53 protein-coding genes and 1 tRNA gene (2 of these 54 only partly in view) are annotated in these 56236 nt (G+C 65.2%); 13 read left to right on the forward strand and 41 right to left on the reverse strand.

Annotated elements, in window-relative coordinates; genetic code table 11:
- A protein-coding gene (locus tag IPV08_RS02290; protein ID WP_207410554.1) for an SRPBCC domain-containing protein crosses the window boundary here: on the forward strand, nt 1-230 show its 3' portion. The gene continues 217 nt to the left of window position 1, outside the view; only the last 230 of its 447 coding nucleotides appear in the window; its start codon lies off the left edge, out of view; its stop codon occupies nt 228-230.
- A gap of 82 nt (nt 231-312) precedes the next feature.
- Here the strand turns inward: IPV08_RS02290 and IPV08_RS02295 are convergent, their stop codons facing one another.
- On the reverse strand, nt 313-1659 hold the full coding sequence (locus tag IPV08_RS02295; protein ID WP_207410555.1) for an MFS transporter: 1347 nt from the start codon (nt 1657-1659) through the stop codon (nt 313-315).
- A 419-nt stretch (nt 1660-2078) separates the two neighbouring features.
- Between IPV08_RS02295 and IPV08_RS02300 the strand changes: the two genes are divergently transcribed.
- Entirely contained in the window at nt 2079-2927 is an 849-nt protein-coding gene (locus tag IPV08_RS02300; protein ID WP_207410556.1) for an FkbM family methyltransferase, read from the forward strand.
- Nucleotides 2928-3280: 353 nt separating this feature from the next.
- On the opposite strand, the gene IPV08_RS02305 is transcribed toward IPV08_RS02300, so the two are convergent.
- From IPV08_RS02305 to IPV08_RS02370, 14 genes are all read right to left on the reverse strand, one after another.
- Complete coding sequence (locus IPV08_RS02305) at nt 3281-4462, reverse strand: calcium-binding protein (protein ID WP_207410557.1); 1182 nt, start codon at nt 4460-4462, stop codon at nt 3281-3283.
- A gap of 749 nt (nt 4463-5211) precedes the next feature.
- Entirely contained in the window at nt 5212-6744 is a 1533-nt protein-coding gene (locus tag IPV08_RS02310) for an acyl-CoA carboxylase subunit beta (protein ID WP_207410559.1), read from the reverse strand.
- A 116-nt stretch (nt 6745-6860) separates the two neighbouring features.
- Complete coding sequence (locus IPV08_RS02315; RefSeq protein ID WP_207410561.1) at nt 6861-7649, reverse strand: ATP12 family protein; 789 nt, start codon at nt 7647-7649, stop codon at nt 6861-6863.
- Nucleotides 7650-7725: 76 nt separating this feature from the next.
- Nucleotides 7726-8439: an HAD-IA family hydrolase gene (locus IPV08_RS02320; protein ID WP_207410563.1), complete on the reverse strand. Its 714-nt coding sequence runs from the start codon at nt 8437-8439 to the stop codon at nt 7726-7728.
- Nucleotides 8440-8446: 7 nt separating this feature from the next.
- Nucleotides 8447-8830, reverse strand: coding sequence for a hypothetical protein (locus tag IPV08_RS02325; RefSeq protein ID WP_207410564.1), 384 nt, complete (start codon nt 8828-8830; stop codon nt 8447-8449).
- 106 nt (nt 8831-8936) lie between these two features.
- Nucleotides 8937-10355, reverse strand: a complete 1419-nt coding sequence (locus IPV08_RS02330; protein ID WP_207410565.1) for an RluA family pseudouridine synthase — start codon at nt 10353-10355, stop codon at nt 8937-8939.
- A gap of 86 nt (nt 10356-10441) precedes the next feature.
- Nucleotides 10442-11689: an Hsp70 family protein gene (locus tag IPV08_RS02335; RefSeq protein WP_207410566.1), complete on the reverse strand. Its 1248-nt coding sequence runs from the start codon at nt 11687-11689 to the stop codon at nt 10442-10444.
- A gap of 77 nt (nt 11690-11766) precedes the next feature.
- A complete protein-coding gene (locus IPV08_RS02340; protein WP_207410567.1) occupies nt 11767-12324 on the reverse strand; it encodes a TerB family tellurite resistance protein in 558 nt (185 codons plus the stop codon).
- Between the two features lie 153 nt (nt 12325-12477).
- Complete coding sequence (locus tag IPV08_RS02345; protein ID WP_207410568.1) at nt 12478-13980, reverse strand: carboxypeptidase M32; 1503 nt, start codon at nt 13978-13980, stop codon at nt 12478-12480.
- Between the two features lie 50 nt (nt 13981-14030).
- Nucleotides 14031-15347 (reverse strand): replication-associated recombination protein A, encoded by a 1317-nt coding sequence (locus IPV08_RS02350; protein WP_056430586.1) that lies wholly within the window; start codon nt 15345-15347, stop codon nt 14031-14033.
- Nucleotides 15348-15605: 258 nt separating this feature from the next.
- A complete protein-coding gene (locus tag IPV08_RS02355; RefSeq protein WP_207410569.1) occupies nt 15606-17057 on the reverse strand; it encodes a DegQ family serine endoprotease in 1452 nt (483 codons plus the stop codon).
- 73 nt (nt 17058-17130) lie between these two features.
- Nucleotides 17131-17883, reverse strand: a complete 753-nt coding sequence (locus IPV08_RS02360; RefSeq protein WP_207410570.1) for a hypothetical protein — start codon at nt 17881-17883, stop codon at nt 17131-17133.
- 171 nt (nt 17884-18054) lie between these two features.
- Complete coding sequence (locus IPV08_RS02365) at nt 18055-18414, reverse strand: phasin (RefSeq protein ID WP_207410572.1); 360 nt, start codon at nt 18412-18414, stop codon at nt 18055-18057.
- A 311-nt stretch (nt 18415-18725) separates the two neighbouring features.
- Nucleotides 18726-19976: a glycosyltransferase gene (locus IPV08_RS02370; RefSeq protein WP_207410574.1), complete on the reverse strand. Its 1251-nt coding sequence runs from the start codon at nt 19974-19976 to the stop codon at nt 18726-18728.
- Between the two features lie 216 nt (nt 19977-20192).
- Here IPV08_RS02370 and IPV08_RS02375 point away from each other — a divergent pair, with 216 nt between their 5' ends.
- Nucleotides 20193-20375 (forward strand): hypothetical protein, encoded by a 183-nt coding sequence (locus IPV08_RS02375; RefSeq protein ID WP_056430377.1) that lies wholly within the window; start codon nt 20193-20195, stop codon nt 20373-20375.
- Between the two features lie 73 nt (nt 20376-20448).
- Here IPV08_RS02375 and IPV08_RS02380 read toward each other — a convergent pair whose 3' ends face one another.
- The 19 genes from IPV08_RS02380 to IPV08_RS02475 all read right to left on the reverse strand — a co-directional run bounded on the left by IPV08_RS02380 (nt 20449) and on the right by IPV08_RS02475 (nt 38112).
- Complete coding sequence (locus tag IPV08_RS02380; RefSeq protein WP_056430374.1) at nt 20449-21252, reverse strand: succinate dehydrogenase iron-sulfur subunit; 804 nt, start codon at nt 21250-21252, stop codon at nt 20449-20451.
- A 62-nt stretch (nt 21253-21314) separates the two neighbouring features.
- Nucleotides 21315-23135 carry a succinate dehydrogenase flavoprotein subunit gene (sdhA, locus tag IPV08_RS02385; protein WP_056430371.1) on the reverse strand — a complete coding sequence of 607 codons (1821 nt, stop codon included), beginning with the start codon at nt 23133-23135 and terminating at the stop codon, nt 21315-21317.
- A gap of 28 nt (nt 23136-23163) precedes the next feature.
- Nucleotides 23164-23577: a succinate dehydrogenase, hydrophobic membrane anchor protein gene (sdhD, locus tag IPV08_RS02390; RefSeq protein ID WP_056430368.1), complete on the reverse strand. Its 414-nt coding sequence runs from the start codon at nt 23575-23577 to the stop codon at nt 23164-23166.
- Nucleotides 23578-23588: 11 nt separating this feature from the next.
- Complete coding sequence (gene sdhC / locus IPV08_RS02395; protein ID WP_207410576.1) at nt 23589-23990, reverse strand: succinate dehydrogenase, cytochrome b556 subunit; 402 nt, start codon at nt 23988-23990, stop codon at nt 23589-23591.
- Between the two features lie 156 nt (nt 23991-24146).
- Nucleotides 24147-25469, reverse strand: a complete 1323-nt coding sequence (locus IPV08_RS02400) for an SLC13 family permease (RefSeq protein WP_207410578.1) — start codon at nt 25467-25469, stop codon at nt 24147-24149.
- Between the two features lie 159 nt (nt 25470-25628).
- Nucleotides 25629-26264: a response regulator transcription factor gene (locus IPV08_RS02405; RefSeq protein WP_207410580.1), complete on the reverse strand. Its 636-nt coding sequence runs from the start codon at nt 26262-26264 to the stop codon at nt 25629-25631.
- Nucleotides 26261-26809 carry a hypothetical protein gene (locus IPV08_RS02410; protein ID WP_207410582.1) on the reverse strand — a complete coding sequence of 183 codons (549 nt, stop codon included), beginning with the start codon at nt 26807-26809 and terminating at the stop codon, nt 26261-26263. The genes IPV08_RS02405 and IPV08_RS02410 overlap by 4 nt, the downstream gene beginning before the upstream one ends.
- Nucleotides 26806-27759 carry a cytochrome D1 domain-containing protein gene (locus IPV08_RS02415; protein ID WP_207410584.1) on the reverse strand — a complete coding sequence of 318 codons (954 nt, stop codon included), beginning with the start codon at nt 27757-27759 and terminating at the stop codon, nt 26806-26808. The genes IPV08_RS02410 and IPV08_RS02415 overlap by 4 nt, the downstream gene beginning before the upstream one ends.
- Nucleotides 27756-28307, reverse strand: coding sequence for an SRPBCC family protein (locus tag IPV08_RS02420; protein ID WP_056430350.1), 552 nt, complete (start codon nt 28305-28307; stop codon nt 27756-27758). The genes IPV08_RS02415 and IPV08_RS02420 overlap by 4 nt, the downstream gene beginning before the upstream one ends.
- Before the next feature lie 3 nt (nt 28308-28310).
- On the reverse strand, nt 28311-29300 hold the full coding sequence (locus IPV08_RS02425; RefSeq protein WP_207410586.1) for a vWA domain-containing protein: 990 nt from the start codon (nt 29298-29300) through the stop codon (nt 28311-28313).
- Nucleotides 29297-30049 carry an MxaK protein gene (locus IPV08_RS02430; protein ID WP_348646061.1) on the reverse strand — a complete coding sequence of 251 codons (753 nt, stop codon included), beginning with the start codon at nt 30047-30049 and terminating at the stop codon, nt 29297-29299. Before IPV08_RS02430 ends, IPV08_RS02425 begins: the two co-directional genes overlap by 4 nt.
- Nucleotides 30046-31086 (reverse strand): vWA domain-containing protein, encoded by a 1041-nt coding sequence (locus tag IPV08_RS02440; RefSeq protein ID WP_207410588.1) that lies wholly within the window; start codon nt 31084-31086, stop codon nt 30046-30048. Before IPV08_RS02440 ends, IPV08_RS02430 begins: the two co-directional genes overlap by 4 nt.
- 57 nt (nt 31087-31143) lie before the next feature.
- On the reverse strand, nt 31144-32064 hold the full coding sequence (locus IPV08_RS02445; RefSeq protein WP_207410590.1) for a nonribosomal peptide synthetase MxaA: 921 nt from the start codon (nt 32062-32064) through the stop codon (nt 31144-31146).
- A gap of 8 nt (nt 32065-32072) precedes the next feature.
- The gene (locus IPV08_RS02450; RefSeq protein WP_246747759.1) at nt 32073-32867 is read right to left on the reverse strand and encodes a DUF58 domain-containing protein; all 795 of its coding nucleotides are present in this window, start codon (nt 32865-32867) and stop codon (nt 32073-32075) included.
- 74 nt (nt 32868-32941) lie between these two features.
- The gene (locus tag IPV08_RS02455) at nt 32942-33973 is read right to left on the reverse strand and encodes a MoxR family ATPase (protein ID WP_056162404.1); all 1032 of its coding nucleotides are present in this window, start codon (nt 33971-33973) and stop codon (nt 32942-32944) included.
- A 110-nt stretch (nt 33974-34083) separates the two neighbouring features.
- The gene (locus IPV08_RS02460; protein WP_207410594.1) at nt 34084-34374 is read right to left on the reverse strand and encodes a methanol dehydrogenase [cytochrome c] subunit; all 291 of its coding nucleotides are present in this window, start codon (nt 34372-34374) and stop codon (nt 34084-34086) included.
- 90 nt (nt 34375-34464) lie between these two features.
- Nucleotides 34465-35055, reverse strand: a complete 591-nt coding sequence (gene moxG, locus IPV08_RS02465; RefSeq protein WP_056430336.1) for a cytochrome c(L), periplasmic — start codon at nt 35053-35055, stop codon at nt 34465-34467.
- An 88-nt stretch (nt 35056-35143) separates the two neighbouring features.
- Nucleotides 35144-35992, reverse strand: a complete 849-nt coding sequence (moxJ, locus tag IPV08_RS02470) for a methanol oxidation system protein MoxJ (protein WP_207410596.1) — start codon at nt 35990-35992, stop codon at nt 35144-35146.
- Between the two features lie 239 nt (nt 35993-36231).
- Entirely contained in the window at nt 36232-38112 is a 1881-nt protein-coding gene (locus IPV08_RS02475; RefSeq protein ID WP_207410598.1) for a methanol/ethanol family PQQ-dependent dehydrogenase, read from the reverse strand.
- Nucleotides 38113-38681: 569 nt separating this feature from the next.
- Here IPV08_RS02475 and IPV08_RS02480 point away from each other — a divergent pair.
- Together IPV08_RS02480 and IPV08_RS02485 are read left to right on the forward strand one after the other, a co-directional pair.
- Nucleotides 38682-38984, forward strand: a complete 303-nt coding sequence (locus IPV08_RS02480; RefSeq protein WP_246747743.1) for a hypothetical protein — start codon at nt 38682-38684, stop codon at nt 38982-38984.
- A gap of 203 nt (nt 38985-39187) precedes the next feature.
- Nucleotides 39188-39964: a trypsin-like peptidase domain-containing protein gene (locus IPV08_RS02485; RefSeq protein ID WP_246747760.1), complete on the forward strand. Its 777-nt coding sequence runs from the start codon at nt 39188-39190 to the stop codon at nt 39962-39964.
- A 207-nt stretch (nt 39965-40171) separates the two neighbouring features.
- Here IPV08_RS02485 and IPV08_RS02490 read toward each other — a convergent pair whose 3' ends face one another.
- Together IPV08_RS02490 and IPV08_RS02495 are read right to left on the reverse strand one after the other, a co-directional pair.
- Nucleotides 40172-40432: a hypothetical protein gene (locus IPV08_RS02490; protein ID WP_207410601.1), complete on the reverse strand. Its 261-nt coding sequence runs from the start codon at nt 40430-40432 to the stop codon at nt 40172-40174.
- Nucleotides 40433-40801: 369 nt separating this feature from the next.
- Nucleotides 40802-42238: an amino acid permease gene (locus IPV08_RS02495; protein WP_207410602.1), complete on the reverse strand. Its 1437-nt coding sequence runs from the start codon at nt 42236-42238 to the stop codon at nt 40802-40804.
- Nucleotides 42239-42392: 154 nt separating this feature from the next.
- On the opposite strand from IPV08_RS02495, the gene IPV08_RS02500 reads away from it, so the two are divergent.
- Together IPV08_RS02500 and rocF are read left to right on the forward strand one after the other, a co-directional pair.
- Nucleotides 42393-43460: an ornithine cyclodeaminase gene (locus IPV08_RS02500; RefSeq protein WP_207410603.1), complete on the forward strand. Its 1068-nt coding sequence runs from the start codon at nt 42393-42395 to the stop codon at nt 43458-43460.
- Nucleotides 43461-43532: 72 nt separating this feature from the next.
- A complete protein-coding gene (gene rocF / locus IPV08_RS02505; protein WP_207410604.1) occupies nt 43533-44462 on the forward strand; it encodes an arginase in 930 nt (309 codons plus the stop codon).
- A gap of 204 nt (nt 44463-44666) precedes the next feature.
- On the opposite strand, the gene IPV08_RS02510 is transcribed toward rocF, so the two are convergent.
- The 4 genes from IPV08_RS02510 to IPV08_RS02525 form a co-directional block, all read right to left on the reverse strand.
- The gene (locus IPV08_RS02510) at nt 44667-44939 is read right to left on the reverse strand and encodes a hypothetical protein (RefSeq protein ID WP_207410605.1); all 273 of its coding nucleotides are present in this window, start codon (nt 44937-44939) and stop codon (nt 44667-44669) included.
- A 1-nt stretch (nt 44940) separates the two neighbouring features.
- Nucleotides 44941-45615, reverse strand: a complete 675-nt coding sequence (locus tag IPV08_RS24410; RefSeq protein ID WP_246747744.1) for an RNase A-like domain-containing protein — start codon at nt 45613-45615, stop codon at nt 44941-44943.
- A gap of 143 nt (nt 45616-45758) precedes the next feature.
- Complete coding sequence (gene glnA, locus IPV08_RS02520; protein ID WP_207410606.1) at nt 45759-47171, reverse strand: type I glutamate--ammonia ligase; 1413 nt, start codon at nt 47169-47171, stop codon at nt 45759-45761.
- Nucleotides 47172-47405: 234 nt separating this feature from the next.
- Nucleotides 47406-47744: a P-II family nitrogen regulator gene (locus IPV08_RS02525; RefSeq protein WP_003600526.1), complete on the reverse strand. Its 339-nt coding sequence runs from the start codon at nt 47742-47744 to the stop codon at nt 47406-47408.
- Between the two features lie 214 nt (nt 47745-47958).
- Here IPV08_RS02525 and IPV08_RS02530 point away from each other — a divergent pair, with 214 nt between their 5' ends.
- Entirely contained in the window at nt 47959-49452 is a 1494-nt protein-coding gene (locus IPV08_RS02530; protein WP_207410608.1) for an NAD(P)H-hydrate dehydratase, read from the forward strand.
- On the opposite strand, the gene IPV08_RS02535 is transcribed toward IPV08_RS02530, so the two are convergent.
- Nucleotides 49445-50974 (reverse strand): multicopper oxidase family protein, encoded by a 1530-nt coding sequence (locus IPV08_RS02535; RefSeq protein ID WP_207410610.1) that lies wholly within the window; start codon nt 50972-50974, stop codon nt 49445-49447. The genes IPV08_RS02530 and IPV08_RS02535 overlap by 8 nt on opposite strands.
- A gap of 196 nt (nt 50975-51170) precedes the next feature.
- On the opposite strand from IPV08_RS02535, the gene IPV08_RS02540 reads away from it, so the two are divergent.
- The 5 genes from IPV08_RS02540 to lon form a co-directional block, all read left to right on the forward strand.
- Nucleotides 51171-51255 (forward strand) — tRNA-Leu (locus IPV08_RS02540).
- A gap of 175 nt (nt 51256-51430) precedes the next feature.
- A complete protein-coding gene (gene tig, locus IPV08_RS02545) occupies nt 51431-52867 on the forward strand; it encodes a trigger factor (protein WP_056430576.1) in 1437 nt (478 codons plus the stop codon).
- Between the two features lie 131 nt (nt 52868-52998).
- Nucleotides 52999-53625 carry an ATP-dependent Clp protease proteolytic subunit gene (locus tag IPV08_RS02550; protein ID WP_026176059.1) on the forward strand — a complete coding sequence of 209 codons (627 nt, stop codon included), beginning with the start codon at nt 52999-53001 and terminating at the stop codon, nt 53623-53625.
- A gap of 223 nt (nt 53626-53848) precedes the next feature.
- Entirely contained in the window at nt 53849-55120 is a 1272-nt protein-coding gene (clpX, locus tag IPV08_RS02555; protein ID WP_019904739.1) for an ATP-dependent Clp protease ATP-binding subunit ClpX, read from the forward strand.
- A gap of 254 nt (nt 55121-55374) precedes the next feature.
- Nucleotides 55375-56236, forward strand: partial view of an endopeptidase La gene (gene lon / locus IPV08_RS02560; RefSeq protein ID WP_056430302.1) — the 5' end (the start) only. The gene runs 1568 nt beyond the window's last position; the window shows 862 of its 2430 coding nt (coding positions 1-862); it begins with the start codon at nt 55375-55377; its stop codon lies beyond the right edge, outside the window.

Below are 56236 nucleotides of genomic sequence, written 5' to 3' on the forward strand. Positions count from 1 at the left end.
TTGAAGAGATCCGACGCGGTCATCACCTGCATCAGACTTGGACTTATGACGGGCCGAACGAAATGCTGCGCATCGGCGAGACTATCGTGCAGGTCGATCTTCTGTCGGTGGGTGACAAAGCCACGGAGATCACATTAACGCACCGCCGGATCGTCTGCGTGGACGTACGCAACGCCTATCGATTGCATTGGCGCGACCGCTTCGAGAAGCTTCACGCCTCGCTGGCCTAAACGAGCGCCGCTGCATCCAAAGCCGACAAGGGGGGCAACGACTAGCGTCGCTGCTCCCGTTGTTGCGGATGTGATGAGCGATCTAGGCGAAGGCGGGCTGGCCGCTGGCGATGGCGCGTTGGGCGACCGCTTCGTCGTACAGCTTCTGCTCGTTTTCCTTATGGGTGAGCGAGAAGCGCACGGAGATTGCGCAGAGCGACGAGATCAGCACGGCGATGCCGAGGATGAACAACGCGCCGGGCAGGTTGCCGACCCCCTTGAGCAAGAATCCAGCCGCCACGGCGCCGACATTTCCACCCGCGCCGATGATCCCGGCGACACCGCCCAGCGCCTTGCGATCGATGAACGGTACGAGGGCATAGGTCGCGCCGCAGGCCATGTGGGTGAACAGACCGAAGGCGAGCATGGCGATGACGGCGAGCGCGACCGACCCCGCATAGGCGAAAGCGAGAAGGCCGAGACCCTCGCCGACCATCAGCACGAACAAGAGCAGGGTGCGGCCGTCGAGGCCTTTCTTACGTGCGACCCGGTCGGACGCGATGCCGCCGAGCGCACGGGCGAAGAGAGCGAGAAGTCCAAAGCTGCCGGCCGCCATTCCGGCCTGGGTCAGGTCGAGGCTGAATCGTTCGACATAATACGTCGCCGCTACCGCATGGATGAAGATCTCGACGCCGAAACAGGCACCGTAGGTGATCGCGAGCATCCAAACGCGATAGTTCGCCATCGCCTGTTTGAAGACGGCCCAGCCGCCCTTCTTGCCGGCGTCAACCGAAACGCCGCGCGCACGAAGCTCGGTGATGTTGCCCTCGGGCGTGTCCTGCGTGTACCGGTAATACAGGAATGCCACGACCAGCATCATGACGCCGGGCACGATCATCGACAGGCGCCAGCCCATCGTCTTCTCGACGCCGATGCTGACGAGGGCCGCCAGAATCAGCGGCATCACGCTCTGGGTGACACCACCGCCGGCATTGCCCCAGCCGCCGACCGTGGCGTTGGCCGTACCGACCACGTTCGGTGCGAACATGACCGAGGTATGAAACTGCGTGATGACGAAACTCGCCCCGATGGCGCCGATGGCGAGGCGGAAGAACAGGAAGCTCTCATAGGAATTGGCGAAGGCGATGCCGATCACCGGAATCGCACCGAGGGTCAGCAGACCCGTGTAGGTCAGGCGCGGCCCGAACCGGTCACACATGGGACCTATGAGGAGGCGAACCAGGATGGTGATACCGACTGCGGCAATGTTGATATTGTAGACCTGATCGTTGGTCAGCTTGAACTCACCCTTGATGACCGGCATGAGCGGAGCGACGGCGAACCAAGCGAAGAAGCAGACGAAGAAGGCGAGCCAGGTGATGTGGAAGGCCCGCATCTGGGGCGTGGCCAGACTGAAGAGATCGATTCGGGTCGCTTTTTGGGACTGCATGCGGAGAGGCTCCAGGCGATCGGATATCTCCCGGCACTCGTCGCGAGTGGCCCCCATGAACGGGGTGGGGAGAGATTGGTCGCTCACGCCACAGTGAGCACGAGCCGCCCGTCATCGAAGGCGTCTCTCGCAGGCGCCGTTGCCCACCAGAAGCCATCTGCATGGTATGTGCCAGCTCTAAGCGATTCCGTAAGGCCGCCCGTCACTGCGGCTTTCCCTGGGGCTGCATTGTTCCCCTACCCTTTTCATGAAGGCGCCAGTCCTGCGGAGGATGCCTTCCCGATAACCGTTTGCGCAGTCGATAATCGGGGACGTGCGCCGTTTGTGGGCATGGCGTCGGATTATGCAGGCTTCAGGGGCGGTGCTGGACGACAGGAGAAGCTTGCCGTCAGGCTGCCGGGCTGGCATCACCCGGCGCAATGACCGATACGCATTCTTCCGGCATCCCACCCTTCGGCACCCACGCGCCCAAGGGGCTTGTGGCACGCATCACCAAGCGCACGGTGAACCTCTCGGGCAAAAGCTGGGCGGGGCGGCGTCTCGGCTTCTTGCTGAGGCGACTCGCGATCACGATGCTGCAGGGTCAGCCCCTCGACGTGGAGCGTTTTGGCGCACGGATGCGGCTGCACCCCTACAACAACAATTGTGAGAAGAAGGTGCTGTTCACGCCGCAATTCTTCGATCCCGAAGAACGTGCGCTTCTGGCGTCACGGCTGCAGCCCGGCTGCACCTTCCTCGATATCGGGGCCAATATCGGCGCCTACGCCTTGTCCGTCGCCGCCTTTGCCGGTCCCCGCGCGCGGATCCTTGCCGTGGAACCTCAACCCGACATCTTCGATCGGCTCACGTACAATATCGCCCAGAACCCGTTCGGCACGGTGAAGGCCGTGGCTTGCGCGGTGGCCGATAAGGCCGGTGAACTGACCTTGTTCGTCGATCCGCGCAACCGGGGCGAATCGAGTCTGAAGATTGTCGGCACCAACGAAGGTGCACAGATCCGAGTGCCTGCAGTCACCCTTCTGGGCCTTGCCCAGGGCGAAGGCATCACCCGGATCGATGCGATCAAGCTCGACGTGGAGGGGGCCGAGGACCTGATCCTGGAGCCGTTCTTTCGTGAGGCGCCGGTCTCCCTGCACCCTCGCCTGCTCCTCATCGAGGATGGCACGGCGCAATGGCAGATCAACCTCGTCGGCCTGCTCGAATCGCGCGGCTATCGCCAGATCGCCCGCACGCGGCTGAACCTGATCTTTGAGCTGAGAGGCGCCTGAAGCGATTGTCGCCCACTCGAATGGCTCGAGCTGGCTCACCGCGCGGTCAGGGTGGCGACGGACAAACACTGCCACGCTTGGCCAAACGGAGTTTTGCGCTCACGATCGACCGCTCAGGGCCAGCCACCTACCCTGCCGCCGGAATACCCCACATGGCCTCACGAGCGATAAGGGCGTCTTCAGGGGGCGCGACCGACACCGCCGCTTGAGTACAGTACCCCAAGGCCATTGTAAAAATGCGCCTCTCTCGAGGATCCGGCGACTGCGTCGCCGGAATGCACTCGTAGCAAGAGGCAATGCCTGCCTGTCAGGCGCATGCTGATGCTTTCAGTAAAGTTGCCGTGTGGGAACAGCTAGATAATAAAACTACCGTCCGTCAGGCTCGATGCCACGACATCGTGCAAGATGATTTTCTGCGCAGGGTCTGCAATCCCAGCAAACGTAACTTGCGTATCCTGCCCGCCGTTGATCGCTTTAATTTTAATGTCACTGAAGTTTTTCGCGATGAGTGTTACATTAAGGCGATCGATATCGACGTCGAATTTATAAATGTTGTCTCGGCCGAAATTACTGTCCGTATAGCCGAAAATGGTTTCGCCCGAACCTGCAAACAACTTATCGTTGCCGGCGCCGCCAGTGATACTGTCGTTGCCGTCGCCGGACAAGATCCAATCATTGCCCTGGGTGCCATAGATGATAGTGCTATTTTCCAAAGTCGTCTGAGATACGATGGTTTGACCTTGCGTTACGAACTCGAACGACACATCACCGCCGTTCCGAACGTAGGTCCTTTCGATACTATTGAAGTTGCTGTTTGTGAGTTCGATAACGCCCGTGACAATCAGTACGTCTTTCCCGGTGCCTCCGTCGATGATGACGGGATCCTCGGAAACGACGAGGCGGTCATTGCCACCTAGGCCGTAAAGAGAGTCGTTTCCTCCGTTGCCGATCAAAGTGTTGGCGGCGGCGTTGCCCGTGAGATGGTCTCCATGGGTGCTGCCATTGATCTTGGAGATACTGATCAAGACGTCGCCTTCGGCATCGCCACCTCGATTCACGCCCGTGCTCAGGTTGACGGTGACTCCCGCGGAGGAATGCTCGTAGCTCGCCGTGTCGGTTCCCAAGCTGCCGTTCAAGATGTCAGCGCCAGCGCCTCCTTCCAGCACGTCGTTGCCGCGACGACCGTTGAGCGTGTCGTCTCCGAGCCCTCCAAGAAGACTGTCCGAGCCGGATCCACCGGTCAGGACATCGGCGAAATTTCCGCCCTCGAGTGTCGTTTTTCCAAGGCGGTCGGAGAAGTTGAAATCGTAGCCTCCCGAAAACGCCGTAGCATGGTGCGACAAGCGATCTTCAGAAAAGTAGAATAATGTCGTCCCGTCTCCATCGCTATCGCGAATCACGAGTCGCTCATCGACCCCGACGGAGCGGACATAAATATCTGCTTCCGGATCGTCGTCATACCGTTGCGGAGGAAATACAGTGATGGAATCGTCATCATTGTAACCTGTACCTACCGTGATTTTAATGGTCGGCATGGCGAATCCTAGAATCTATCCAATAAGGATCTCGATCACTAGGTTGAGCGTAGCGGTCAAGTTTGAGGTTGCAACTGAAAAAAGAGAGGCAGGTTGTTTTTAAGGCAATAATCGTTGGAGCGGTTTATTTCTGTATTGATGAGCCGGTAACCGGTGATAGCGATTTGCGGGTTTGTTCACGGCAGTGCTGACAATGCCCTTGAAAGAAAAGGTACTGTTTGTCTTGCCACGATGGGGCGTTGGGGAAGCTCAAAAGCGGAGATTCCGGTCCAACCCAACCCAGCGAGCTGGTAGCCGGCCCTTGCCGGCGCAAGCCGCGAACCATCGGCGCAAGCTCTCGATCTGTCCCTCCTGCGTCGGATCATCCTGGCGGCATCCGGGAACAATCGCGATATGGGTGAGAGTGCCGAGCCTTTGGTAGGTATGGCGGCTTTCCGGGACGGCTGTCAGATCACCCGGACCGGACGGAGGGAACTTCGAGCGGCCGGTCGGCTGAGCACGTTCGCCCATCCCATCGAACCACCTCATCCAGATGTGCCCCGCGTATGTGGGTCTTGAGGAACTCTTTCGTTCGCTCAGGTCCGGCTGGAGCCTTTCTCATCGTCAGGTGCCGCGGCACCTGACGATGGGGTCGAGATTGGGATGGCCGAAGACGTCATCGCCGCTCCCGCACCCCATGTCATGGCCCACCATCCACTTCGCGGTGGGCCACTGGGAATAGGCTTCCCCGGTGGGAAGCCTACCACCGCTCAGAGCGGGATGTTGTCGTGCTTCTTCCAGGGCTGCTCCATCTCCTTGGTGCGGAGCATGCCGAGCGCCCGGGCGATGCGTTTACGCGTCGAGTGGGGCATGATCACCTCGTCGATATAGCCGCGCTCGGCTGCGACGAAGGGCGAGAGGAAACGGTCCTCGTATTCGCCGGTTCGGGCTGCGATCTTGTCGGTATCGCCGATCTCGCTGCGGAAGATGATCTCCACCGCGCCCTTGGCGCCCATCACCGCGATCTGCGCGGTCGGCCAAGCGTAGTTGATGTCGGCACCCACGTGCTTGGATGCCATCACGTCGTAGGCGCCGCCGAAGGCTTTGCGGGTGATGATCGTCACCAGCGGCACCGTGGCTTGGCTGTAAGCGAAGAGGAGCTTGGCGCCGTGCTTGATGAGACCGCCATATTCCTGTGCGGTGCCGGGTAGGAAGCCGGGGACATCGACGAAGGTGACGATCGGGATCGAGAACGCATCGCAGAAGCGTACGAAGCGCGCGGCCTTGCGGGACGCATCCGAATCGAGCACGCCGGCCAGCACCATCGGCTGGTTGGCGACGAAACCGACGGTGCGGCCCTCGATGCGGCCGAACCCGGTGATGATGTTGCGCGCATAAGTCGACTGGATTTCGAAGAAGTCGCCTTCGTCGGCCACCCGGCGGATTAACTCACCCATGTCGTAGGGCTTGTTCGGGTTGTCCGGAATCAGGGTATCGAGGGACTTATCGAGCCGGAGCGGGTCGTCGAAGCTTTCGATCTCCGGCACGCCGTCGATGTTGTTGGCGGGCAGGAAGTCGAGCAAGCGGCGGATCTGAAGGATCGCCTCCACGTCGTTCTCGAACGACCCGTCGGCAATGGAGGACTTGGTGGTGTGGACCTTGGCGCCGCCGAGTTCCTCGGCCGTGACGACCTCGTTGGTCACGGTCTTCACCACGTCCGGGCCCGTGACGAACATGTAGCTCGTGTCACGGACCATGAAGATGAAGTCGGTCATGGCGGGCGAATACACATCGCCGCCCGCGCAGGGGCCCATGATGACCGAGATCTGAGGAATGACGCCGGAAGCGGCGACGTTGCGGCGGAATACCTCGCCGTAGCCGCCCAAAGCGGCGACACCTTCCTGGATGCGGGCGCCGCCGGCATCGAAGATGCCGATGATCGGGGCGCGCATCTTCAGCGCCATATCTTGGACCTTGACGATCTTGGCGGCATGCGTCTCGGAGAGCGAGCCGCCGAAGACGGTGAAGTCCTTGGAGAAGAGGAACACGGTGCGGCCGTTGATGGTGCCCCAGCCGGTGACCACGCCGTCACCGGGAATCTTCTGCTTCTCCATCCCGAAATCGGTCGAGCGATGCTGCACGAACATGTCGAATTCCTCGAACGACCCATGGTCGAGGAGGAGTTCGATACGCTCTCGTGCCGTCAGTTTGCCGCGCTTGTGCTGGGCCACGACGCGGTTTTCGCCGCCGCCGAGACGGGCTTGAGCGCGCCGCTCTTCCAGCTTCTCGAGAATATCCTTCATGCGTGGTGAGCCTTGAGATGGGTTCGTGGGGGTGAAGCCGTGCCGTGTCCGACAGCATGGCTTGGCGGTATACTTCAAAAGCGCCTTAGCACGGGGGAAAGGCAGCGAAAATGAATTTAACGAGCCAGGGTTGCCAGCGTCGCTGCGGCCTCGAATTCAGCCTTCCGCAGGGCATGCCGAGCCTCAGCTTCGGCATCGCTACCCCAGACGCTGGCCTGATAGGCCTCGTCCACATGCGCCGCCGCCCAGGCGTCCATCGGAGTGAGACGTCCATGCAGCGTGGCGAGGGCGATCAGGAGAGAGCCAGTCAAGGTCGTCATCGTGTGGAGCGCGGCCAGCCGGAAAGGCCCTTCGACGGCCGCGATCGCAGCGCGAAGTGCGTTCACCGACGTCTCCGGCTGGGTCACATGCATCGCGCCTTCGCTGAGGATCAGGCGTACGCCCAGGGTCTCGTGCGCCCAGTCGATCACGGGGTTCCAGGCACGGGCTTGATCGGCCACGAGACGTTCCGGGTCTCCGGCGCGGTAGGCGACGAGATCCGTCCCTGCATAGGCCGAGAGATCATCGATCACCGCGTCACGGCGGGGAGCGACCCCGTCGATGGCGGTGTTGGCGAGGCGAGTCAGCGGCATGGTCGAGGGGTCGATGAACTCGGCCTGCGCTGCCCATTCTGCGGCGATAGCTTCGCCGAGTGAGCGGGTCGGCAAGGTCAGCGGATGACGGGCCGGTGTATTGGCAGATCGCCCGTCGAGAATCAGGCGAAATCCCTCCTCGCTACCCGCGAGGCCGGCCACTTTGTAGAACCGCTTCGGCAATGCGGGGCGGGTTTGTGCGCGCACGGCCTTGTGCGGATCGTGCACCGGAGGGGCGTCGCCAAGCCAATCGGCAGGATCGTCTGTACTCATGGCGAGAGGTTCTAGCGCATCGTCTCGCAGCCTGCGAGCAGGAAGCCGGCGCGATACTGAATGGCTGTTGCGAACTTTACTCGCGGGTAAGATCCGCAATCGTCATGTCTACGGTGACCGTCCGAAGGCCGCCCGTGAACAGATCTGCCAGCGCGGAAGCGGTTTCGACCACGGTCACTGCCCCAGCGCCAAGCAGCGCTCCCGGCGGATGGTAGCCCCAGGCGACGCCAATGGCGGCCGCGCCGGCACTCACCGCCATATCCATGTCGTAGGTGGTGTCTCCGATCATCACTGTCGTCTCTGGCGGTGCTCCAACCGCGGCCATGGCCTGATGCAGCATCGCCGGGTCGGGCTTCGATGGCGCGTCGTCGGCAGTCTGGATGGTGGCGAAGACGTCGCCCCAGCCATGGCTTTCTACGAGCCGATCGACACCGCGCCGGGATTTCCCCGTGGCGAGTCCGAGGCGCAGATCGTCTCGGGCATGCAGACGTTCGATCAGATCGCCCATTCCGGGGAACAGTGGCTCTTCATAGGCCGGATCCAGGCGCAAGGTATTGAAGGCCCGCTTGTAGCTCTCGGATAGGCCTTCCACAGGCCCATCCTCGCCTACGAGACGCCGGAAGGCCTGCGGCAGTGAAAGGCCGACAACGGAAAGGGAGACTGATCGCGAGGGTGGAACGATGCCGTGCTCGGCGAAGGCCATGCCTTGGGCCGCGACGATGAGGTGCTGGCTATCAACCAGCGTACCGTCGACGTCGAAGACGACGAGCTTCACGGAAGAGTCCTGCATGGCCGCATTACGGCTGACGCCCTGGCTGCAGTTGTTGCGCCGCTGCCTGGCCTGGCTTCTGGCGTTCGTAGCCGAGCTTGCAGCGGATCAGAAAGCGCCGCCGGACCCCGCCGCGCAGGCCGCGCGCGTGCGAAAGCCGGTTGCAACTGGCATAGGACCGCCGCCTGCGTTCGCCCGCCCGCGCCTGTGATCCATGGCGGCCGACGGCGGGAGGTGGCGGAGCTGGGTTCTGCGTTGCCGGAGCGGGAACCGCTTTTACCGCGGGACTTGGCGGGGTCTGTTGTGGACCCGGCGCCTGCGCGGCAGCCTCGGCGGTCAGCGACGCTGATCCGAAGCACACGAACAGGCCGATCAAGGCGGTGCTGGCCATGGTCGCGAACGTCATCGGCATTGTTTCTCGCTGCAACGACGGGTGTGGTCGACCACAAGGATAAGGCATGCCGCCCAATTGCCAAGGCGCATACGTGGACGCTTTCCGCCGATGCGGCCAAAGCGGATCACGCTTCCGGCGCCTCGACGATGGGATCGTAGCGCGAGGCGTCGAAGCCCAGAAGGTTCCAGCTCTGCGCCATATGCGGCGGTAGAGGCGCCGTGACGTCAACCGGCTTCAACGTGCGCGGATGCGGAATGACGATCCGACGTGCCAGGAGGTGCAGCCGGTTCTGGATGCCTCCCGGCAACGCCCAGTTCTCGACGCTGAAATATTTCGGATCGCCGACGATGGGGTGGCCGATATGCGCGGCATGGGCTCGGAGCTGGTGCGTGCGCCCCGTCACGGGCTTCAGCGAAAGCCAGGACAGCTTCTGCGCCGCATTGTCGACCATGGCGTAATAGGTGAGCGCGTGGGCGGCACCGTCGTCGCCGTGCTGGGCTACCCGCATTCGGGCGTCGCCGTCGGGGGCTTCCTCCTTGGCGAGATAGGTCGAGATCCGGCCCTGAGGCACGCGCGGGACACCGGCGGTGAGCGCCCAATAGACCTTGCGGGCGGACCGCGAGCGGAAGCTCTTGGCGAGGGTCGCCGCCGCCAGGCGTGTCTTGGCGACGATGAGGCAACCGGCGGTGTCTTTGTCGAGGCGGTGGACGAGGCGCGGCTTCTGCCCGTCCGGTCCGGTCAGGGCCTCCAGCAGCCCGTCCACGTGGCGCACGGTGCCGGAGCCGCCCTGGACCGCGAGGCCGAAGGGCTTGTTCAGCACCATCATGTCCGCATCCTCGTAGAGGATCAGCGAGCGCAGGAAGTCGGCGTCGGTGGCGTCACGCGCGACACTGCGCGGCCGTTCCGCCACGGGGTCGAGCTTGAGGGGCGGCACGCGCACGCTCATGCCCGGCAGGAGCCGGTCGTTCGGCTTGGCGCGCTTGCCGTCCACACGCAGTTCACCCTTGCGGACGATGCTTTGAACACGGGTGAAGGGCAGTTGCGGAAAGCGCGTCGTGAGGAAGCGGTCGATCCGCATTTCGGCTTCGTCTTCCTCGACGATCAGTGTCTGTACGCCGGAGGCCAAAGTCGCGGAGGCGGCGGCGCGCTGTTCGCGCCGGGTCGGTCCTTCGACCACTGGTTCCGGGGACTTGGTGCCAGCGCGGCGCGGACGCGGCGCGTCCAATGATTTCTCCACGACCTCATTGCGAGGCGCCCGCGTCCGAGGCGCACGGGCCACCGGGATTTCGTCATCGGACGGCGTCTCCGGGGCATCGCCGGGGCGCCAGGGCGCACGCTTGTCGGCCTCGCCGCGCAACTGCGCCGCGCGATGGGCGGCGTCGAGGGCGCTGGTGCGCGGGCCGGTCCCTTCGCGGTCTGGCCTGCGGAACGTGCCGGGCTTGCCGGGACGGTAAGGCTTGCCGCCGCTGCCGGGCGGCCTGCCTTTGCCGGCGCCGGAACCTTTACGTCCGGCATTGCCGCGTGATGGTGGTCTGGTGGTCATCGCGTGCTCGTAACACCCTCGCCCCTCTGGGCAAAGCGCTTCGAGGATGGGGCGCTTCGAGAACGCGACGTTGCATGAACCGCAGTTCAGGCGGCGCGGCGGCCCGCCTCGATGGTCAGCCCGGTCCCGACGGAGCCGAACGTATCACCGTCCACAACTCTGGCATTCGGGACGCCCGCCACCAATGCGGCACGGACATGCGGCAGGCCCGTGGACCCGCCGGTCAGGAACAGGGCGTCGATGCCCTCGGCCGGCAAGCCCGCCTGATTCAGGCAGCGCCCGATCCTCTCGGCGATTCGCCGAGAGAGCTCTTCCGTCTGCGCCACGAGGCCGGCATGGTCGAGGTTGGCGGCGAGACCCGGCTCGACCCAGCCGAGTGCAACTCCGCCCTGGCCGGCATCCGAGGCAGCGATCTTGGCGCCCTCGACTTCCATCGCCAGGGAATGCCCGCGTTCGGCTTCCACCACGGTGTAGAGCCGAGCGATCAGGTCCGGCCGGCGCGCGTCGCGACGGACCTCCTCGATCTCGCGGAGGGTCTTGGCATTGTAGAGCCGGTTGATGCTCGACCAGGTGGCGAGGTCGTGGAAATACCCGCTCGGCACGTCGAGGTCGCCTCGGTTCATCGGGCTGCCGAGGCCGAAGAGCGGCATTACCGTGCCGAGGCTGAGCCGCCGGTCGAAATCGGTACCGCCGATGCGTACGCCGTCATTGGCGAGGATATCGCCGGACCGGTCGACCTTGGTATGGCGCTCCGGTGAGAGCCGGACGATGGAGAAATCCGAGGTGCCGCCGCCGATATCAGCGATGAGCGCGATCTCCTCCCCCGTCACCTGCTGCTCGTAATCGAGCGCCGCCGCGATGGGTTCGTATTGGAACGAGACGTGGCGGAAGCCGATGCTCTGGGCGATCTCGCGCAGGGCATCCTCCGCGCGGGCGTCACCCTCCGGGTCGCCATCGACGAAGTGGACCGGGCGGCCGTGCACCACAGTATCGATGGCTGTTCCCGCCTGCGCCTCGGCGCGCGTCTTCACAGCGAAGAGGTAGCGAGCGATGACGTCGCGGAAGCGGATTCGCTCACGCCCGACTGGCGTCGTCTCCTCGAGTAGCGAGGATCCGAGCACTGACTTCAGGCTGCGCATCAGCCGCCCCGGCGTGCCCTCGACGTACTCCGCCATGGCCGCGCGGCCGACGAGGGGCGTCCCACCCGGCGGGAAAAAGATCGCGCTGGGAATTGTCACGTGGTCACCCTCCAGTCGCAGCAGGGCGGGCCGTCCCCCGGTCACAAGGCCGAGCGTGGTGTTGGACGTGCCGAAATCGAGGCCACAGGCCGCCATGTAGGATCTCCGGACGCTGGTCCGCTGGAATGGGGGGCCGTCGACCTACAGGCTGGGCCCGTCCCGGTCCACCGGTCTCAGCGCTTGAAATCGCCGGCCCGGCTCGCCTTCAGCGCAGGGCTCCCACCCGTGAGCCGCCGCTTGAGCCGCACGATCGCCTCTCGCTGCAACTCGCTGGCGGCGGAATGGGCGTTGGCGACCTGTGAAAGCATGTCGATGAAATGCAGACGCTCGGCCGCGGTCAGGTTGTCCCGCAGCAGGGGCAGCATTTCGTCTGCCACGAGAGAGAACGGTCGTCGTGCCTCGGTGTAGGTCCACGCTCGCTCGAACGTGGCCGAGATAGTATCGATCTGGAGCGGAGAATCCATGAATTCCAGGATCTTGGTCTTCTCGGCGGCGGTGACGGGGCTACCCGTGCGCACCAATTGGATCATCAGGATCACCGCCGCGAGCCTGACGTCCCGCACTCGCTTCAGCGGCGTGCCGATGATGTCCTCCAGGGTCGATTTCGCCCGACGCTGAAGGCCCTTCGTGTCACGATTGACCTCCCTCAGCGCCGTCGCGGTGCCATGTGCGCGGATGATCCAGAACAGGACGGCACCCACGATCCCGATCACTGCGACGATGACGACCATTCAAGCGAACCTTTCCCCGGATCCGATCCGGCTCGGACGATTGTTTCGGCTGTGAGCATAGCGCCATGGCGGCAGCGGCAAACCCCGAGGGACGTCCGACCCCGCGAAGGATCGCCACGCAGCAACCGATTCGCAACCAACCGATGCGAGCGTTCAGCCTTCCCCAAGATAGCGGTGGCGCAGGTGGCGCATGTAGTCTTCTGCGCCCAGGGGCTTGCCGGTGGTGGCAACGAGCAACTCGTCCGTCTCCAGGAAACTGCCGCGTCCGTGCACGTTCTCGCCGAGCCAGCCGCGCATGGCGGTAAAATCGCCCTCGGCCAGATCGGCTTGGATTCCGGGCAGGTCCTCACAAGCGGCGCGGAAGAACTGCGCAGCCGCCATGGCGCCTAGGGTATAAGTCGGGAAATATCCGAAACTGCCCCCGGGCCAGTGGATGTCCTGCAGGCAGCCGAGCCGGTCGCTCGGTACCGCGAGACCAAGTAGCGAGCGCATGCCTTCATTGAATGCGCCCGGCAGATCGGTGATTGCGAGATCACCGGCGATCATCGCGGTTTCGAGATCGTAGCGGAGGAGGATGTGAGCCGGATAGGTCACTTCGTCGGCATCGACTCGGATCAGGCCCGGCTCAACTCGTGTGTAGAGGCGGTGCAAGTTGTCGGCATCCCAGGCGCTTCCCTGCCCGCCGAACGCCTCGCGCAGCCGAGGTGCCAGGTAAGCGCAGAACTCGGCTGAGCGGCAGGCCTGCATCTCGATCAGCAGCGACTGGCTTTCATGCAGGCTCATCCCCCGGGCGTTCCCCACGGGCTGGTGGAGCCATGTGGCCGGCCGGCCCTGCTCGTAGAGCGCGTGGCCGGTCTCGTGCAGCACGCCCATCAGGGCGCGGGTGGCATCGGTCTCGTCGTAGCGCGTGGTGATGCGCACATCGTTGGTGGCGCCGCCGCAGAATGGATGCAGGCTGATATCGAGCCGTCCGCGTTGAAAGTCGAACCCGGCGGCGCGCATCAGCGTCAATCCCAGGGCCTTCTGCGCCTCCACCGGAAACGGCCCGGGAAGCGGGATCGGTGCCGGTAGCGAAGCCTGACGATCGCGGATCACGTCAATCAATCCCGGCAGGATCGCGCGAAGCTCGGCGAAGAGCGGATCAATCGCCGCCTGGCGCATGCCGGGATCGTAACCGTCGAGGAGGGCATCATAGGGAGTAAGCCCCAGGGCCGCGCCCTTCGCCTCCCCAACCTCCCGCTGCAGCCGCAGGGTCTCGGCCAGATGAGGTGCCAGCATCGCGAAATCGGATCCTGCCCGCGCTTCCCGCCATACCATTTCGGAGTGGGACGAAGCTTTGGAGCTCGCGGCGACGAGATCGCCCGGCACGGCGGACGCATGATGATATGCTCGTCGCATCTCGCGCAGATTAGCGCGCTCCCACGTCCCGAGGCCGGTCTCGTCGTCTGAGGCCTCCGCAATCAGGTCGCCGGTCTCGGCGGCGGTGAGAATCTCGTGGGCGATGACCCGCAACTGCGCAAGCTGTTCTGCCCGACCCTCTGCGGCGCCGTCCGGCATGAATGTCTGGGCGTCCCAGCCCAGGATGCCGGCCGCATCGTCGATGGCCCCGATGCGAGCGAAGCGGCTGGCGAGGCTCTGATAGGCATTCGTGGTCATGGTTGGCCTTCCTGCTTGACGGAGCGCCGCCCTAACACTGGACGTCGCGGTCAGCGTTCCTCATCACGACGTTGCTTTCGCAAGGCCTCCCAATGGGCGAGGCGGTCGCCGTAGCGGGTCTCCATGCCACGGTCGGTGGGCTCATAGAAATACTGGCGACCGAGCGCCTCGGGCCAATAATCCTGGCCCGAGAACGCATCCGGCTCATCATGGTCGTAGCGGTAGCCCTCGCCATAGCCGATCTTGCGCATCAGCTTGGTGGAGCCGTTGAGGATAGTCCGGGGCGGCGGCAGTGAGCCGTGCTCCTTAGCCACTCGCGTCGCCGCCTTGTAGGCATTGTAGACCGCGTTCGATTTCGGCGCGCAGGCGAGGTAGACGGTGATCTGGGCGAGCGCCAATTCCCCTTCCGGCGAGCCAAGGAAGTCGAATGCGTCCTTAGCGGCAGTGGCGACGACGAGGGCCTGGGGGTCGGCGAGGCCGATATCCTCCACGGCCATGCGCACGAGGCGCCTTGCGATGAAAAGCCTGTCCTCCCCTCCGTCGAGCATGCGGCAGAGATAATAGAGCGCCGCATCGGGGTCGGAACCACGCACAGTCTTATGCAGTGCGCTGATGAGGTTGTAGTGTCCCTCCTGGCTCTTGTCGTAGATCGGCGCCCGGCGCTGGACGATCTCCTGCAAGGTGGCAGCGTCGAAGATCTCGTCTCGCTTGGCAGAGCGCCAGACCTCTTCCGCCAGGGTGAGGCAGGCCCGTCCGTCACCGTCGGCCATGCGGACGAGGACGCCGCGCGCGTCTTCGTCCAAAGGCAGCGAACGCCCCGTCAGTTCCTCTGCCCGGACCAGTAGCTTGGCAATGGCGACGTCGTCGAGCGAGCGGAACAGCAGGACGCGGGCGCGCGAGAGAAGCGCGGCGTTGAGCTCGAAGGAAGGGTTTTCGGTAGTGGCGCCAACGAGCGTCACGGTTCCGTCTTCCATCACGGGAAGGAAAGCGTCGAGCTGAGCCCGATTGAAGCGGTGGATCTCATCCACGAAGAGCAACGTCCCCTGACCCATCGCCCTGCGCTGGCGCGCCGCCTCGAAGACCTTTTTCAGATCGGCGATGCCGGAAAAGATCGCCGAGATCTGTTCGAACTTCAGGTCAGTCTCGTGGGCCAGAAGGCGGGCCACCGTGGTCTTGCCGGTACCCGGCGGCCCCCAGAATACCAGTGAGCCGAAGGATTTGCCGTTCAGGAGCCGGGTCAGCGATCCGTCCGGTCCGGTGAGGTGCTCTTGTCCCACCACCTCGGCGAGGGAGCGTGGACGCAAACGGTCCGCAAGCGGGCGAGGCGCATCGTTCTGCAGACCGGCGGAGGCGAAGAGATCGGACATCGACGCATAGAAGACGCGGGCTGCGCCATCCCGCAATCTGGAAATGACCTCGTCCCCGCGTTTCGGTGGACTTGCCGCCCTGCCTTACAGTTAGGATGCCGAGCAAAGATCGGATCGGCGCCTCGCACGTCTTCCTCATATGGGCATCCAGCGAATCACACGCGATCCCGGCCTCCTATGACCAACGTTTAATTCGCCAGGGCATGCCTCTGGAGCCCGGTGCCGGAGGATACCGGATGCGTGGACTGAATGAGGCCTCTAGCCTCCGAACACCGAGGTCAACACTGTGCCGCCGCGATTAATCGTAATCTCCCAAATGCCGGGATTGGTCCGGATCAGGCGCTCGAGATCTTTCGTGGCGGTCACTGGGGCTCCGTTGATCGCCACGACCACGTCTCCGACCTGGAGTCCGTTGCGAGCCGCGATGGACCCTTCCTCTACGGACGAGACCGCCACTCCCTCGGTGGCGAAATCTTTCTGCAATTCTTCCGCGACGGCCGGCGAAGTGTTGACCAGGGTGGCGCCGAACATGGGCGAGCGAGTGCGCAGCTTCACCGCCTCGCGTGGTCGTGTCTCCGGAGCCGAGGCGAGTTTGACCGAAATCGTGGAGCGGGAGGTGCCGCGCAGGATGCCGAACTTGGCACTTCCGCTGATTCCCTTCAGGGCAAAGCGGTAACCAAAGGCTTCCGGATCATCGACGACTTTGTCGTCCACCGTGAGGATCAGGTCACCGCGCTTCAGCCCGGCCTCTTCGGCCGGGCTTTTCGGCTGCAGGCTCGCCACCAAGACTCCGGTCGGATGGTCGAGGCCCATGCTCTCGGCGATGTCCGGTGTCACGTTCTGCACCCGCGCCCCAAGCCACGGGCGGCGTACCGTCGTGGCACCACCCTTGGCTGTTTCGACCACGGCGCGAACCATGCTTGTGGGGATGGCAAAGCCGATGCCGTGGCTTCCGCCGGATTGTGAGTAGATCGCCGTATTGATGCCGACGAGCTGCCCTTGCAGGTCAACGAGAGCGCCGCCGGAATTGCCCGGGTTGATCGCCGCATCGGTCTGAATGAAGAATTGGTAGTCCGAAGACCCGACCTGGGTACGCGCCACCGCCGAGACGATGCCCTGCGTCACTGTCTGGCCGACGCCGAACGGGTTGCCGATCGCCATCACGAAGTCGCCGACCTCCAGCGCCTCGGAATCCCCCATCGGCATCGGCACGAGTCCGCCAACGGGACTCTTGATCTTGATGACGGCAAGGTCAGTCCGGGGATCGCGCAAGACGATACTGGCCTCGAACTCCCTTCGGTCGGAGAGCGAGACACGAACCTCATTCATGTTATCGATGACGTGGTTGTTGGTGATGACGAGCCCAGATTCATCCACGATGACGCCGGACCCCAAGGATTTCTGTGCCCGCTCGCCTGGCAGGCCCGGGCCACGACCAGAGCCTTGCTCGCCGAAGAACCGGCGCATGAACTCGTCCATGGCGCTTCGCGACGTGCCCCGTTGCTCCACATGCGACGCGTAGACATTGACCACCGAGGGAGCGGCTCGCTTCACCACCGGCGCGAAAGAAAGATGGACTTCGCCCTTCGAGCCGGGAACGATCTTGGCCGGAACGTGCGTTTCCGGCGTCTTCATCATCTGCGCTTGAGCGTTTGGCGAGACGACGATGGACGCCGTGACGAGGCAGGCGAGCAGCGGCCGATGAATCATCGCGATCTCCCGGATGGTAGGCGCAGACAGCGGAGCCGCTGCGGAATCCGAGATATCTAGACGCGCCGGGGCGTCAGCGCGAGGGGTGTCCGGGGCGTCGAAGCGTGTCGGCGATGCGGCCCGCGCGGCGGGCAAGACTCGCAATGCAGCTGAGAGAGGCGTCGGCTGCACGTTGCATTTCATTCACTTGGAGACGGAGAGCATCAGCGGGGTTCTTTGCTGCCGATAAGGCACGCCAATGCGCAAGAGTGGCAATGCTCTCGTTGCGGATATAGGTCGCCAGCGTATCGTTGGCGGCGGTTATTTCCTTCAATGCCGAGGGGGTCTCAATGGTTGGCGACTGCGCGGCGAGATCTTTCGCCGAGGCGATCGCACTCTCAATCTCGGCAGGCAGGAGAGATGCGAGTTCCGCCTCGTGCTCCGTTCGTGCCTCGCCATCGCCGGCATGTCCTGGCGCATCATCTTGCGCGGCGTTGGATACGTTTACGGCGGCAGGCGCGTGGACTTCGGATGCCTCATCCTCCGAGAGCGTCTCTGCTATGCCGGAATGGAGCTCCGTCACAGACTGTCCGGCCGTCAAAGCATCTGAAGACACGGTCTCCAACAGGGGCGCGATGACCGGGGTAGAGCCGTCAGGCAGAGATGCCCCGACCAAGGCAGAATCGATACTCGACGATTGATAGGTCGGAGCCACCTCGAGCGACTTCGTTACGATATCCGGCGCTTCGGCTGTCGTCGGAGCGGCGTCCGCATTGGCAGGCTGGGTCGATCGATTGGCTTTACTTTTGGGGCGCTCTACGGAGCGTGCTGGTCGGCGTATTGCCATGATTCGCGTCCCCTTCATCCATCGTCGGACATGCATCGCCAGGTACCGGTCGGCACCCTCCGCGGTTCATGCCGGAACTCCAGTTGGACCGCATTTACTGCGCCGACACCATACCGCTTCTCCGGTTTGCGCGCGAACCGGCAATCGGCCAGTCCGCGCACTGAGGCAAATTCAGGCGCCTTTGGTCGCTTTCTGCGCCAGGGCGCCGAGATCCTTGGCCTGGGTCTGAATCGTGGCAATCTGACTGTGCAGGAACGCGGTCTGCAACTCGAACGCTTCCTTCACGTCGCGGGTACGCACCAGCTTCTGAGCGAAGTCGAACGTCGAGCTTGCATTCGCCTGGACTTGGTCAAGGCCCTTGGCGATCACGGACTGGATCGTCTCATGCACCGTGTTGGACGAGCTCTGAAGCTGTTCGGCGGATTTGACCACCGTGCCGAGCAGACTGCTCACGGCAGTCCGGGCCTGACTGACGCTCTTCTCCGCGAAGTCGCGAAGCTCGGCAGGAATCTCGTAGGTTGGCGCGTTCATGTCGTTCCTCTCTGAATGAGCGGTGGCGACACGGGATGACGCGCCGCACTATCGATATGTTGCGGTGCAATATGGAAGTCAAGATGGGGCGTTTAGCGGAAGCCCACCAGTAGCAGTGCCATCCCGGTGTTGGATTCAAATTAGCGGGATGCCGAAGGATCTGAGCATGCAATGTAGGTCAGCAAATTAGGAATTGTGAAATATGACGTCCGCAGTAACGATTCATCGGCGGCTGTGTTGAGCAGGTTGGGCTCGAGGATGATCCTTTTCGATGGGTCTCACGTGGGAGCCGACGCACAGGTTTTCTGCAGCTATCGATGACTTGGTGTTTCTAAGACATCGGGCGTTGCAGGCGATACGTTTCGGGTGATCCTTCGATAGAGGCGGACAAGTGCATCGGCATGGGCGTCGATCGACATCGGCGCGTTCCAATATCTAGCGTGAGCGGAACGCCCGAGCGTCTCCGCTGTCATCGCGTCGAGATTTTGGAAAGCCGCCGCGAGGGTTGTCCGCTCCGGTGCGACTACATAACCGGTGACGCCGTTGACGACTTTTTCGGCGGCACCGGAGCGGTCTGACGCGATGACAGGAAGCCCTGTCGCCAAAGCCTCGTAGACGGTGAGAGGTCCCGTCTCGTACCACCGGGACGGCGCGGCCACGGCACGCGCACGTTGAGCAAGGATGGTCCATACCTCGTCGGGAGAGCGCCATCCCAGCATTTCCACATGCGGCTGCACGCTCAGTTCCGCCTCTAATGGTCCAGTTCCGATGAAGAGGGCCGGCATGCCGGCATCGCGTGCTGCCTCGGCGACGAGGTCCGCGCCCTTCTCGCGCGTCAGGCGGCCTACATAAGCAATGGCCGCCGCCCCAGCTGGGTTGGCCCGTACTCCCCTTTCCACCCGGACGGGATTGTCGACCCGATGATGCGTCACGGAGAACGAGCCGAGGAGATCGTCAGCTCGGCGGAGGCTGGCATCGCAGACATGGACTAGATCGAGATGGCGGCGTCGCAAGGCACGGCTTTGAACGACGCTTCGCCCTACCCGGATGGCCTTGTGAAAGCGGCTTCTCGGATCGCAAGGCGCTACGACACAGGACTTAGAGAGTGGCCTCAGTCCACATGGGCGATCCTGGTCAAACCGGTAATAGACGCCGTTGGGGCAGGAAAGAAAGTAATCGTGCAACGTCACCGCCACGGGGACGCCGCTGTCGAATAAGACAGGGAACACGCTGGGTGAAAGGCTCCGGGTCCATTGATGCAGGTGGATAACGTCTGCTGGCCTTGGGAGGCTGCCTAGTATGGAGCGCAGGCGTGCGGCGGATTGCCAATTCCAAAGGCCAGACAAGGCCGCCTCCATAGGGGGGCGACTCCAGATGTCTGCATTGCCGAGGGTAATGTGCCGGATGTTCGGATGATCGAGTAACGGATCCACCGCGCCGTCGATGGCTTGGATGTATGTAATGTCGATCCCCGCCCTAGCGAGGCCGTGCGCAGATTCGACCGCCACCTTCTCAGCACCGCCACTCGCTACGGCGAACTCGGCGAGGATCACGATATGCATGGCGCGCCCGATCCCTCGGCCAGCTCGAGGATCCCATGAGGCTCCGGCCGGTATGGCCAAGGTAGCGACGATCGACTCATGTCCGGTAAACGCCACCGTCGCACAGACGAGCCGCCCTACCGCCAGCGATGAAAGGGATCGGGCGTCGTCCCATCCGCGTTGGTCGAGGTGAATGCGCAACCCCGGTGATGACCGGGCAAGCACCAGGAGACGCTGATGTCCGACCCGAAGCCAAAAGCCACGTCCGATGCCGACGAGAAACCTCGCGTTGACCCGGCGCGCGGCGGTGACAAGACGAATCCCGGTAATAACCAGGATGAGATGAGCGAACGACTCGATGAAGCGTTGGAGGAGACCTTTCCTTCAAGCGATCCGGTCTCGGTAAAAATCACGAAATAGGGCTACGAATAACCAAAGCCGAGATGTTGGGCATCTCGGCTTTGGTAGCGGTTCGGTGTCGTGGGCTCAGGTATCAGATTTCGCGCGACACCATCATCTTTTTGATCTCAGCGATGGCCTTTGCGGGATTGAGGCTTTTCGGGCAGGCATTGGCACAATTCATGATCGTATGGCAGCGATAAAGCCGGAACGGGTCATGAAGAGCGTCGAGGCGCTCGCCCGTGTTCTCGTCACGGCTGTCGATGAGCCAGCGATAGGCCTGGAGTAGGGCAGCGGGACCCAGGAAGCGGTCGCCGTTCCACCAGTAACTTGGGCAGGACGTGGTGCAGCAAGCACACAGGATACATTCGTAGAGGCCATCGAGTTGGGCACGGTCCTCCGGGGTCTGCTTCCACTCACCTTCGGGGGCCGGTGTCTCGGTTTGGAGCCAGGGCTCGACCGAGGCATGCTGAGCAAAAAAGTTGGTCAGGTCGGGTACCAGATCCTTGAGGACCGGCATGTGCGGGAGCGGGTAGATCCGCACTGCGCCGGTCTTCTTACCCTTCGCATGCTCCTGGCATTCGTCGATGCCCATGGTGCAGGCGAGCGCGTTCTGACCCTCGATATTCATAGCGCAGGAGCCGCAGATACCCTCGCGGCAGGAGCGGCGGAACACCAACGTCGAATCGACCTTGGCCTTGATCCACAGGAGGGCGTCGAGAACCATCGGCCCGCAATCGTCGCGATCGACTTGATAGACGTCGACACGCGGGTTGGCGCCGTCATCCGGATTCCAGCGATAGATCCGGAATTCCTGAAGGTTGTTGCCCCCGGTCGGCCGAGGCCAGGTCTTGCCCTCGGTAATCCGGGAGTTCTTGGGTAAGTTGAATTGGGCCATGGTTCGGCGTGCCTAAATCCGTCTCGTGAGTACCATCGTCGGGAGCGACCGCAGCCGCTTTCCTAGTAAACCCGAGCCTTCGGCTCGATGTATTGGATCTCGTTAGACATGGTGTAGGTGTGGACCGGACGGTAATCGATGTTCACCTGCTGAGATTTGTCGTCTAGCCACGACAGCGTGTGCTTCATCCATTCCTTGTCGTCACGATCGGGATAGTCCTCGCGAGCATGAGCGCCGCGGCTTTCCTTGCGGTTGGCAGCCGATTCCATGGTGACGACGGCTTGGCCGATCAGATTATCGAACTCGAGCGTCTCGAGCAGGTCGGTGTTCCAGATCAGCGAGCGATCGGTGATCTTGATGTCGGCTTCGCCTTGCCAGACCTTATGGATCAGAGCCTTGCCTTCTTCCAGAACCTCGCCGGTGCGGAAGACCGCGCAATTGTTCTGCATGGTCTTCTGCATCTCGGCGCGCAGTTCCGCCGTCGGCGTGCCGCCATCAGCATAACGGAAGCGGTCGAGGCGACCGAGCGCCTTGTCGGCCGAATCCTTAGGCAGATCCATCTGGCGACGGCCCGGCTCGACGATCTCGGCGCAGCGTAGGCCGGCTGCGCGGCCGAACACCACCAAGTCGATGAGGGAGTTCGAGCCGAGACGGTTGGCGCCGTGCACGGAGACGCAGGCAGCTTCACCCAACGCCATCAGGCCCGGCACCACCGTGTCGGGGTTGCCGTTCTTCAGGGTCAGTACCTCGCCGTGATAGTTCGTCGGGATGCCGCCCATGTTGTAATGTACGGTCGGCAGGACCGGGATCGGCTCCTTGGTGACGTCGACGCCTGCGAAGATTTTGGCGGATTCTGAGATGCCCGGCAGGCGCTGGTGCAGAATCGCCGGGTCGAGATGGTCGAGATGAAGGTAGATGTGGTCGTTTGACTTACCGACGCCGCGCCCGGCGCGGATCTCCATGGTCATCGAGCGTGAGACCACGTCGCGCGAGGCGAGGTCCTTCGCGCTTGGAGCATAGCGCTCCATGAAGCGCTCGCCCTCGGAATTGGTCAGGTAGCCACCCTCGCCGCGGGCACCCTCGGTGATGAGGCAGCCAGCGCCATAGATGCCCGTAGGATGGAACTGCACGAATTCCATGTCCTGCAACGGAAGGCCGGCGCGTAGCACCATCGCGTTGCCGTCACCCGTACAGGTATGGGCCGAGGTTGCCGAGAAATACGAGCGTCCGTAGCCGCCGGTGGCCAGGATAGTCATTTGGGCACGGAAACGGTGGATTTCACCCGAGGCCTGATCGATGGCGATGACGCCGAGGCAACGGCCCTCCTCGTCCATGATGAGGTCGAGGGCAAAGTACTCAATGAAGAAGTTGGTGTGGTTCTTCACCGCCTGCCCATAAAGCGTATGGAGCATAGCATGGCCGGTGCGGTCGGCCGCCGCGCAGGTGCGCTGTGCGGTGCCTTTGCCGTAATCGGTGGTCATGCCGCCGAAGGGGCGCTGATAGATTTTGCCTTCCTCGGTGCGGGAGAAGGGGACGCCCCAATGCTCCAGTTCATAGACGGCGGCGGGCGCATTACGCACCAGATACTCGATGGCATCCTGATCGCCGAGCCAGTCCGACCCCTTCACGGTGTCGTACATGTGCCAGCGCCAATCGTCTGCGCCCATATTTCCAAGGGAGGCAGAGATTCCTCCCTGCGCCGCCACGGTATGCGAGCGAGTCGGGAAAACCTTCGAGATGCAGGCCGTGCGGAGACCGGCCTGAGAGCAGCCCACCGTGGCGCGAAGACCGGCCCCGCCGGCGCCGACGATCACCACGTCGAAGGTGTGGTCGATGATGGAATAGGCGGGCGCGCCGTTGCCGCTGGTTCCGTTGGTGGCCATGCGCAGATCCTTCGGGTTCGTGGGCGGGTCAGACGAGCTTGCCGAGGCTCACGCGCAGGATCGCGTAGAGGCAGGCAACGGCGACGACGACCGCGTAGGCATTGTTGGCGAACAGGCTCAGGAATTTCAGTCCCTTGTCGTGGACGTAATCCTCGATGATGACCTGCATGCCGATCCTCATGTGGAGCGTGACCGAGATCACGGCGAGGATGAGAACGAGTGCAACGAGCGGGTGCGACATCAGCGCGACCGCCTCGGGGTAAGGCCGATTGGCCATCATTGCGACGATGACGACAAAGCCGAGCATCAAAGGCGCGTTGGTGGCGGCGGTCAGTCGCTGCTGCCAAAAATGCCCTGCGCCGTGGCCGGAGGCGCCGAGACCCTTCACCCGCGCGCGCGGGGTACGCATCGTCACGTTCGTGTTCTGGCGGTTGTCTACCATGGAGTCGCTCCTCAGCGCAGGACGAGGGCGAGCGCCCAGATGAGGACGGTCAGGATCACGGAGCCGATGAGGGTCGCGCGAGCCAGACCCAATCGCCGTTCACGGTCGAAGCCGTAGCCAAAATCCCAGATGAAATGGCGCAGGCCACCGAGCATGTGGTGCATCAGGATCCAGGTGTAGGCGAAGAGGACCAGCTTCCCGATGATGGAGCCGAAGAACCAAGCGACCCAGCCGTACGCAGCTGAGCCGGAGGCAAGTGCGACGAGCCAGATCGCTACCAGGGCGGTTCCGCCGTAGAGCGCGGTACCGGTGACGCGATGGAACACCGACATCGCCATGGTCCAGGTCCAGCGGTAGATCTGGAGATGGGGCGAGAGCGGCTGCGCGACCGTGGGTCTGACGGTGGGGGCCATTCTGCGAAAGTCCTCGGCGCTTTGGGGCCAATGTCAGCAGGTATGCTGCTCAGATTGGACCGTCTCTAAAGGGGTAAGGGCCATGCGCCAATGCGCAAGCCGGTTAGATGTGCATTGCGGTGTGACACACTCACATGATCGTCATTCGGCTCGTCCTCATGGAATCTGGCCGAGAATACGCCACCAGAGGTAGTCGAGCGGCGTTACAATGAGCAGTGACGACAGACCGACTACGAGCGTCAGAATGGTCGCCGATCGGAGCGGTACCCGGCCGAGATCCATTGCCATCACGATGGGCGGAGCCTGGTAGGGAAGGAACAGGGTCGAGTATCCGACGACCTGGATCATCACCACGCTCGCGAGGTCCAGACCGCTCGCGCGGGACATCTCACCGGCCAAGGCCGTATAGAGGGCGGGAGCGCCGTTGGCTGTGACGGCGATGGCAAAGAGCGCCGCAACGATCGTCAGCACGCCGAAATTCTGTGCCGATGCTCCGCGTTCCAGCGGAGCTACGGCAAGTAGGACATGGCCTAACCGAGCGCCGAGACCCGTCTCATTGATCACGGCGACCAGCCCGAGGAGAGCGGCCACGTAGAAGCAGGTTCTCAGGTTCACTGCGCCAAAGGCTTCCGCCGGAAGGACGCCGACGCGCGGCAGGAGGCAGATCACTGCTGCGATCAGCCCGATCCAGGCCGGAGCGATATGGTGAAGGCTGTCCGTCACCCAGAAACCCAGCGTCAGTGCCAGGATGATCGTCAATCGCACTTCCGGCGCGGAAAAAGCCGGTCCTGTCTCGCCGATACCGATGGTGGCTGGGCTCATCCGGTCTGGAAAAAGGCGCACGATGATAGCCACCAGAAGGATCCCCTTCACACCGGCGAGGATCGGCGCGTGGAGCAGCAGATAGGGCAGGTAGCCGACATGCAGGCCGTATTGGGTCTCCGCCGTGCCAGCCATGACCAAGTTGGGGACGTTGGCGGGAAGGATCGCCGCTGAGAGCAATGGTGTCGCCAGGGCTACGGCGAGGACCGCGCCGTTTCGCCCGGGGCGGCCAGGCTCCAGGCCGAATGCATCACAAAGCGCCAGAACCACCGGGATCAACAGGGCGATGCGCCCGAGATTGGACGGCATTACGAAGGCAAGGGCAAATGACAGGGTGACGATGACCGCTACAAAGCCGGTATAGGATCCGGTCAGCCGGCCCGCGAGGCTTCGCGCCAAGCGAGTGCCAAGGCCTGTCCGGGTAATCGCGAGACCGACTACCATCCCGCTCAGAACGAGCCAGAAAGCGGATGATGAGAAGCCAGAAAAGACCGTCGCTGCGGGAGCGAGCTTGAAAAGCATGGCTGCGGCGAAGAACATCATCGCCGTTACCACTTCGGCCACGATGCCACTTGCCCACAGACCCATGCAGACGGCGAGCAACAGCGCGGTGACGACCATCGTCCAATCGCCTGTCAGGGTGGTCGCCGCCTGCATCTGCCGGGAACGCTCCGCTCGGGCTGTGAAAAGCGGTTGCCCGGTATCGTCGGAGGGGACAGTGCTCTCGAATTGGAGTGGTTCGCAATTCGGATATCGCTGACCGATCCTTCGCCAAGGGCGAAGGATCGTCGCGCTGCATGGGTCTCAGGCCATCGTTCAGCGCAATCGATTTTCCTGATCTACCGCGATACGAATGAGGTCTGCCAGCGTGCTGACACCGAGCTTCTGACGCATGGCGGAGCAGGTGTTGAGAACCGTTCGGTACTTGATAGATAGCGCGTCGGCGATGCTTTGATACGAGGTGCCGCGGCTGAGGAGCGAGAGGATTTCGCGCTCGCGACTGCTCAGATCAGCCAGGGGCGAGCGACGGGCTCCGGCCTGCAGCACTGCAATCTCCACGGCGAGATCGTGATCGAGATAGCTACGCCCGGCGCGTACCGCTTCGAAGGCCTTGAGGAATTCCGCTGTCCGAACATCCTTGAAGACGTATCCGATGGCGCCGCTTTCCAGGGCGCGCGAGACGATGATCGGGTCGTTGTGCATGCTGAAGGCGAGGATCCGCGTGTCCCGCGCGAGATTATGGATGCGCCGGATCAGCGAGAGGCCGGACAATCCCTCGCCCTGCAAACTTAGGTCGGCGACTACCATCTGCGGGCGCAGGCGGTGGAAGATCCGGTAGGCGGACATGATGTCGGTGGCCTCATGGATCGTCTCGACGCCCGCATCCTCCATGAGGCGCCGGAAGCCGCGCAGGACCACGGGATGATCGTCCACGACGAGGACGGCCGTCATTGCCGGTTCTCCCCTTCACGGGGGGCTCGTCCCTCGCCCTGGAGCGAGTAACGCTCCTTCAGCCTCGCCAGCGTCGTCGCCCGGTCGGCTCCCTGCTGGCGGGTGTTGTAATAGTGCTGGCACATCTCGCCGAAGAGCTGCTTGCGGTGGGTGGCGGCGGCGACCTCCTCCAGCCCGTCGAGAAGATCGGCATAGGGTTCGGGCTTTCCCGCCTCGGCCAGCATCTCGCCGAGCTGGACGATGCGGTTGGCCATCATGCGCGGATCCTCGATGAAGACCTCCTTGGCGCGAGCGAGGCTGTGGCGGAGATGCTCGGTCTGCGAGCCCACCTCCGCGGCGGGCCTGCCGACCTCGCGGCTCGCGAGCCACCGGGCCGGCTCGGTCGGGTCCGTATGCGAAAGCCAGGTTGGAACGTCGGCGTCGGATTTCGTTGCGACGAGGGCCTGATCCTCGGTGCTCGCGGCCTCGCCGCCGGCCTCGTCACCCTTGTCGCAGGCCGCCAGGGCGAGGGGAAGGCACAGGATCGCGCGTGTGACCCGTTTCATCGCACCGCCTCCGGGTTCGCGCCGACGGCGAGGCTGCGGGGTCCCTCTGCCACGGGGATGCGGGCGGTTTCCTTCAACGATTTCAGGTCGATGACCGAGACCGAATCCGAAAACCAGTTCGCCACATAGGCGAAGGCCCCATCGACGGCGATCCCTTCCGGGTAGCGCCCGACCGGGATCGTCGCCTTGAGGCCAAGGCTGACCGAGTCGAGCACCGCTACGGTGCCCGCCTGCTGGTTGGTGACGAGGACGAGGCTGCCATCCTCGCTGGTCGCGACGCCGTAGGGCATCCCGCCGATCTTCACGGTGGTCGTCACCGTCAAGCTGCCCGTGTCGACGACGCTGAGGTCGCCGCTGCGCACATTGCCCACGTAGAGCCTGTCTTCGCCGGGGCTCAGCCCGAGGGCGAACGGTCCCTCGCCGACCGGCACCGTCGCCACCCGCTCCATGCGCGCGGTATCGATCACACTCACCTGCCGGCTCTCGCGGTCGGCCACGTAGAGCCGGCCCTTGCGGTCGAGGACGAGGCCGGCCGGGTCCTTGCCCACGGGGCAGTCGCCCTCGACGGCGCCCGTCGATGCGGAGAGGCGGACCACCCGTCCCCCGGCCCAGTCGCCGACGAAGAGGCTCTCGCCATCCGCCGAGGCGGCGATGCCGAAGGCCTGTCCGGGAAACGGCAGGCGCCGCAGGACCACACGGGTTCGCCCGTCGACCACGTCGATCCCCGCGTGGTCCGGTTGACTCAGGTAGAGGCGGCCGTTCGGTCCGGCCGCCACCTGCGCGATCCCCTGCCCTACCGCGATGGTGGCCGCGACCGTGGTGGCCCCGGCCTCGATGCGGCTCAGCGTCCCGGCTCCCTGGCTCGCCACATAGACGGGCCCGGCCTCCACCCGAGGGTTGGAGAGCGTCAGGACGAGACCGGCAAGGAGCATCGGGCGCAAAGGATTCATCGCGCCGTCTTGCCCTCCAGGCGCGCCTTCAGGCCCTTGAGCCCGTTGCTGAAATAGAGGTTCATCGCATCCTTGCCGGCGGCGTCGCTGAGCTCCTCCGGCGGCTCGTTGCCGGTGTCGCCGCGATAGAAGCGGCCGAGCCACTCGACCTTCGAGCCCTCGCCGTCCGGCGAGACGGTGATCGTCGCCGAGTAGGAGGAGACCGGCAGCGCCTTCAGGTCGGCGTCGCCGAGTCGGTAGGAATAGCTGCGCTTGGCCGCGTCCCACTCGTCGAGGCCTTCATCGAGGGTGCCACCGTTCTTCAGGGTCAGCGTGCGACGGCCGCCCGAGGCGTTGCCGCCGGTGCCGACGCTTTTCGCCACGTCCGGATGCCAGTTCGAGATGCCGGCGAAGTCGCCGACCACGGCCCAGACGGCATCGGGCTTTGCCGCGATGGCGATGGACTGGTCCACCTTCTGCGGCGTCGGGCCGTGCGCGAGAGCCGTGGTTGCGAGGAAGGCGGTGGCTGCCAGGGGAGCGAGGAACGCGGACGGCAGGGCAAAACGCATCGATCAGACCTTTTTTACCAGGACAAAACGGCCGGCCCCGAACAGAGGGGCGGCGAAAACGGCGAGGATCAGCGCGAGGGCGATCCCGCCGAAGACGGGGCGCAGGTCGAGGCTGCCCGGGAGCGGGCGCGGGGTCGCCGCGCGGGCCAGCGCGGGGCCGACCCCGGCAGGGCCGTCGAGATGGGCGTAGGTCAGGCCCGTCGCCTGAGCGAGGGTCTTGAGGTAGGGCTCCCGCACCGAGGAGAGATGCTCGGTGCCGGAGGCCGCCGCAGCGCCGAAGGGGGCGTTGCGCGGGTTGTAGCCCTCGCGGCTCTCGGCATCGGCGGGGGGCGGGCCGAACCGGTTCTCCTGCTGGACGTCGCCCGAGCCATAGAATCCGGTCTCGCGGCCGCGATCGTTGTAGCGTGGGATCGGCGACAGGGCGTAGGCCCCTGCTCCGACGATGAGGCCGCGCACAGCGCCCGGCTTGCCGTCGAAGGCGGGTCCGCCGGTGCTGGGCAGGGGCGGCGCTTCGTGGCCATCGGTGATGAAGACGAGGTCGGTGCCGAGACTGGCCGCCATTTCCACCGAGCGGAACAGCCCGGCCGAGATCCGGCTGTCGCCTTCCCAGGCCATGCGCCAATCCAGGGCGTCCAGCGCACCGTCCAAGGGGGCGAAATCGGCGCAGACTTCGATGGGGGTGAACAGCAGGAACGGCCGGCGCTCGGTGAACAGACCCAGTGCCACCCGCGACCCGCAGGGCAGCGAGGTGACGAGTTCGCGTAAGGCCGCCTTCGCCGTCTCCAGGCGGCTCTGCGGTTTGCCGTCCGCCCCGACGTAATCGCGGACGTTCATGCTGCCGGTGATGTCGAGGACCGCCAGAATCTCGACGCCATTGCGGGTCAGCGGAAGGGGGCGAGCCACGAAGGTGAGCGCCACCAGAGCCAGTGCGGCGGCCAGGAGTTGGAACCGCCGGTCGCGCAGGTTTCGCCGGACGAGGCCGGGCGCTCTCATGGCTCGCCCCGCGGCTGGCCGGGGATCTCGGTCCAGATCTTCTTCGGCTCGGCCTTCAACTCGTCGCCGGTCTTGCGGTCGAATTCGGGAAAGTCGCGGAGCAGGCGCGAGGCCACGTCGAGGTTGAACTTGGCGTCCCACAGGTCCGGCCGGCCCTGGAGCGCGCGCCGATAATCCTGACGGGCCAAGGTGATGAGCGGTCCCGCCGGATCGAGGTTGCTCCGTTCCAGATGGTCGAAGGCCTGGCGCAGACGGGCATTGCCGAGCGCAAAACGGGCGCGCGCGGAGAGGTCGGTCTCGCCCCGGCGGTCGAGGGATTCGATCAGCGGCTCGATCTCCTCGGTCACGCCGCGACGGGCGAGATGCTGCACCCGCGCGAGCAGGAGCAAAGCCGGGGCGTCGAGGGAGACCGGGACGTCCTTGCCGGCGGCGAGAGCCGCGACCGCGGCGTTGTCGCGCGCTGCCCGCCAGGCCGCCGCGCCGAAGCCGAGGGCCACGAGAATCAGCAGGATCGGCAGGGCGAGGAGGAGGTGCGGGCGGGCGCGGCGCAGGGCATTGCCCAGTCCGGCACCGGCTCCCCCCCTCCCCTCTGCGGGAGAGGGTGGCCCTCGCGTCAGCGAGGGTCGGGAGAGGGGAGCGCGCTGTCCGGAGAGGTCGCCACCTCCCCCGGTCGCTCCGCGACCACCCTCCCCCGCAGAGGGAGGAGGGTTGGCGCGCTGCGGCGATATTGGTTTCACAAACGCCTTCATGCGGCGAGCCTCTGCGGCTGGGGAGCCGGCGCGGCGGAGGCGGAAACCACCGGCCGGCGCAAGCTGAGATCCGCCTCGGCGAGCTTGGCCGCGACGAGCAGGATCAGGCCTAACAGGCTGATTCCATAGGCCCATCCCGCGAGGTCGCGCCGTGGCCGCTGCTCGATATAGGGGATCGGGTCGCGCTCCAGGCGCTCGATCTGGCCGATGGCATCGGCCACCGCCTCGGCGCCCTCGGCCTCGAAGGCGCGGTAGGGGATGCCGAGGCTTTTGAAGAACAGATCGAGATGACGTTCGGGCGCGGCCTGAGGGGTGTCCTCGCCCGCTGGCCTGTCGGAGATGGAAGGCGAGCCCTTCGTCCGCAGGAACAGCCAGTAGAGGTTCGGACGAAGTCGCGCGAATTCGGCGCGCAAGGTCCCCTGGACGCGGGGATCGATCACCGCAGCGCCGTCCGAGACGATGAGCAGGGCGCGCGAGACATTGGCGGTACTGGCGCCGAACTGTGAGAGTGCCATGCCGAGGCCGCGCGCCACGTTGGTGTAGTCGAGACCCGGCCGGTCGATGGCGGCGATGGCCGCGCGGACCGCCTCGTGCCGATCGGTCATCGGCACCACCAGCATGGGGGCCGTGGAGAAGGCCGAGACGGCGAACTGGTCATGGGCGCGGCTGCCGACGAACTCGCCGAGCAGCCGGCGCGAGGCCGCCGCCTTCGATTCCTCGGCACCGGAGGGCTGCATCCCGGCGAAGGTCTCGTTCATGCTTCCCGAGCGGTCGACAAGGATCGAGACCTGGGCCCCGATGCCCGTCCGGGTGATGGTCTCGCCCTGGCGATAGGGGCCGGACAGGGCGACGACGAGGCCGCCGATGGCGAGGATTCCGGCCGCGCGCAGGCTCCAGCCGATGAGGCGCGACAGGCCGTCGACGGGGCTGGCCGCGATGCTCGACAGCGGGGTGACCCGCTGGCTCGACGCGGCGAGCGGCAGCAGCGCCAAAGGCAGCAGCCACAGCACCCAGGGAAAATCCGCCATCAGGCGCATGACACCACCGCCATCAGACCCATGCTTCGACCGCCATCGGACGGGTTTTCGGCTCGTTCATGATTGCCGCTCGATGGCGGTGAGTTTCCGGGTCAGGGCGACGATGTCGGCCAAGGGCAGACGCTGCATGGCGGCGGCCGGACCGGGTCCGAAGAAGCTGTGACGCGACGCGTCGAGGAAGGCGGCGAGGCCGGCCCGTTCCCGCGCATAGGCGGGATGGCGGGTGAGGAAGGCCGGCAGGTCGTCGGCCAGGACCCGGCGCCCGTCGGTCTCGTCCAGCGCCCGGTGAAGCGCGAGAAGCGCGGTCTCGTAGGCCGCCTCGTCCTCCCTCCGTCCGGCGAGGACGCGCAGGCGGCGCAGGCACGCCGCGAAGGCGCGTCCTTCGCGCTTGGCGAAGGGCCACCATGTCCGGTCCCAGGCAAGGCCGGCGAAAGCCAGAAGGGCCATGGCCATGAAGCCGGCGCTTCCGACGACGAGGGGTTGCGTGTCGAGGGACGCGACCCGCCCGTCCGGACGCAGGTAGTTCCTCGGGTCTTCCTGAGCCGGCGGCTGGACCTCGCGCAGGGGCGAGATGTTGAACGACCACGGCGGAACCTGGGCCTTGGCCGTGGTCGCGCCCGTGTCCGTCTCGTTCACGAAGGTGACGACGAAGCCGGGGATCTCCAGGGGGCGCGCATCGAGGGCGGCGTAGAAGTTCTGATAGGTGAGATCGAGGCGCACCCGGCTGCCGCCGCCCACGGATGCCTGCGTCACCGCGACGGTGCGAAGGTCGAGCCAATAGGTGATCGCGCCGGGCTGGGGCAGCGAGGCGGCCTGCAGGGCGAAGCCCGGCTCGACCAGGATATCGACCTGGGCGCGGACGAGATCGCCGAGGAAGTAGCCGAACGGGCGCGGCGTGCGCACCTCGACGGTCCGCACCTGGGACTGGGCGGCGAGCGACGAGCAGAGCAAGAACAGGAGCGGGGCGAGGCGGCGCATGGGATGCCTCAACTCGACAGGAGGTGACGGCTGATCGCGTCCGGGTCGAAGCGGCCCGCGAGGCGGAAAGGCGGTCGGCCATAGGTGGAGGCAATCCGGCGCAGGGTTTCCGCCCGCTCCGCCTCGCGCGCGATCCAGCGGCGGCGCAGGCTCGGGCGCATGAAGACCACGCGGCGGCCGGCACCTTCGAGATCGTCGAGTTCCATCAAGCCCCATTCGGGCAGGCCGTCTTCCTCGGCGGAATCGGCCAGGACGACCGGCACGAGGTCGTGGCGGGACAGGCTCGCGAAGGTCTCGGCGATGAGTGCCTCCGGCCAGCGGAAGTCGGAGACCAGGAATACGATCTTGGGACGGCCGACGAGGCGGCGGGCCGCTTGCCCCATCCCGTCCGCGCGGTCGCCGGTACAGGCGGCGTCCGTCAGCCGGGAGACCACGTCGCCGGCAATGCTGCGGCGACGGCTAGCGGGCAGGAACACGTCCTCCCGCAGGGTGGCATCGCAGCCGATCAGGCCGAAAGCGTCGCCGATGCGCGTGGCCGAAGCGGCGAGGCAGCCGCAGAAGGACGAGACGAGCCTCATCCTGTCAGCCTCGCCAGAGAAGCGCATGGAAGCGGAGAGGTCGACCAGGGCCCAGAGTTCGAGCGCCGTGCGGCTCTCGAACCGCCGGACATAGGTGCCTTCGAACGGGTCGCGCAGGGTGGCGCGGACGTCGATGCGGCGGGCATCCGGCATGCGCAGGAACGGCACCTGGTCGCGGAAGGTGCCGAGACCGCCGGCATCGCGGCCGCGATGGGCGCCCGCCATCGTGCCGGGCACGCGGCCGCGCGGGCGGTAGACGATGTCCGGCGTCGGCTCCTGGGGCGTTCTCTCGGGCGCCGTCACGGGGCGGGCACGGTGTCGAACACGGCGCGGCAGAGCTCCGGCACGATGGTGCTGCGGCGCATCTCGTAGATCGGCTCGAGGAAGACGCGGTGGGCCATCACCTCGGGGAAGATCGCCCGGATGTCCTCGGGCACGAGCCAGTCGCGGCCCTCCAGCCAGGCGCGGACGCGGGCGGCGCGGACGAGGAAGGCGACGCCGCGCGGCGAGGCCCCGCCCTGGATCAGCGCCGACATGTCGATGCCGGGCAGGCGGATGCCGGCCTCGTGCGGGCGGACCAGGGCCTCCCACAGGCCGACCACGTAGGCCTCGATGGCCGGGCTCGCCTGGATGCCGTGCTGGATCGCCGCGCCGATCCCGGCCATGGCGGCGTGATCGAGGACGCCGCCGTCGATGCCGGCGATGAGGGCGTCGGTATCGTGGAAGCGCGGATCGAAGACGAGGGCGCGGCGCGCCTCGGCATCGCGCGGGGCTTCGAGCCCGATCTCCATCAGGAACCGGTCGCGGGCGGCGGCCGGAAGCTCGAAGGTTTCCTCACGCTCGACGCGGTTGCGGTCGGCGAAGACCTGGAGATTGGGGAAACGGTATTCGCGGTTGAACGCGGTCAGGCTGCGCTCGGCCATGAGGCGGAGTAGGAGCGAATGGACCTGCGGACGCGCGCGGTTGATCTCGTTGAAGAAGAAGATCGAGAGGTCTTCGGATTGCCGCAGCACCGGCCCCGGCTCCACGCGCGGGCGGCCGTCATCGGCAAGGTAGGTGTGATAGATGAGGTCGGACGGCATCATGTCCACCGTGCCCTCGATGCGCTCGTAGGCGCCGCCGAGCGCCCGCGCCACGGCGCGCAGCAGGGTGGTCTTGCCGACGCCGACATCGCCTTCCAGCAGCACGTGGCCCCGGGCGAAGAGAGCGATGGTGAGAAGCCGGATCGCCCGGTCCTGGCCCACCACGGCGCCGCGGACCGCGCGTTCGAAACGGCCGGCCGCCTCGCGCCAATCGGTGAGCATCGCGTCGCCGGAGCGGATGTCGTTCATGGGGGGTGCCTTTGAGGACAGCGGCCGCGATCCCCGGACGGAGCGGTCCAGGCGCCTGAGGGGATCGCGGTCACCGTGATGGCCGCCCAAAGCGATGGGCGGCGACGACGTCAGTTGGAGGAAATCTTGGTGACGTCGTATTCGAACTTGCCGGTCTTCTTGGCGGCTTCGATGCGCTTCTTGTTGCGCTCTTCCATCTGCTTGATCGAATCGGCCTGCTTGTTCAGCTCTTTCGGATCGTGCTTCGGGTCGTATTTCGTGCCGGCGATCTTCTCGGGGAAGCCGGGCTTGGGCTGCCAGCAATCGCCGGGGGCCTTGCACTTGGTGCCGTCATAGGCGAGCGCGGGAACGGCGAGCAGCGCGCCCGCACCGATTGCGAGAGCCGTGATGAGTGTCCGCATGGTCGTTTCCTCTGGTTTGATTGTTACGGCGTTCGCCGCTTCTCGCTCACCGCGCGAGGCATCCTCGCGCGACGTGACTTCCCAAGACTGCTACTCCAGCGGTGGGCACTGGCCCGGAGCGTCCTTGGGGAAGGTCTCGCCCTGCTTGTAGGGCGTGTATTTCTTCTTCTGCTCGTCGTTGAGCCAGACGGCGTCCTTGACCGGGCCGGTATAGAGGTGCCGGATCCAGGCGATCGTCTGCAGCATCTCGTCCGGCGTGAGGTTCTCGTTGTGCGGACCCATCATGCCGTTGGCGCCGCCGAAGATGGTGGCGAACAGGCCGGTATCCTCGGTGTTGGACGGATAGGTCCAGTAATTGTCGTTGAGGCCGGGACCGAGCTTGCCTTCGGCGAGGTGCCCGTGACAGCCGGAGCACGAGGTCGCGAACAGCGACTCGCCGTTACGCAGGCAGGACTTGTCGTCGATGTAGAGGTTCTTGCCGGTCTGGAAGAACTCCTTGACGGCGGGAGTGTCGCGCCCGCCTTCCTTGCCTTCCGAGACGTTCAATTCTTCGCCGGTCACGGTGTTGCGGAAGGTGATCCCCGTCGAGGGGCCCGCGGAGGGCTGGGCCAGGGCCGCCAGACCGGCGGAGGCGAGGCCGAGCCCGAGAAGGGCGGCGAGGACACGGTTCGTGTGACGCATCAATTTGCTCTGTTTATCCCCGGACTTGCGGCCGAGGTGGGCGTACCGGTGCTCAGCGCACCGGCGACGCGGGACAGGGTTCGGAGGATCAGTTGGAAACGGGGGTGACGGGCACGCCGTCCTGGCGGAGGATCGCCTCGATCTGCGGGCGAGCCTTGGCGATCGCGGCGTCGAGGGCCGCCTTCAGGGCCTGGTCGTCACGACGGACGCCCATGGACTGGTCGAAGCTCTGCGGCACCTTCTGGCCGTCGCTGCGCACCGTATCGTCCGGCACCGGATTCATGCGCAGGGGCTGGCTCGAATCCTTGACGTAGCGGGCGACGTCCGGCGCGAAGGCCACGGCGACGTCGGCCTTGTTGGCGACGACTTCGCTGACCATCCGCGCCGGATCGATCTGCGTGTAGGTGTTGCGGGCCGCGCGGAAGTTCACCAGCGAGTAGAGGTAGGCCATGTCCTCCTCGTAGCGGCCGATATCCTTCAGCATCGCCTCGCCGGGCGTGCCGAAACCGACGACCATGTGGTCGATCGTCTTCAGGCGCGGATCGGACCAGGACTTGATGTCGAGGTCCCGGTCGGCGCGGGTGATGAAGACGTAGCCGCTGCGGTAATAGGGCTTCGTGGTCAGCACGCGCGGGTCGTCGCTGTCGAGGCCGACCACCACGTCGCAGAGCTTCTTGTCGAGGCTGTCGCGCACGAGATAGATCGCCGCCTTGTCGGACCAGACGAACTGCGCCTTGCGCCCCATGGCCTCGGCCACGGCGGAGACGATGCGGTTCTCGAGCCCGGAGCCGTCCTTCATCGAGAGCGGCGGCTGGTTGGCCGCGCAGACCCGGAGCACGGTGTCGTCGGGCGCGGATTTCGTATCGGCCTGCGCGAACGCGGCACTGCCGAGGGCGAGGAGAGCCGCGACGGACAGGCATCCTTTGGCGAAGGACATGAGAGCGTTTCCGTTGTTTCTTATGGGTCGGATTCTTTAGGATCGAGCCGGCGCAGTTGGACGTGGCCCTCCTCCCCAGCGGATCTCGGGCTTGCCCGAGATCCGTCGAGATTGTGGGGAGGAGTTGCAGGTGGGGGTGGCTCCGCTGGCCTCTGCAGCCTGCGGGTCACCCAACCACCCCCACTCCTAACCTCTCCCCACAAGGGGGAGAGGGACGCGCTCGTTTCCCGATGCAGCCGTTACTTGGCTGCGGTCTGGTACTCGCCGACGCTCGGATCGTCGTACGGACCCTTGCCGTTCAGCGAGAACACCATCACGCCGCCGCCCATCTGGGTGTAGTTGGCGAGCTTCTTGAACGCGCCCACCGCGCCGAGGCCGGCAGTCGGGTCCTGAAGGTCGAACACGAGGCCGACACCCGGCCAGCCGCCGACGCCGTAGTAGATGGCGACGTACTGATCACCCTTGTGGCTGTAGGTGATCGGGTAGCCGATGGCGCCCGACGGCATCTTGAACTTCCAGAGAAGGTCTCCGTTGTCCGAGTTGCGCGCCTTGATGTAGCCGTCCAGCGTTCCGTAGAACACGAGACCGCCGGCGGTCGCCGTCGTTCCGCCCCACACGGCGAAGCGCTCCATCTTCTCCCATTTGAACTCGCCGGTGATGGCGTTGTAGCCCTTGATCTGGCCCAGACCTTCGTAGTTCTGGCGATCGCCCTTCGGGCCGGGATACATGTTCAGAGTGGCGCCGACGAAGAACTGACCGGCACGGTAGGGAAGCATGAAGGGCTCCCAATCCATGCAGATGTGGTTGATGCCCATGAAGAAGAGCTTGCGCTCGGGATCGTAGGAATCGTGGCCCTGGTTGTGGTAGCCCATCGCCGAGGGACAGATGTCCTTGGCGAGGTGGTCCATGCGGGTGCCGTATTCGGGATCGCGCACCGGCTGGCCGGTCTTCAGGTCCACCGACTTGAACACGTTGACGGTGTCGTCGATCTTGTTGGCCGAGACGAGCGAGCCGTCCGTCCGGTCGAGCGTGTAGACGATGCCGTTCCGGTCCGGATGGGTCAGGAGCTTGCGGTCCTTGCCGTCCTTGTCCTTCTGGTTCGACAGCATCATCACGTTGACGCCGGCGTAATCCCACTCGTCGTGCGGGGTCTTCTGGTAGCCGAACTTGGCCTCACCCGTATCGGCGTCGCGGCCGAAGATGGTCATCGTCCACTTGTTGTCGCCGGGACGCATGGTCTCGTTCCACGGCGCCGGGTTGCCGGTGCCGAAGTAGATCAGGTTGGTGCCGGGATCGTAGGCATACCAGCCCCAGTTGGTGCCGCCGCCGATCTTCCAGGCATCGCCCTCCCAGGTGGAAGTGCCGAGGTTCTTCTGGCCGTAATGGGGGTTCTTGATGTTGAAGTCGGAGGCGAGCAGCAGGTCCTTGTCCGGGCCGGTCGCGTAGGCGCGCCAGACCTGGGAACCGGTCTTCACGTCGTAGGCGGTGAGGTAGCCGCGCACGCCGAGCTCGGCGCCCGAGGAGCCGATGATGACCTTGTCCTTCACCACGTAGGGGGCGATCGTCAGCGTGGAGCCGACCTTGATGTCGGAATTCTCGACCTTCCACACCGTCTCGCCGGTCTCGGCGTTGAGCGCCATGACGTTGCCGTCGAGCAGGGTCTTGAGGATCAGCGCCGGGGTCTTTCCGTCGCCGGGCCAGTAGGCGAGACCGCGATTGACGAGATCGCAGCAGGCGACGGCGCGGGCGGCCGGGTTCTGCTTGGGCTTGTCCTGCCACAGGATCTTGCCCGGATCGTCGAGGGCGAGAGCAAAGGTGTTGTTCGGGAAGGAGGTGTGGATATACATCTTGTTGTCGACGACGACGGGCGCGCCCTCGTGGCCGTTGAGCAGGCCGGTCGAGAACGACCAGGAGACCTTGAGGTCCTTCACGTTCGTCGTGTTGATCTGCTTGAGCTTGCTGTAATTGTCCGAGTCGTAGTTCTTGCCCGGCATCACCCAGTTTTCATCGCTGTTCGACAGATCGATGAGCTTGTCGTTGGCCGAGGCGATCCCTGACAATCCGATCGGTGCCAGGGCCAAGACGGCCAGCACCGAGACTGAATTCAGTAACCTGTTCATTCTGCGTCTCCTGCCCTTCTGCCGCGTGCTCGACCCCAGGGGATCGGCCGCAGCCATTGCTTTCGCCGGTTCAGCAAACAGTCAGTCGATCGATATTATGAACGTATTTATAAGAATAACCTGACGCTGGCCGCTCTTATAAAAGACTTATTACTGATCCATCGGCTAGCTATATAATCATTTGCTTTGCCTGATGTCTTTAGCCACTTCAACCTTTTTTTACAGGATGATTTGGCAACTTGTTCCATGCTTTTATCCCGGTCCGGAGGGTGATCCTCGGTAAGACTTGCGGAAGACCGACATAGGTGAACGACCGGTCTTTCCCTTTCGGTCGAAGCACTTGCCCTGTGGGTCGAAGCACTTGCGCTGCAGGTTGGCCGTCGTCGGCCTCACGGAGCGGTCCGGTGTTCGGTGGCGCAGAAGCACGGGAGGCGGACGATGCGCGGTCGCGATGCGCAAGGTTTATGCACAGTGTCGCAGCAGGAAAAGCGTCCTGTGCCGGTGAGCCTGTGCTTTACTCGTTGCCGACCAGCGCTAAACTGATGGTGGGTAGGAAACAAAAACGAGACATGCCGATGATCATAAGAACAACTGCGCTCGTGATTTGCCTGATTGTCCTGCCGTCGATTGCCGATGCGGCACGGTTGACCATGGACGACAAGGTATCGCGCTGGCCCCGCGCCTCCACGGACGAGAAGATCGATTTCGCCACCCGCATGGGCAAGGCCTTCTCCAGCCTGAACGCCGAGCTCGACAAGAATTACTTCATCCGCTGCCTGGAAGAGACCGCGAATATCGGCAATCCGGGCGAGATCAAGCTGGAATCGGCGGTGAAGATGTGCGTGTCCGTGAAAAAGGACCCGCCGGAATAGGCGGTCCCCGCGGGGCCCTGCCCCGTGCGCGAGGCCGACGACATTCCGAACCGCCCTCCTCCCCGGATCGAGCGGCGATGGCGCAGCATCAGCATCGGTTCACATCGCAGATGACCCATGTCGCAGCCGACAGCTCGATCCGCCGGAGGCACGATGGCCGGTCCCGCCCGCTGCGGAGATGGGCGCTGGCCGGGCTCGCAATCATGGTGTCGGGGGCGGCCTCGGCGGAGGAAGGGCGCATGGCCGCTCTCTATCCGCATGACGGGCGCCGCGTTCTGACGGGGGCCGACATCACCCGCTATCCCGGCGCGGGCGTCCTGTTCTGCCATCGCCGGCCGGACGGTATCCCGCAGAAGGCGGCGGCGGCCTGGCTCGTCGGGTCGTCACGCCTCGTGGTGATGAACGCACACAATTTCCGCAACCGCCGCATGGAGGTGACGCGGGAGGTGGAGGATTGCTTCTTCCAGATCGGCGGGCGGAATTACGGCTTCGTGCCGGCGAGCCTGCGCCTCGGCGCGGCGCCCGACGCCAAGGCCCTGCACATCACCGACGATTGGGCCTTGCTCGACCTCACCGAGGCGGTGGTCGGCGCGCCGCCGCAGCCGGTCCCCGAAGCGCCGACGCTGGCAACGGGCGTCGCGGAGGTTCCCGTGGTGATGGTCTCACCCGGCGGGCACGAGAATTATCGCGGGCCGAGCAGCACCGAGACCTGCGCGATCCACCAGATCGATCCGCCGACGGAGGACGACATCCGCCGCGCCCGGCACAATTGCAATGACGGGTTCGGCGGCTCGGGCTCCGGCCTGTTCGACCTGTCGGGCCGTCTCGTGGCAATGCAGAGCGCCTCGCTCTCCATGAATTCGCGCCGCCCCTTCGACCTCGAGTTCCATTACGGCTCCGCCCTGCTCTTCGAAGGCGCCCTTCTGGCGGCGATCCGGCACGCCGTGACGATGGAAAGCGAGGCCCCGAAGACCCGGTGAGGCGCGGGGGCGTCTCCTTGCTTGTTTCCGTCGTTTTTCCAGGGCTTCACCTCATCCTGAGGTGCCGCGTAGCGGCCTCGAAGGAGGCTTCCAGGGATCGCGCGCCCGCTGGAGGGCTCCTTCGAGGCCCGCTGACGCGGGCACCTCAGGATGAGGTGGTCTGCTGGGATGATCGGCTCCGGCATGAGCATCCAATCAAGCCGGCGCTCAATGCACGGTGGGGCCCGGCTCTTCCGGCGCGAGGGTGACCACCTCGGAGAACGGGAATTCGAGGACCGTTTCGCCGGATTCGTCGGTGACGACGAGGATTGCCCCCATCAGGCGGGCCTGGGCCTCCGCTTCGCTCATCGTCGCCTGGATCGTGTCGCGGGCGACCTCCCAGGCATGGTCGGCATCCCGCAATTCGGTGCCGGTGGGATCGGTGATGACCTCCCGGCCGATATGGGTGTGAAAGAAGAAGCGGGGCATCGCGGCACTCGATCGGCTTGAGGAACAGCCGGTATCAGCTGGAAACCGAGGTGCGGCGGCGCAAGTCCCGCTGGCCCGTCTTGCAGGGCGGAACCGGTCCTCTGCCGTGTCATCGCAGGCAGGCAAAGCCCATGAGGCACGCTCGTCCCAGTCTGGTCTCAGAGCAGATGTGAGGTATTTTTTTCCAACGCACCACCTCATCCTGAGGTGCCGCGAAGCGGCCTCGAAGGAGGCCTCCAGTCGACGCGCGATCCCTGGAGGCTCCCTCAAAGCCCTTTGCTTGCGCAAAGGTCACCTCAGGATGAGGTGGTCGGCTTGGATGATCGATCCTGGCAAGACGATAGCAGGGAAACCTCATCAGACCGGCTCTCAGGCCCGAGCCAATCGCGAATGACGCTGCGAATAGGCGGTGTAGATCACCAGCGCGACACCGATCCAGAGCGCGAAGAGCAGGTAGGTGTCCCGTGGCAGCGCCGCGATGAGCATCAGGCAGCAGGCGAGGCTCGCGAGGGGCACGAGCGGGTAGAACGGCACGCGAAATCCTCGCGGCAAGTCGGGGCGCCGCCGGCGCAGGATGATCACGCTGAGGGAAACCGCCGTGAAGGCCACGAGGGTGCCCATGCTGGTGAGGTTGGCGAGCACGTCGAGGGGAACGAGCGCCGCCAGCGAGGCGACGAAGAATCCCACCACCAGCGTATTGGCGTTCGGGCTCCGGCTGCGCCGGTCCACGCGCTGGAACAGCGTCGGCAGCAGCCCGTCCCGGCTCATGGCGAAGAGGATACGGGTCTGGCCATACATCGTCACCAGGGTCACGGAGAAGATGGAGATGACCGCCCCGATCGACAGGACGAGGGCCGGCCAGGCCGTTCCGGTGACGTTGCGCAGGATCACCGCCAGCCCGGCATCCTGCCCGGCAAAGTGCGTCCAGGGTTGGGCTCCGATTCCCGCGAGGGCGACGAGGAGGTAGATCGCGGTGACGATGACCAGGGAGAGGAGGATGCCCAGGGGCAGCGTGCGCGCCGGGTCGCGCACCTCCTCGCTCGCCGTCGAGATCGTATCGAGGCCGATATAGGAGAAGAAGATCGTCGAGGCAGCAGTGCCGATCCCGGCCCAGCCGAGGGGAGCGAAGGGCGTGAGGTTCGCAGGCTCGAACGCCGTGAGGGCGACCACGGCGAAGAACACCAGCACGGCGAGCTTCAGGACCACGAGGACCGCGTTGATCGCGGTGGATTCGGCGGTGCCGCGCAGGAGCAGCAGGGTGCACAGGCCGATGAGGACGATGGCCGGCAGGTTGACGTAGCCGCCCCGGCCGGGGGGCTGGCTGATGGAATCGGGCATGGTCCAGCCGATGAGCGCACCGAAGACCTCGTTGAGATACTGGCCCCATCCGACGGCGATGGCCGAGGCGGAGACCGCGTATTCGAGGAGGAGGCAGGCGCCGACCAGGAAGGCCGCGAGTTCCCCGAGGGTGGCGTAAGCATAGGAATAGGACGAGCCCGAGAGCGGAAGCGCCGAAGCCAGTTCCGCGTAGCAGAGCGCCGTGAGGCCCGCCGTGACGGCGGCCAGCAGGAACGAGACCAGGATGGCGGGTCCTGCCTCGGGCACCGCCGCGCTCAGGATCACGAAGATGCCGGTGCCGACCGTGGCGCCGACCCCGAGCATGACGAGGCGGAACAGGCCGATGGAGCGTTCGAGGGGCCGGGCTCCGGCATCGGCACCCTGCGTCGCGGGGGATACGGGTTTCCGCCGCAGTACCGACCGGCGCCAGTCGCTTGGTCCCCCGTCCGATCCGATCAACGACCCCATCGCGACGCGACCTCACAGCGACCGGGGCGAGAGGTGCCGATCATGTTGCCCTGCCCATTTCGCCCTCTCCCATCGCAGCAAGGGCTATGCCGCCTCGCGCGGGCGCGCATCCTGCCTATGATCGATTCGGTATCGGTCCGGGAGACGAGGCGTCATGGCGGACAAACTGAATGTCGTTCCCTTCGTCAGCGTCGACAACATGATGAGGCTCGTCCTGGCGATCGGCGTCGAGCGGTTCCTGCGGGAATTGGCCGCCACGATCGAGGAGGATTTCCGGCGCTGGCACCTGTTCGACAAGCAGCCGCGCCTGGCCTCCCACAGCGCGGACGGCGTGATCGAACTCATGCCGACCAGCGACGGCACCACCTACGGCTTCAAATACGTCAACGGTCACCCGAAGAATGCCCGCAGCGGGCGCCAGACCGTGGCCGCCTTCGGCGTGCTGGCCGATGTGGGCAACGGCTATCCGATGCTGCTCACCGAGATGACGATCCTCACGGCTCTGCGCACCGCCGCCATGTCGGCGGTCGCGGCGAAATACCTCGCCCCGAAAGGGGCGCGGACCATGGCGATCATCGGGAACGGCGCCCAGGCCGAGTTCCAGGCCCTGGCCTTCAAGGCGCTGATCGGAATCGATTCCCTGCGCCTCTACGACATCGACCCGGCCGCCAGCGCCAAGTGCCGGCGCAACCTCGCGGGGTTCGGCTTCCGGATCGCGATCTGTTCGAGCACCGCCGAGGCGGTGGAGGGCGCCGACATCGTCACCACGGCGACGGCCGACAAGCAATGCGCCACCATCCTCACCGACAACCTCGTCGGCCCCGGCATCCACATCAACGCCGTCGGCGGGGATTGCCCCGGCAAGACCGAGCTCCACCCCGACATCCTTCGCCGTTCGGACATCGTCGTCGAATACGCGCCCCAGACCCGGCTCGAAGGCGAGATCCAGCAATTGCCGGCCGATCACCCCGTCACCGAACTCTGGCGGGTGATCGCCGGCGAGGTGCCGGGTCGGCGCGACGAGAGGCAGATCACGCTGTTCGATTCCGTCGGTTTCGCGGTCGAGGATTTCTCCGCCCTGCGATACCTCCGCTCGGTGCTGGCCGGCACCGGCTTCTTCGAGGATCTGGACCTGCTGGCGGACCCGGACGATCCCCGCGACCTGTTCGGGATGCTGCTTCGGGCGGAGGGCCGGGCTGGTCCCGATCCTGCGGCGCCATGACGATCCGCCGACCCGTGCCTCACGGCTGTCGTGCGCGGCCCCTATGGTGTCGGCGGATCGGAGAATGAACCCATGGACGAGAAACGCTGCATCCTCATCGGCGTGCCGGTCCAGGAGGGCACGAGCCGGCTGGGCTGCGACATGGGCCCGAGCGCTTACCGGGCCGCCGGTTTGGGCGGCGCCCTCACCTCCCTCGGCCTGGTGGTGGAGGATCGCGGGAACATCGCCCCTCCCCCCGGCGAGGCCGTCGCCCATCCCAATCCGAGCGTGACCAACCTCTCCGACTTCGCGCGCTGGACGTCGGCGCTCAGCGAGGCCGCCTATCGGGCCGGGGGCGAGGGCCTGCCGATTTTCCTCGGCGGCGATCACAGCCTCTCGGCCGGTACGGTCTCGGGCATGAGCCGGCGGGCGGCCGAGGCGGGCCGCGAGTTGCATGTGCTCTGGCTCGACGCGCATCCCGATCTCCACACCCTGGAGACGACGACGAGCGGCAATCTCCACGGCGTGCCGATGGCCTATGCGATCGGTCTCAAGGGGTTCGGCCCCTACCTGCCGCCGCCCGTCGCGCCGGTGAAACCGCACAACGTCTGCATGATCGGCCTGCGCAGCGTCGATCCGGCGGAGCGGCGGACGATCCGCGAGGCCGGGATCACCGTGCACGACATGCGCGCCATCGACGAGTTCGGCATCGGCATCCTGCTGAAGGCCTTCCTCGAACGGGTGGCCGCTGTCGGCGGGTGGCTGCATGTGAGCCTCGACGTGGATTTTCTCGATCCCGGCATCGCGCCCGGCGTCGGCACCACGGTTCCGGGCGGGGCGACGTTCCGCGAGGCGCATCTCGCCATGGAGATGCTGCACGATAGCGGCCTCGTCCGCAGCCTCGACCTCGTGGAGCTCAATCCGTTCCTCGACGAGCGCGGCCGCACCGCGATCCTGATGACGGATCTCGCCGCCAGCCTGATGGGACGCAGCGTCCTCGACCGGCCGACGCGGAGTTTTTGACCGACCGGGTTCACCCGTCTGCTCCTTCAGGCGAAGCGAGTCCCTCTCCCCCTTGTGGGCTACTCGCTCTATCCAACCGGGGTTCGACATGAGGCGCGACGGGTCCCCTTTCCTTCCAGGAGAGGGGACCCGAGGTGCCCGGCAGATGGGTGAATATCGGCGGCCGATTTGGATCGGCGTCGCGCAGGGCGAACGAAACGGCGTTCAGAGCCGGTCGCGGGCGCCGGTCAGGAATGCGCGCAGATCCTGCGCGGTGGGGAAGTAGATGTCGGCGTCCGTCTCCTTCCACAATCCCTTCAACGTCTCGTCGGACGCCTCGCGGAGGGCGCGGTCGATGAACTGCCGCAACCGGACGCGCTCCTCGCCGCGGAAGAGGTTGAGAACGAAATCGTACATCTCGTCGAGCGTCGGCGCGCCGCCACCGATGTCCTGCATGAACCAACGGCCGAACGTCAGGAATTCCGGGGACGCTCGCATGTCAATCTCCGTCGTTGCGCGGATAGGCGGTATGGATGCGGTACCCGCGGGGGTTGCCCGGATCGTGAAGGATAAAGATTCCGACACCGTAAGTCGTACGCATGTACGGCTCAAGCTGCCCCGCCGTGTAGGCTTCCCGACCAGTTTTGTATCCAAATCGGGAATTTAGGAATGCATTGGCCTTTTTCCCGGTTGCGACGTCATCAACTTCGGAGGCGTTCTGTTCCAAGGTGCGGTTGATGAGATCGTTTGCGGTCTCCACAGACTCGAACGTGCCATCTCGCCTGAGGCCATAGTCTACGAACAGAAATCTCCTTTTGCTGGACTGGACGCGCTGCATCATCTGCGCGTCCGTCTTACCGACATGCTCGCGAAGCGTATGGCCGCCGCGCACCTCTTCTTCGGAGAGCACGACCGTGTACCGACGGTTGAGGTCATCCGAGACGTGGACGATCCGCGCATCGTCACCGGAATCATATCCGTCGCCCGCACCGCCGTCCGTCCATTGGCCGCCGTCCGGATGTCCGGCCGGCACGCGGGGTTGATCGGCGTGGTACGCACGGAGCGACAGACGCAACCGCTGAAACGCGACCTGAACACGGCACGACGTGATCAGCCATCTCGCCCGCAGAAGGGCCGTTGCGCTCGACGACATCGGATTCACCCCCTTGATCAAGCTATTGTACCTATAAAGGAATAATAGCATAACATCAGTTACGAAATCGGGGGGGGTGAAACGCGAAACGCCGGAGCCCCTTTCGAGGCCCCGGCGTCGCGCATTGTCCGAAAGGCCGGGCGAGCCGCCCGGCCGGCCCGCTCTCAGAGCGAGTAGTACATCGTGAACTCGACCGGATGCGGGGTCATCTCGTAGCGCATCACTTCCGTCATCTTCAGTTCGATGAAGGAGTCGATCTGGTCGTCCGAGAACACGCCGCCGGCCTTGAGGAAGGCGCGGTCGCGGTCGAGGTTCGTGAGGGCTTCACGCAGGCTGCCGCAGACGGTGGGGATCTTCTTCAACTCGCGCGGGGGCAGGTCGTAGAGATCCTTGTCCATGGCCGGGCCCGGATCGATCTTGTTGATGATGCCGTCGAGGCCGGCCATCAGCAGGGCCGAGAAGGCGAGGTAGGGGTTCGCCATCGGATCGGGGAAGCGGACCTCGACGCGCTTGGCCTTCGGGTTCGTCGTCCACGGGATACGACAGGAGGCCGAGCGGTTGCGGGCCGAGTAGGCCAGCAGCACGGGGGCCTCGTAGCCGGGCACCAGACGCTTGTAGGAGTTGGTGGACGGGTTGGTGAAGGCGTTCAGCGCCTTGGCGTGCTTGATGATGCCGCCGATGTACCAGAGGCATTCCTGGCTGAGATCGGCATACTTGTCGCCGGCGAAGATCGGCTTGCCGTCCTTCCAGATCGACTGGTGCACGTGCATGCCCGAGCCGTTGTCGCCGTAGACGGGCTTCGGCATGAAGGTCGCGGTCTTGCCGTAGCTCTGGGCCACGTTGTGGATCGCGTATTTGTAGATCTGCATATGGTCGGCGAGCAGGGTCAGCGTGTCGAACTTCATGCCGAGCTCGTGCTGGGCCGAGGCGACCTCGTGGTGGTGCTTCTCGACCTTGACGCCCATGGACTGCATGGCGGCCAGCATTTCGCCGCGCATGTCCTGCGCCGAATCCTGCGGCGGCACCGGGAAGTAGCCGCCCTTGGTGGCGACGCGGTGGCCGAGGTTGCCGCCCTCGTAATCGGTGAAGCCGTTGGTGGGCAGTTCGACCGAATCGAGCTGGAAGCCGGTATGGTACGGGTCGGAGCCGAACTTCACGTCGTCGAACACGAAGAACTCGGCCTCGGGGCCGACATAGATCGTGTCGCCGATGCCGGTGGACTTGAGGAACGCCTCGGCGAGCTTGGCGGTGCTGCGCGGATCGCGCGAATACGGCAGGCCGGACGAGGGCTCGAGCACGTCGCAGACGATCGACATGGTGGAGGCCGAGAAGAACGGGTCCATGCAGGCCGTCGCCGGGTCGGGCATCAGCAGCATGTCGGATTCGTTGATCGCCTTCCAGCCGGCGATCGACGAGCCGTCGAACATCGTGCCTTCGGCGAAGATTTCCTCATCGACGAGGGACACGTCGAACGTGACGTGCTGCCACTTGCCCCGGGGATCGGTGAAGCGGAAATCGACGTACTTGACGTCGTTGTCCTTGATTTCCTTGAGGACCTGATCGGCGGTCTTTGCCATCCCTGTGTCTCCTTCGAGGCTCAGCCTGTCTCGGCCGTGGTTTTGCCGCACCACGCGGTGGCGTGCCGCGGATTGGGAAGGGGCGTGCGCGAGGGACTTAGCTTCTAGGGCGGCGCGAGGCTAGAGCCGCGCTTGGCCGGATTGTAACAGGCCGGCGCCTTCGCCCCATCGCTCCGTTCGACCGTCGCCGCCGGCCGGCCGGAGCCATGCCGGAACATTCGCCGGAAGCGGGCGCTAGATCGCGTCGGTGCCGGTCTCGCCGGTGCGGATGCGGATCGCTTCCTCGATGGTCGAGACGAAGATCTTGCCGTCGCCGATGCGTCCGGTCTGGGCCGACTTGCGGATGGCTTCCACGGCACCTTCGACCAGAGCGTCGGAGAGGACGATCTCGAGCTTCACCTTGGGCAGGAAATCGACCACGTATTCGGCGCCGCGATAGAGCTCGGTATGGCCCTTCTGCCGGCCGAACCCCTTGGCTTCGATCACGGTGATGCCCTGAAGGCCGACCTCTTGAAGGGCCTCCTTCACCTCGTCCAGCTTGAATGGCTTGATGATCGCTTCGATCTTCTTCATGCCGAACGGGCCTGACCTGAATGCTGCTCCGGGCCCTTTTCCTACCATCGCGGCACGGCCTTCGCCACGCCGTTTTCCCCGAGACAGGCGTTAAATTGCCCATTCGGTAGGCAACGAATGCAAATCGTTTCAGCCAAGCCCGCTTTGCGCCTGAAATAACGGCGCGGCATGAGCGGTGCGCAGGCATGAACACATGGACAAGGCGAAGTTTCGAATGCCCCCACACCGTCTGATCACCGTCGAAGCGATGCGGAGAATGGACGCCGCCGCCATAGCGGCGGGCGTTCCGGGGATCGAGCTGATGCGCCGGGCGGGCGCCGCCGTGGCCGAGAGGGCCGCCACGATGGTCGCCGCGCCCTCCCGCATCATCGTCCTCTGCGGACCCGGCAACAATGGTGGGGACGGTCTCATTGCCGCCCGCCTCCTCGAACGCAGCGGCTATGCGGTCGATCTCGTCTGCACCGCGCCGGTGGAGAGCCTGACGGGCGACGCCGCGTTGGCCGCCGCTGACTGGCAGGGGCCCGTCCTATCCGAGGCCGATCCGGTGGGGGCCGCCCTCGTCATCGATGCCCTGTTCGGGGCGGGCCTGTCCCGCGACCTCGACGGCGCGGCGAGGGCCATGGTCGAGTGGGTCGCTGCGGCGAACGTGCCTGTTCTTGCCGTCGACATCCCGAGCGGCATCGACGGCGATACGGGCGCTTTACGCGGGGTCGCGCTCAGGGCGCGCGAGACGGTGACCTTCGTCGCGCTCAAGCCGGGCCACCTGCTGCAGCCGGGCCGCGACCATTGCGGTCATCTCCATGTGGCCGATATCGGCATCGGCGACGCTGCCGTCGAAAAGGGGTTGGCCGGCACGCCGAGGGTCTGGCGCAACGGGCCGGGTCTCTGGGACTCTGATTTCCCGAGGCTCGACGCCGTCAGTCACAAATACACCAGGGGGCATGTCCTCGCCCTGTCCGGGCCCGCCTTCAAGACCGGGGCGATCCGTCTCGCGGCGCGGGCGGCGTTGCGGGTCGGGGCCGGCCTCGTCACCGTGGCCTCCCCCACCGCCGCCATGGCCGAGAACGCCGCGCATCTCACCGCGATCATGCTGACGCCATGCGAGACCGCCGACGACCTCGACGATCTCCTCGTGGACGAGCGCCTCAACGTCATCCTCGCCGGCCCCGGCATGGGGAGCGGCGAGGCGACCCGCGAGCGTGTCGCCGTGGCGGCCGGCGTCGGGCGAAGCCTCGTCCTCGACGCCGACGCGCTCACGAGCTTCAAGGGTCAGGTCGACCAATTGGCGAGCCTCATCGCGGATGGCGGGGGGCAGGCAGTGCTGACCCCGCATTCCGGTGAGTTCGGCCGCTTCTTCGCCGATACGGACGCCGTCGACCCGAAGGCGAGCAAGCTCGAACGGGCGCTGAGGGCGGCGTCTGTCGCCGGGGCGGTGGTGGTGTTGAAGGGCGCCGATACCATCATCGCCGCGCCCGACGGACGCGCCGCCATCAACGACCACGCCACGCCCTATCTCGGCACCGCCGGCTCGGGCGACGTTCTCGGCGGCCTCGTCGCCGGCCTGCTGGCGCAGGACATGCCGGCCTTCGAGGCGGCCTGCGCGGCGGTCTGGCTCCACGGCGATGCCGGCTTGCGGCATGGGCCAGGCCTCATCGCCGAGGACCTGCCGGAGATGATGCCGCGGGTTCTCGCCGGTCTGGTCAAGTAACCTCGAAACTCGTCCACAATCCGGTGTCGAACCGCTCCAGCACCGTGGAGCCGATGACCCAGCGGCCGGGATTGTCCGCCTTGAAGGCGATCCGGGCCGTACGGCCTTCGAGCAGCTGGAACGTGTCGAGCCAATAGGGCTCCCAGCCGTCGTCCAGCGGGTGAAGCAGCCGGAAGGCGTGGCCGTGGACGTGCAGGGCCTGCGGGAAGGCGGTGTCGTTCCGGATCGCCAGGACCACAACCTGGCCGCGCTTCACCGTGAAGGAGGGAGCGGTGCCGGAGGCTCCCGTGATGCCGTTGATCGCCCAGACCCGATTCGGATCACCGGAATAGGCCGGTTCGGCGTTGGGCTTGTCCTTGTCGAGCTTGGCGCCGCCGGTGATCGCGATGTCGCGGCGGATTGCGTTCTGGAGCTTGACCTCGGCGGGCAGGAGCTTGTTCTCGCCCACCGGTGCGATCGGCGGACGCTTCTCCGTCACCGGCTGGCCCTTGGCAGTGAGTGTCGCCAGGACGAGGCCGTTGCCCACCAGGGCATTGACCGTGACGCTGGCGCCGGCTTCCGTCGGCATGTCGAGCATCAGGTCGTAGCGGGTGCCGGGGGGGAAGGGCAGCGTCGCCCGCAACGGCTCGAACGTGTCGGTGGGCTGGCCGTCCACGGCCACAACGTAGACCTTGGCGCCCTCGAACCGGATGCGGGTTCCGCGCGCGTTGCAGACATTGCCGAGCCGCAGGCGGATGCGCGATCCCGGACGGACCTCGATCGCCTCGGGGGCCGGCTTGCCGTTGATGGTGACGAGATTGCCGAGGCGCCCGGAGGCCGCGGCGAAAGCCGCCTGCCCGAACGGCATCAGCGCGCCGTTCTCCTCCAGCCGCCAATCCTGCATCAGCAGCGCGAGGTCCTGGTCGAGCGAGGGCGGCGAGGTCTCCTCGACGATCAACGCGCCGGCAAGGCCCCGCCCCGACGGTTCGCTCGAACCGCCCACGACGAGGGGCCGGATCAGGAACGTGCCCGCATCCGGCGGGACGAAGGAGTAAGTGAAGTCCGCACCCGGAGCGATCGGCGGCTGGGTCACGCCGCCGACGCCGTCCATGGCGTTCTGGTTGCGGACCCCGTGCCAGTGGAGGGAGAGCGGCTTGTCCGTCTTGTTCTCGACGCGCAGGCGGACGGTGTCGCCGAGTTTCGCCCGGATGACGGGAAGGCTCGCTTTGCCGTCGAAGGTCCAGATCGGCGTCTCGGCGGCCGGCTCGGGTTTCAGGCGGTTCGTGCCCGGTCCGGCGACGAGCGCGCGCGGTTCGGGCAACGGCTCGGCCGGCCTGGTCTCGGCTGGCTTGGTCTCGGCCGGCTTGGCCGGCACGGGCGCTGCCTTTGGGGTCGCCTTGCCCGATCCGGTTTGCGCCCCCGCGCCCGTGATGAAGGCCGGTCCGGCAAGGCCGAGGGCCGCCGCCCGGCCGATCAGCGAACGGCGGGACAGGCCGCCGGTCTCCGAGGGCGGGCGGTCATTCTTCAGGTCGGAACTCGGCATGTCACCTCGGACGGGAATGAAGGGATGCTCAGGCGCATCCGGCGCTTTCGCCCGCTTGTAGACGGCGGTCCCGCGCGGCGCCAACCGCCGCCACGCCCCTGATGGGCGAGGTCTTATTTTTTTGCTGCGGACTTGCGCGCGCATGCTATAGGACCGCGCTCTGGCGGCTGAAAAGGCACGCCGGGCGTTGGCGCTTGCGGGCGTGGCGGAACTGGTAGACGCGCTGGATTTAGGTTCCAGTGACGAGAGTCGTGGGGGTTCGAGCCCCTCCGCCCGCACCAGCCTTCGCCGTTGGGAACGGAATGGCTCACAGCGATGGCCGGCCCGCTCTGCCGCTCGGAGTCGGCCTCCGGTCGGGCGTGCTTTGTCAAACGCCGCCTGTGGTGTCCCGCCCTCGACGGCGGCGCCATTCGAGATTTTTTGACCGATCACACGGACGACAGCGGGAAGACGACGATGCAGGTGACCGAGACACTCTCCCAGGGTCTGAAGCGCGAGTTCCAGGTGCTTCTGGCCGCCAAGGAGCTCGAAGAGCGCCTGACGACCGAGCTGTCCACCCTCAAGGACAAGGCCCAGATCAAGGGCTTCCGCCCCGGCAAGGTGCCGGTGGCCCATCTGCGCAAGCTCTACGGCCGCTCGGTGATGGCCGACGTGCTGCAGAACGCGGTCAACGAGGCCAACCAGAAGATCGTCACCGACAACAACCTCAAGCTCGCCCTCGAGCCCAAGATCGAATTCCCCGGTGAGGCTTCCATCGTCGACCGGGCGCTCGAGGCCAAGGACGACCTGTCCTTCAACGTCGCCCTCGAAGTCCTGCCGAGCTTCGAGCTCGTCGACCTGTCCGACGTCACCCTGACGAAGCAGGTCGCCAAGCCCAGCGACGAAGAGGTCGACGAGGCAATCAACCGCATGGCCTCCTCGAACCGCGCCTTCACCCCGAAGGACGAGGGCGCCGAGGCCGCCACGGGCGACCGCGTCACGATCGATTTCGTCGGCAAGATCGACGGCGTCGAGTTCGACGGCGGCAAGGGCGAAGGCGTGGATCTGGAGCTCGGCTCGGGCTCGTTCATCCCCGGCTTCGAAGACCAGCTGGTCGGCGCCAAGGTCGGCCAGTCGCTGGTGGTGAAGTCGACCTTCCCCGAGGCCTACGGTGCCGAGCACCTCGCCGGCAAGGATGCCGAGTTCGACGTGACCGTCACGGCGATCCAGGCTCCGGGCGAGACCAAGATCGACGACGAGCTCGCCAAGGGCTTCGGCATGGAATCGCTGGAGAAGCTGAAGGAAGCCGTTGCCGGCGCCCTCGGTGGTGATTTCGAGGCCCAGTCGCGCCGCAAGCTCAAGAAGGAGCTCCTCGACGCCCTCGACGGCAAGTACGCTTTCGACCTGCCCCCGAGCCTCGTCCACCAGGAATTCGCTGCCGTGTGGGCCCAGGTCGAGCAGGACCTGAAGACCCGCGGCAAGACCTTCGAGGACGAGGGAACCACCGAGGAAAAGGCCACGGCCGAGTACCGCAAGATCGCCGAGCGGCGCGTCCGTCTCGGCTTGGTGCTTGCGCAGGTGGGCGAGACCGCCGATATCAAGGTCAGTGACGACGAGGTGAACCAGGCCCTGATCGCCCGTGTCCGGCAGTATCCCGGGCAGGAGCAGCAGGTCTGGGACTTCTACCGGAAGAACGCACAGGCCCTGGCCGAGCTTCGCGCACCCCTGTTCGAGGAGAAGGTCGTCGACCATGTCCTCGCCCAGGTGAAGCTGGTCGAAGAGCCTGTTTCGAAGGATGCTTTGTTCGCGGATGAGGACGCCGATGCGGCCAGCGCCGGATCGACGGAGTCGGAGACGGACAAATCCCAGGCTCCTTCGGGCGACGATCTCCCGGCCGTCGCAAAGGCCGATTGAGCTCGAGGCTCCGAAAAGGGCGGCGGGCTTGGATGTAAAGGCGGCGTTCACCGCCGCCGTAGTTCGCTGACACGTCCGGCTCGCGCGCCATTCGCGCGGCTGGACCCCTTGAAGCCTGGGGCACGAGAATGATGAGAGATCCGGTCGACTATTATAACAGCGCACTCGTTCCCATGGTGGTCGAGCAGTCGAGCCGCGGCGAGCGTGCGTTCGACATCTATTCCCGCCTGCTGCGTGAGCGGATCATCTTCCTCACCGGCCCGGTCGAAGATTACGGCGCTTCGCTGATCGTCGCGCAGTTGCTGTTCCTCGAAGCCGAAAACCCGAAGAAGGAAATTTCCTTCTACATCAACTCGCCCGGTGGCGTGGTGACGTCGGGCCTGTCGATCTACGACACGATGCAGTTCATCCGCTGCCCGGTGACGACCCTCTGCGTCGGCCAGGCCGCCTCGATGGGATCGCTGCTGCTCACCGCCGGTGAGCCCGGCCACCGCTTCGCCCTGCCTAACGCCCGAATCATGGTCCACCAGCCGTCCGGCGGGTTCCAGGGCCAGGCCACGGACATCCTGATCCATGCCCGCGAGATCGAAGCGCTGAAGAAGCGCCTCAACGAGATCTACGTGAAGCATACCGGTCGCGACTACGACACCATCGTCCAGGCGCTCGAGCGCGACAATTTCATGACCGCCGACGCGGCCAAGGAATTCGGCCTGATCGACGAAGTGATCCAGAAGCGTCCCGAGCCGGCCGCAGCCTGATCTCGACCGCGCCGTGGCCGCATGGCGGCCCCGGCGCGTCCTTTAGAGGCGGGCCGCCAATGTGGCTTTGCCTTGATCCCGTCGCGGCAGCATGCTTGCATCGCGAGTCTGACCTACCGGCAGAAAGCGCGCAGGTGACTGTTTCTTTAGGCGGGCGCCCTTAGATCTTAGAAGATGCGCGTGCGCCCCGGGGCTGGCGTCGCACCCGCGAACGGAGACCGATATGAGCAAGACTGGCGGCAACGACTCGAAGAGCACGCTGTACTGCTCGTTTTGCGGCAAGAGCCAGCACGAGGTCCGCAAGCTGATCGCGGGCCCGACGGTGTTCATCTGCGACGAGTGTGTCGAACTGTGCATGGACATCATCCGTGAGGAATCGAAGTCCTCGCTGGTGAAATCGCGCGACGGCGTGCCCACGCCGAAGGAGATCCGCCGCGTCCTGGACGATTACGTCATCGGCCAGGATTTCGCGAAGAAGGTTCTCTCCGTCGCGGTCCACAACCATTACAAGCGCCTCGCCCACGCCTCGAAGCACAACGACGTCGAGCTGGCGAAGTCCAACATCATGCTGATCGGGCCGACCGGTTCGGGCAAGACTCTGCTCGCGCAGACCCTCGCCCGCATCCTCGACGTGCCCTTCACCATGGCCGACGCGACGACGCTGACCGAAGCCGGCTATGTCGGCGAGGATGTCGAGAACATCATCCTGAAGCTGCTCCAGGCGTCGGATTACAACGTCGAGCGGGCGCAGCGCGGCATCGTCTACATCGACGAGATCGACAAGATCTCGCGGAAGTCCGACAACCCGTCGATCACCCGCGACGTGTCGGGCGAAGGCGTGCAGCAGGCCCTCCTGAAGATCATGGAAGGCACCGTCGCCTCCGTGCCCCCGCAGGGCGGTCGCAAGCACCCGCAGCAGGAATTTCTGCAGGTCGACACCACCAACATCCTCTTCATCTGCGGCGGCGCGTTCGCCGGGCTGGAGCGGATCATCTCGGCGCGCGGCAAGGGCACCTCGATCGGCTTCGGCGCGACCGTGCAGGCCCCGGACGACCGCCGCACCGGCGAAATCTTCCGCAATGTCGAGCCCGAGGACCTGCTGAAGTTCGGCCTGATCCCCGAGTTCGTCGGCCGTCTGCCCGTGCTGGCGACGCTGGAGGACCTCGATGAGGTCGCCCTCAAGCGCATCCTGCAGGAGCCGAAGAACGCCCTGGTGAAGCAGTACCAGCGCCTGTTCGAGATGGAGAATGTCGACCTGACGTTCCAGGAAGAGGCGCTCTCCATGGTGGCCCGCAAGGCCATCGAGCGGAAGACCGGCGCCCGCGGCCTGCGCTCGATCCTGGAGACGATCCTGCTCGAGACGATGTACGACCTGCCCGGCCTCGATTCGGTGGAGCAGGTGGTGATCGGTCCCGAGGTGGTCGAGGGCAAGTCGCGCCCGCTCTACATCCATGGCGACCGCAACAAGGACGTTCCCGCGAGCGTCAGCGCCTGAGGGCGCAAAGCGGCGGCAGAGACTTAGCCGCCGAAACGGTCCGGGGAGAATTCTTGAAAAAGCTCTCCCCGGCTTCCATCTGAAGTGTCAGACGGCGATGGCCGCACGCTCACCTTCTGAGGTGCGGTGTCCCGCCTCCAGCCTCACAGTTCAGCGATGCTTCCGACCCCGCGATGCGGACTGGTCGGTCCGTGGCAGGATGCTTGCTCATTTCGAGGAGCTAGAGCCCGGAATCCATCAAGAGGAAGTCCGACATGACCCAATCGAAATCTCGCCAGCCGGTCGTCCCGGGTTCGACGGGCTCCTACGCCGTTCTGCCCCTGCGTGACATCGTCGTCTTCCCGCACATGATCGTGCCGCTCTTCGTCGGCCGCGAGAAGTCGATCCGCGCCCTCGAAGAGGCCGTCCGCACCGACCGCCACATCCTGCTGGCCACCCAGATCAATGCCAGCGACGACGATCCGTCGACCGATGCGATCTACAAGATCGGCACGCTCGCCAGCGTCCTTCAGCTCCTGAAGCTGCCCGACGGTACCGTGAAGGTGCTCGTCGAAGGCGCGGGCCGCGCCAAGATCACGAACTTCAACAAGTCGGATTCCTTCTACGAGGCCGATGTCGAGACGCTGACGGATGAGCTCGGCGATCCCGTCGAGGCAGAGGCTCTCGCCCGCTCGGTCATCTCCGAGTTCGAGAACTACGTGAAGCTCAACAAGAAGATCTCGCCCGAGGTCGTCTCCGCGGTCACCCAGATCGACGAGCCGTCGAAGCTCGCCGATACCGTCGGCTCGCATCTCGCCGTCAAGATCGCCGACAAGCAGGCGATCCTCGAAATCCCCACGGTGGCGGAGCGTCTCGAGCGCGTCCTGTCGCTGATGGAGAGCGAGATCTCCGTGCTGCAGGTGGAAAAGCGCATCCGGACCCGCGTGAAGCGGCAGATGGAGAAGACCCAGCGCGAGTACTACCTCAACGAGCAGATGAAGGCGATCCAGAAGGAACTGGGCGATTCCGAGGACGGCAAGGACGAGCTCGCCGAAATCGAAGAGAAGATCGAGAAGACCAAGTTCTCGAAGGAAGCCCGCGAGAAGGCGATGGCCGAGCTTAAGAAGCTCCGCCAGA

It is taken from the genome of Methylobacterium sp. SD274 (assembly GCF_017355285.1).
GTDB lineage: Bacteria > Pseudomonadota > Alphaproteobacteria > Rhizobiales > Beijerinckiaceae > Methylobacterium.

Coding starts and splice junctions, on each gene's coding strand:
- IPV08_RS02295 (WP_207410555.1), bottom strand. CDS start 1,659: ATGCAGTCCCAAAAAGCGACCCGAATCGATCTCTTCAGTCTGGCCACG.
- IPV08_RS02300 (WP_207410556.1), top strand. CDS start 2,079: ATGACCGATACGCATTCTTCCGGCATCCCACCCTTCGGCACCCACGCG.
- IPV08_RS02305 (WP_207410557.1), bottom strand. CDS start 4,462: ATGCCGACCATTAAAATCACGGTAGGTACAGGTTACAATGATGACGAT.
- IPV08_RS02310 (WP_207410559.1), bottom strand. CDS start 6,744: ATGAAGGATATTCTCGAGAAGCTGGAAGAGCGGCGCGCTCAAGCCCGT.
- IPV08_RS02315 (WP_207410561.1), bottom strand. CDS start 7,649: ATGAGTACAGACGATCCTGCCGATTGGCTTGGCGACGCCCCTCCGGTG.
- IPV08_RS02320 (WP_207410563.1), bottom strand. CDS start 8,439: ATGCAGGACTCTTCCGTGAAGCTCGTCGTCTTCGACGTCGACGGTACG.
- IPV08_RS02325 (WP_207410564.1), bottom strand. CDS start 8,830: ATGCCGATGACGTTCGCGACCATGGCCAGCACCGCCTTGATCGGCCTG.
- IPV08_RS02330 (WP_207410565.1), bottom strand. CDS start 10,355: ATGACCACCAGACCACCATCACGCGGCAATGCCGGACGTAAAGGTTCC.
- IPV08_RS02335 (WP_207410566.1), bottom strand. CDS start 11,689: ATGGCGGCCTGTGGCCTCGATTTCGGCACGTCCAACACCACGCTCGGC.
- IPV08_RS02340 (WP_207410567.1), bottom strand. CDS start 12,324: ATGGTCGTCATCGTCGCAGTGATCGGGATCGTGGGTGCCGTCCTGTTC.
- IPV08_RS02345 (WP_207410568.1), bottom strand. CDS start 13,980: ATGACCACGAATGCCTATCAGAGCCTCGCCAGCCGCTTCGCTCGCATC.
- IPV08_RS02350 (WP_056430586.1), bottom strand. CDS start 15,347: ATGTCCGATCTCTTCGCCTCCGCCGGTCTGCAGAACGATGCGCCTCGC.
- IPV08_RS02355 (WP_207410569.1), bottom strand. CDS start 17,057: ATGATTCATCGGCCGCTGCTCGCCTGCCTCGTCACGGCGTCCATCGTC.
- IPV08_RS02360 (WP_207410570.1), bottom strand. CDS start 17,883: ATGGCAATACGCCGACCAGCACGCTCCGTAGAGCGCCCCAAAAGTAAA.
- IPV08_RS02365 (WP_207410572.1), bottom strand. CDS start 18,414: ATGAACGCGCCAACCTACGAGATTCCTGCCGAGCTTCGCGACTTCGCG.
- IPV08_RS02370 (WP_207410574.1), bottom strand. CDS start 19,976: ATGCATATCGTGATCCTCGCCGAGTTCGCCGTAGCGAGTGGCGGTGCT.
- IPV08_RS02375 (WP_056430377.1), top strand. CDS start 20,193: ATGTCCGACCCGAAGCCAAAAGCCACGTCCGATGCCGACGAGAAACCT.
- IPV08_RS02380 (WP_056430374.1), bottom strand. CDS start 21,252: ATGGCCCAATTCAACTTACCCAAGAACTCCCGGATTACCGAGGGCAAG.
- sdhA (WP_056430371.1), bottom strand. CDS start 23,135: ATGGCCACCAACGGAACCAGCGGCAACGGCGCGCCCGCCTATTCCATC.
- sdhD (WP_056430368.1), bottom strand. CDS start 23,577: ATGGTAGACAACCGCCAGAACACGAACGTGACGATGCGTACCCCGCGC.
- sdhC (WP_207410576.1), bottom strand. CDS start 23,990: ATGGCCCCCACCGTCAGACCCACGGTCGCGCAGCCGCTCTCGCCCCAT.
- IPV08_RS02400 (WP_207410578.1), bottom strand. CDS start 25,469: ATGCAGGCGGCGACCACCCTGACAGGCGATTGGACGATGGTCGTCACC.
- IPV08_RS02405 (WP_207410580.1), bottom strand. CDS start 26,264: ATGACGGCCGTCCTCGTCGTGGACGATCATCCCGTGGTCCTGCGCGGC.
- IPV08_RS02410 (WP_207410582.1), bottom strand. CDS start 26,809: ATGAAACGGGTCACACGCGCGATCCTGTGCCTTCCCCTCGCCCTGGCG.
- IPV08_RS02415 (WP_207410584.1), bottom strand. CDS start 27,759: ATGAATCCTTTGCGCCCGATGCTCCTTGCCGGTCTCGTCCTGACGCTC.
- IPV08_RS02420 (WP_056430350.1), bottom strand. CDS start 28,307: ATGCGTTTTGCCCTGCCGTCCGCGTTCCTCGCTCCCCTGGCAGCCACC.
- IPV08_RS02425 (WP_207410586.1), bottom strand. CDS start 29,300: ATGAGAGCGCCCGGCCTCGTCCGGCGAAACCTGCGCGACCGGCGGTTC.
- IPV08_RS02430 (WP_348646061.1), bottom strand. CDS start 30,049: ATGAAGGCGTTTGTGAAACCAATATCGCCGCAGCGCGCCAACCCTCCT.
- IPV08_RS02440 (WP_207410588.1), bottom strand. CDS start 31,086: ATGCGCCTGATGGCGGATTTTCCCTGGGTGCTGTGGCTGCTGCCTTTG.
- IPV08_RS02445 (WP_207410590.1), bottom strand. CDS start 32,064: ATGCGCCGCCTCGCCCCGCTCCTGTTCTTGCTCTGCTCGTCGCTCGCC.
- IPV08_RS02450 (WP_246747759.1), bottom strand. CDS start 32,867: ATGGCGGGCGCCCATCGCGGCCGCGATGCCGGCGGTCTCGGCACCTTC.
- IPV08_RS02455 (WP_056162404.1), bottom strand. CDS start 33,973: ATGAACGACATCCGCTCCGGCGACGCGATGCTCACCGATTGGCGCGAG.
- IPV08_RS02460 (WP_207410594.1), bottom strand. CDS start 34,374: ATGCGGACACTCATCACGGCTCTCGCAATCGGTGCGGGCGCGCTGCTC.
- moxG (WP_056430336.1), bottom strand. CDS start 35,055: ATGCGTCACACGAACCGTGTCCTCGCCGCCCTTCTCGGGCTCGGCCTC.
- moxJ (WP_207410596.1), bottom strand. CDS start 35,992: ATGTCCTTCGCCAAAGGATGCCTGTCCGTCGCGGCTCTCCTCGCCCTC.
- IPV08_RS02475 (WP_207410598.1), bottom strand. CDS start 38,112: ATGAACAGGTTACTGAATTCAGTCTCGGTGCTGGCCGTCTTGGCCCTG.
- IPV08_RS02480 (WP_246747743.1), top strand. CDS start 38,682: ATGCCGATGATCATAAGAACAACTGCGCTCGTGATTTGCCTGATTGTC.
- IPV08_RS02485 (WP_246747760.1), top strand. CDS start 39,188: ATGGTGTCGGGGGCGGCCTCGGCGGAGGAAGGGCGCATGGCCGCTCTC.
- IPV08_RS02490 (WP_207410601.1), bottom strand. CDS start 40,432: ATGCCCCGCTTCTTCTTTCACACCCATATCGGCCGGGAGGTCATCACC.
- IPV08_RS02495 (WP_207410602.1), bottom strand. CDS start 42,238: ATGGGGTCGTTGATCGGATCGGACGGGGGACCAAGCGACTGGCGCCGG.
- IPV08_RS02500 (WP_207410603.1), top strand. CDS start 42,393: ATGGCGGACAAACTGAATGTCGTTCCCTTCGTCAGCGTCGACAACATG.
- rocF (WP_207410604.1), top strand. CDS start 43,533: ATGGACGAGAAACGCTGCATCCTCATCGGCGTGCCGGTCCAGGAGGGC.
- IPV08_RS02510 (WP_207410605.1), bottom strand. CDS start 44,939: ATGCGAGCGTCCCCGGAATTCCTGACGTTCGGCCGTTGGTTCATGCAG.
- glnA (WP_207410606.1), bottom strand. CDS start 47,171: ATGGCAAAGACCGCCGATCAGGTCCTCAAGGAAATCAAGGACAACGAC.
- IPV08_RS02525 (WP_003600526.1), bottom strand. CDS start 47,744: ATGAAGAAGATCGAAGCGATCATCAAGCCATTCAAGCTGGACGAGGTG.
- IPV08_RS02530 (WP_207410608.1), top strand. CDS start 47,959: ATGCCCCCACACCGTCTGATCACCGTCGAAGCGATGCGGAGAATGGAC.
- IPV08_RS02535 (WP_207410610.1), bottom strand. CDS start 50,974: ATGCCGAGTTCCGACCTGAAGAATGACCGCCCGCCCTCGGAGACCGGC.
- tig (WP_056430576.1), top strand. CDS start 51,431: ATGCAGGTGACCGAGACACTCTCCCAGGGTCTGAAGCGCGAGTTCCAG.
- IPV08_RS02550 (WP_026176059.1), top strand. CDS start 52,999: ATGAGAGATCCGGTCGACTATTATAACAGCGCACTCGTTCCCATGGTG.
- clpX (WP_019904739.1), top strand. CDS start 53,849: ATGAGCAAGACTGGCGGCAACGACTCGAAGAGCACGCTGTACTGCTCG.